At 35.6% G+C, this 57,671-nt stretch carries 39 protein-coding genes (1 of these 39 running past the window's edge); 27 read left to right on the top strand and 12 right to left on the bottom strand.

Annotated elements, in window-relative coordinates; translation table 11 throughout:
* Positions 1-1,926, top strand: partial view of an alpha-L-fucosidase gene (locus tag B0A64_RS14445; RefSeq protein ID WP_089480228.1) — the 3' portion only. It extends 174 nt beyond the left edge of the window; only the last 1,926 of its 2,100 coding nucleotides appear in the window; the start codon falls outside the window, past its left edge; the stop codon is at positions 1,924-1,926.
* Positions 1,927-2,066: 140 nt separating this feature from the next.
* Positions 2,067-3,980, top strand: coding sequence for a glucosamine-6-phosphate deaminase (gene nagB / locus B0A64_RS14440; protein WP_089480227.1), 1,914 nt, complete (start codon positions 2,067-2,069; stop codon positions 3,978-3,980).
* Between the two features lie 118 nt (positions 3,981-4,098).
* On the opposite strand, the gene B0A64_RS14435 is transcribed toward nagB, so the two are convergent.
* Both B0A64_RS14435 and B0A64_RS14430 read right to left on the bottom strand, forming a co-directional pair.
* Positions 4,099-4,812, bottom strand: a complete 714-nt coding sequence (locus tag B0A64_RS14435) for a LytR/AlgR family response regulator transcription factor (RefSeq protein WP_089480226.1) — start codon at positions 4,810-4,812, stop codon at positions 4,099-4,101.
* A gap of 64 nt (positions 4,813-4,876) precedes the next feature.
* On the bottom strand, positions 4,877-5,935 hold the full coding sequence (locus tag B0A64_RS14430; RefSeq protein WP_089480225.1) for a sensor histidine kinase: 1,059 nt from the start codon (positions 5,933-5,935) through the stop codon (positions 4,877-4,879).
* Between the two features lie 121 nt (positions 5,936-6,056).
* Here B0A64_RS14430 and B0A64_RS14425 point away from each other — a divergent pair, with 121 nt between their 5' ends.
* From B0A64_RS14425 to B0A64_RS14365, 13 genes are all read left to right on the top strand, one after another.
* On the top strand, positions 6,057-8,300 hold the full coding sequence (locus B0A64_RS14425) for a GH92 family glycosyl hydrolase (protein ID WP_089480224.1): 2,244 nt from the start codon (positions 6,057-6,059) through the stop codon (positions 8,298-8,300).
* A 37-nt stretch (positions 8,301-8,337) separates the two neighbouring features.
* Positions 8,338-10,215 carry a sodium:solute symporter family protein gene (locus B0A64_RS14420; RefSeq protein WP_089480223.1) on the top strand — a complete coding sequence of 626 codons (1,878 nt, stop codon included), beginning with the start codon at positions 8,338-8,340 and terminating at the stop codon, positions 10,213-10,215.
* A 254-nt stretch (positions 10,216-10,469) separates the two neighbouring features.
* Positions 10,470-11,435 carry a glycoside hydrolase family 130 protein gene (locus B0A64_RS14415; protein ID WP_089480222.1) on the top strand — a complete coding sequence of 322 codons (966 nt, stop codon included), beginning with the start codon at positions 10,470-10,472 and terminating at the stop codon, positions 11,433-11,435.
* Positions 11,436-11,442: 7 nt separating this feature from the next.
* Positions 11,443-12,510, top strand: coding sequence for a carbohydrate-binding family 9-like protein (locus tag B0A64_RS14410; protein ID WP_089480221.1), 1,068 nt, complete (start codon positions 11,443-11,445; stop codon positions 12,508-12,510).
* 303 nt (positions 12,511-12,813) lie between these two features.
* Positions 12,814-15,954, top strand: coding sequence for a glycoside hydrolase family 2 TIM barrel-domain containing protein (locus B0A64_RS14405; RefSeq protein ID WP_089480220.1), 3,141 nt, complete (start codon positions 12,814-12,816; stop codon positions 15,952-15,954).
* Between the two features lie 6 nt (positions 15,955-15,960).
* Complete coding sequence (locus tag B0A64_RS14400) at positions 15,961-18,282, top strand: glycoside hydrolase family 20 protein (protein ID WP_089480219.1); 2,322 nt, start codon at positions 15,961-15,963, stop codon at positions 18,280-18,282.
* Positions 18,283-18,670: 388 nt separating this feature from the next.
* Positions 18,671-20,155 (top strand): alpha-L-fucosidase, encoded by a 1,485-nt coding sequence (locus B0A64_RS14395; protein WP_089480218.1) that lies wholly within the window; start codon positions 18,671-18,673, stop codon positions 20,153-20,155.
* A gap of 8 nt (positions 20,156-20,163) precedes the next feature.
* Positions 20,164-22,407 carry a GH92 family glycosyl hydrolase gene (locus B0A64_RS14390; protein WP_089480217.1) on the top strand — a complete coding sequence of 748 codons (2,244 nt, stop codon included), beginning with the start codon at positions 20,164-20,166 and terminating at the stop codon, positions 22,405-22,407.
* Between the two features lie 14 nt (positions 22,408-22,421).
* Positions 22,422-25,082, top strand: coding sequence for a glycoside hydrolase family 3 N-terminal domain-containing protein (locus B0A64_RS14385; RefSeq protein WP_089480216.1), 2,661 nt, complete (start codon positions 22,422-22,424; stop codon positions 25,080-25,082).
* Positions 25,083-25,345: 263 nt separating this feature from the next.
* Positions 25,346-28,441: a SusC/RagA family TonB-linked outer membrane protein gene (locus B0A64_RS14380; RefSeq protein ID WP_089480215.1), complete on the top strand. Its 3,096-nt coding sequence runs from the start codon at positions 25,346-25,348 to the stop codon at positions 28,439-28,441.
* Between the two features lie 17 nt (positions 28,442-28,458).
* Positions 28,459-30,045, top strand: a complete 1,587-nt coding sequence (locus tag B0A64_RS14375; protein WP_089480214.1) for a SusD/RagB family nutrient-binding outer membrane lipoprotein — start codon at positions 28,459-28,461, stop codon at positions 30,043-30,045.
* Positions 30,046-30,136: 91 nt separating this feature from the next.
* Positions 30,137-31,189: a sialidase family protein gene (locus B0A64_RS14370; RefSeq protein WP_089480213.1), complete on the top strand. Its 1,053-nt coding sequence runs from the start codon at positions 30,137-30,139 to the stop codon at positions 31,187-31,189.
* Positions 31,190-31,247: 58 nt separating this feature from the next.
* Positions 31,248-31,898, top strand: coding sequence for a M15 family metallopeptidase (locus tag B0A64_RS14365; protein WP_394338358.1), 651 nt, complete (start codon positions 31,248-31,250; stop codon positions 31,896-31,898).
* Here B0A64_RS14365 and B0A64_RS14360 read toward each other — a convergent pair whose 3' ends face one another.
* The 8 genes from B0A64_RS14360 to tsaD form a co-directional block, all read right to left on the bottom strand.
* On the bottom strand, positions 31,899-32,465 hold the full coding sequence (locus B0A64_RS14360; RefSeq protein WP_089480211.1) for a hypothetical protein: 567 nt from the start codon (positions 32,463-32,465) through the stop codon (positions 31,899-31,901).
* 3 nt (positions 32,466-32,468) lie between these two features.
* Complete coding sequence (locus B0A64_RS14355; RefSeq protein ID WP_089480210.1) at positions 32,469-33,650, bottom strand: THUMP-like domain-containing protein; 1,182 nt, start codon at positions 33,648-33,650, stop codon at positions 32,469-32,471.
* Between the two features lie 2 nt (positions 33,651-33,652).
* A complete protein-coding gene (locus tag B0A64_RS14350) occupies positions 33,653-34,744 on the bottom strand; it encodes an AI-2E family transporter (RefSeq protein WP_089480209.1) in 1,092 nt (363 codons plus the stop codon).
* Positions 34,745-34,856: 112 nt separating this feature from the next.
* Complete coding sequence (locus B0A64_RS14345; protein ID WP_089480208.1) at positions 34,857-35,807, bottom strand: zinc metalloprotease; 951 nt, start codon at positions 35,805-35,807, stop codon at positions 34,857-34,859.
* Between the two features lie 159 nt (positions 35,808-35,966).
* Positions 35,967-36,461, bottom strand: coding sequence for a TrmH family RNA methyltransferase (locus tag B0A64_RS14340; RefSeq protein ID WP_089480207.1), 495 nt, complete (start codon positions 36,459-36,461; stop codon positions 35,967-35,969).
* Between the two features lie 10 nt (positions 36,462-36,471).
* On the bottom strand, positions 36,472-37,110 hold the full coding sequence (locus B0A64_RS14335) for a DUF4159 domain-containing protein (protein WP_089480206.1): 639 nt from the start codon (positions 37,108-37,110) through the stop codon (positions 36,472-36,474).
* Between the two features lie 17 nt (positions 37,111-37,127).
* Complete coding sequence (locus B0A64_RS14330) at positions 37,128-37,841, bottom strand: 16S rRNA (uracil(1498)-N(3))-methyltransferase (RefSeq protein ID WP_089480205.1); 714 nt, start codon at positions 37,839-37,841, stop codon at positions 37,128-37,130.
* A 2-nt stretch (positions 37,842-37,843) separates the two neighbouring features.
* Positions 37,844-38,866: a tRNA (adenosine(37)-N6)-threonylcarbamoyltransferase complex transferase subunit TsaD gene (gene tsaD, locus B0A64_RS14325; protein ID WP_089480204.1), complete on the bottom strand. Its 1,023-nt coding sequence runs from the start codon at positions 38,864-38,866 to the stop codon at positions 37,844-37,846.
* Positions 38,867-39,073: 207 nt separating this feature from the next.
* On the opposite strand from tsaD, the gene B0A64_RS14320 reads away from it, so the two are divergent.
* The 6 genes from B0A64_RS14320 to B0A64_RS14295 all read left to right on the top strand — a co-directional run bounded on the left by B0A64_RS14320 (position 39,074) and on the right by B0A64_RS14295 (position 47,899).
* Positions 39,074-43,561, top strand: a complete 4,488-nt coding sequence (locus B0A64_RS14320) for a translocation/assembly module TamB domain-containing protein (RefSeq protein WP_244285407.1) — start codon at positions 39,074-39,076, stop codon at positions 43,559-43,561.
* 309 nt (positions 43,562-43,870) lie between these two features.
* Positions 43,871-44,857, top strand: a complete 987-nt coding sequence (gene pfkA, locus B0A64_RS14315; protein WP_089480203.1) for a 6-phosphofructokinase — start codon at positions 43,871-43,873, stop codon at positions 44,855-44,857.
* Positions 44,858-44,945: 88 nt separating this feature from the next.
* On the top strand, positions 44,946-45,950 hold the full coding sequence (gap, locus tag B0A64_RS14310; protein ID WP_089480202.1) for a type I glyceraldehyde-3-phosphate dehydrogenase: 1,005 nt from the start codon (positions 44,946-44,948) through the stop codon (positions 45,948-45,950).
* A gap of 131 nt (positions 45,951-46,081) precedes the next feature.
* Entirely contained in the window at positions 46,082-46,933 is an 852-nt protein-coding gene (locus tag B0A64_RS14305) for an N-acetylglucosamine kinase (RefSeq protein ID WP_089480201.1), read from the top strand.
* A 12-nt stretch (positions 46,934-46,945) separates the two neighbouring features.
* Positions 46,946-47,320, top strand: a complete 375-nt coding sequence (locus B0A64_RS14300) for a methylglyoxal synthase (RefSeq protein ID WP_089480200.1) — start codon at positions 46,946-46,948, stop codon at positions 47,318-47,320.
* Between the two features lie 192 nt (positions 47,321-47,512).
* Positions 47,513-47,899, top strand: a complete 387-nt coding sequence (locus B0A64_RS14295) for a methylglyoxal synthase (protein ID WP_089480199.1) — start codon at positions 47,513-47,515, stop codon at positions 47,897-47,899.
* Here B0A64_RS14295 and B0A64_RS14290 read toward each other — a convergent pair.
* Together B0A64_RS14290 and B0A64_RS14285 are read right to left on the bottom strand one after the other, a co-directional pair.
* Positions 47,880-48,260 (bottom strand): RidA family protein, encoded by a 381-nt coding sequence (locus B0A64_RS14290; RefSeq protein ID WP_089480198.1) that lies wholly within the window; start codon positions 48,258-48,260, stop codon positions 47,880-47,882. The two genes, B0A64_RS14295 and B0A64_RS14290, sit on opposite strands and share 20 nt — an antisense overlap.
* 40 nt (positions 48,261-48,300) lie before the next feature.
* Positions 48,301-51,000, bottom strand: coding sequence for a putative LPS assembly protein LptD (locus tag B0A64_RS14285; protein WP_394338356.1), 2,700 nt, complete (start codon positions 50,998-51,000; stop codon positions 48,301-48,303).
* An 82-nt stretch (positions 51,001-51,082) separates the two neighbouring features.
* Between B0A64_RS14285 and B0A64_RS14280 the strand changes: the two genes are divergently transcribed.
* The 6 genes from B0A64_RS14280 (at position 51,083) to bshA (ending at position 57,519) form a co-directional block, all read left to right on the top strand.
* Complete coding sequence (locus B0A64_RS14280) at positions 51,083-52,210, top strand: N-acetylmuramoyl-L-alanine amidase family protein (protein WP_089480267.1); 1,128 nt, start codon at positions 51,083-51,085, stop codon at positions 52,208-52,210.
* A gap of 50 nt (positions 52,211-52,260) precedes the next feature.
* Positions 52,261-53,226 carry an MlaD family protein gene (locus B0A64_RS14275; RefSeq protein WP_089480196.1) on the top strand — a complete coding sequence of 322 codons (966 nt, stop codon included), beginning with the start codon at positions 52,261-52,263 and terminating at the stop codon, positions 53,224-53,226.
* A gap of 5 nt (positions 53,227-53,231) precedes the next feature.
* Complete coding sequence (locus tag B0A64_RS14270) at positions 53,232-54,569, top strand: (Fe-S)-binding protein (protein WP_089480195.1); 1,338 nt, start codon at positions 53,232-53,234, stop codon at positions 54,567-54,569.
* A 139-nt stretch (positions 54,570-54,708) separates the two neighbouring features.
* On the top strand, positions 54,709-55,500 hold the full coding sequence (locus B0A64_RS14265) for a (Fe-S)-binding protein (protein ID WP_089480194.1): 792 nt from the start codon (positions 54,709-54,711) through the stop codon (positions 55,498-55,500).
* 137 nt (positions 55,501-55,637) lie between these two features.
* Entirely contained in the window at positions 55,638-56,120 is a 483-nt protein-coding gene (locus B0A64_RS14260; RefSeq protein WP_089480193.1) for an ABC transporter ATPase, read from the top strand.
* Between the two features lie 262 nt (positions 56,121-56,382).
* On the top strand, positions 56,383-57,519 hold the full coding sequence (gene bshA, locus B0A64_RS14255; RefSeq protein WP_089480192.1) for an N-acetyl-alpha-D-glucosaminyl L-malate synthase BshA: 1,137 nt from the start codon (positions 56,383-56,385) through the stop codon (positions 57,517-57,519).
* The last annotated feature ends 152 nt before the right edge of the window (positions 57,520-57,671 follow it).

Here is a 57,671-nt window from a genome sequence, read left to right as displayed (position 1 = left end):
AAAGAATGGGGTTATGGCGACGAATCTCCGGAACTCTTTAACCCAACCAATCTTGATGTTCGTCAATGGGCAAGAGTTGCAAAAGAAGCCGGAATGAAAGGGATTATTTTAGTAGCGAAACACCATGACGGCTTTTGTTTGTGGCCATCAGCATATACAGAACGCTCCGTAAAAAATGCTCCGTGGCAAAATGGTAAAGGCGATCTTGTAAAAGAATTGGCTGCCGCCTGTAAAGAATACAATCTAAAACTGGGATTATACCTCTCGCCCTGGGACAGAAATAATGCCAGCTATGGCAAACCGGAATACATAACTTATTTTAGAAACCAGCTAAAAGAATTACTGACCAATTACGGCGATGTTTTCGAAATGTGGTTTGATGGTGCAAATGGTGGCGACGGTTATTATGGCGGTACCAATGAAACCAGAAAAATCAATACTTTAGAATATTATAATTGGGACGAGACCTATAAATTAATATACAAACTAGCGCCCAAAACACTGGTTTGGGGAGTTGGACCATCAGAAGCCAGATGGATAGGAAATGAGGAAGGTCGTGCCGGAAAAACAAATTGGAGCCTTTTACGCCAGAAAGACGAATTGGCCGGAAAAGTACATTATACAGAATTTATGTCCGGTCATGAAGATGGCGAAAAATGGGTTCCGGGCGAAGCAGATGTTTCAATACGACCGGGATGGTTTTATCACGCTGTTGAAGATGATAAAGTACGCCCGTTGGACGAAATGGTCGATATTTATTATGAATCTGTTGGGCGTAACGCAACTTTACTATTGAATCTTCCGGTGGATAAAAGAGGTTTGGTTCATGAAAATGACCAGGCAAGACTAAAAGAATTAGTTTCGACGATAAAAGCCGATTTTAAAACCGATTTATTAACAGGAACTAAAATTACCGCAAATAATGTAAGAGGAAATAGCCCTCAATTTGCAGCAAAAAATACAGCCGACGGAAATAAAAATACCTATTGGGCGACAGCTGATGCGGTAAAAACAGCTTCGATAATTTTTGAATTCAGTAAGCCAACAGCTTTAAACCGTATTTTGCTTCAGGAATATATCAAATTGGGGCAGCGTGTTAAAGCCTTTACGGTTGAAGCCAAAGTAGATGGAAATTGGAAAATTGTGGCCACCGAAACCACAATTGGTTACAAAAGAATTTTAAGAATAGACAGAATTACTGCAACAGCATTACGAATTAATATTACCGATTCTAAAGCCAGTATTGTACTCTCGAATATTGAGGCATACAATGCGCCAACATTTGTTCGTGCTCCAGAAATTGAGCGTGACAAAGACGGAAACATAACCTTAAAATCTCAAGACGAAAATCCTGTTTATTATACCGTAGACGGAACAAAACCAACACAAAAAAGCAATTTGTATACCGGTGTATTTAAGTACAATAAAGCCGTAGAAATCAAAGCCGTTGCCATCAATACAATCGAAAATATTGGCAGTGCCATAAAAACTGCAAAATACGGAGCGTCGAAAGAAAGCTGGAAAATTATGACCGCTTCGAGTGGAGATTTAAGTTCTGCAAACCGAATTATAGATGCAGATCCAAATACCGATTGGAGTTTTGGGGGAGATGCGCATCAACTTCCGCAGGAAATAACAATCGATATGGGAAGTATTTTGAGCATCAACGGGTTTACTTATATACCGCAACAAGTGGGGAATAATCTTAATTTAATTTCGAATTATGAATTCTACACCAGCCTCGACAACATAAAATGGACCCTACAATCTGAAGGCGAATTTTCGAATATAAAAAACAATCCAATCGAGCAGGTCAAGACCTTTAAAAAAGATACAGCAAGATATATTCGTTTCGTTGCAAAGTCAGCAGTAGGGAAGGGAGCGACAGTTTCGATTGCCGAAATAAATGTAATTGAAACACTATAAACCGCTTTTATTTTGGGAACTATTTGCTTAAAGTTTCGAATTATGTCTTATAGCGAAGGTAACAGGTTATTAGTCGAATTTCTGATTATTTACAGCATGTAATATTTAATTTTATAACAAATATTCACAACAACAGACAAATGATTAAAGAAAGTATAAATTTTAAGGAAGCTGGAAAGTTTGAAGAAACCCGTTTTGAGAAAATTCATAATGTGATTTTCGATTCGTCTCAGGAAGCTTCGATATTAGTAGCTCAGGAAATAGCCAATATAATTCAGAGAAAAGAAGAGTTAAACGAACCTTGTATTTTAGGCTTAGCAACAGGATCTTCGCCAATAAAAGTTTATGAAGAACTGGTTCGATTGCATAAAGAAGAAGGTTTAAGTTTTGCCAATGTAGTAACCTTCAATTTAGATGAATATTATCCAATGGATAAAAACAATATTCAGAGTTATTACCATTTTATGCACGAACACCTCTTTAATCATGTCGACATTCAACCGCAAAATGTTAATATACCGGACGGAAAAATAAGCAGCGAAGACCTGCAACAATATTGTATTGATTACGAAATGAAGATTAAATCCTATGGCGGATTAGATTTTCAGCTTTTAGGAATAGGACGAACCGGACACATCGGCTTTAACGAGCCAGGATCTCACGTAAACTCTGCAACCAGAAGTATAACACTCGATCACCTGACACGCATCGATGCCGCATCATCATTTTTGGGGATCGACAATGTACCCAGAAAAGCAATTACAATGGGAATTGGTACCGTAAAAAATGCCAAAAGAATAGTGCTTTTAGGATGGGGAATCAGCAAAGCCGAAATCATTAAAAAAACAATCGAAGGCGAAATTTCCTCTCGCGTTCCGGCTACGTATTTACAACAGCACAACAACACAACATTTGTTTTGGATACAGAAGCCTCGTCTGAACTAACGAGAGTAAAAACGCCCTGGCTGGTTAAATCTGTAATCTGGACAGAAGAATTAAAACTAAAAGCCGTAGCGTGGTTAAGCGAATTGACCAAAAAGCCTTTCCTGAAATTAACAGACAAAGATTATAACGACAACGGAATGTCAAGTCTTTTGACCGAAGAGGGAACAGCATACGATTTAAACATAAAAATGTTTAACAAAATGCAGCAGACCATTACTGGTTGGCCAGGCGGTAAACCCAATGCAGATGATACCTACAGACCGGAACGCGCTACTCCGGAACGAAAAAGAATTATCATTTTCAGCCCGCACCCGGATGATGATGTGATCTCGATGGGCGGAACATTCGACAGGTTGGTAGAGCAGGGACATGATGTGCATATTGCGTATCAAACCTCCGGAAATATTGCAGTTTCGAACGAAGAAGCTTTAAAATTTGCCGAAATATCAAAAGCATTAAATACAAACTCTACAGAATCAGAAAATATTATAAACTTTTTAAAGAGTAAAAAAGCAAATGATATCGATTCATTAGAAGTTAGAAAATTAAAAGGATTAATTAGAAGAAGCGAATCTGTAGCAGCAACAAGATATCTGGGCGTGCCGGATTCAAATGTTAACTTTTTAGATTTACCATTTTATGAAACTGGAACAGTTAAGAAAAATAACCTTGGAGAAGCTGATATACAAATTATGTGTGATATTATCGAAAGGATAAAACCACATCAGATTTATGCAGCAGGAGATCTCGCAGATCCGCACGGAACCCACAAAGTGTGTCTGGATAGTTTGTTTGAAGCGCTAAAACGATTAAAACACAACAGTTATATGGATGATTGCTGGGTTTGGTTGTACAGAGGTGCGTGGCACGAATGGGAATCATACCAGATAGAAATGGCAGTACCAATGAGTCCGGATCAGGTGCTTAAAAAACGTCATGCTATATTTTACCACCAGTCTCAAAAAGACGGAGTAATGTTTCAGGGTGATGACAGCAGAGAATTCTGGGTACGTGTTGAAGACAGAAACAGATTGACAGCAGAAAAATATCATGCTTTGGGATTAGCAGATTATTCTGCCATCGAAGCCTTTAAACGATATTTCTTTTAGAAAATATTGTTTTACAAAATAATAGACTATTTCATGTGGTTTATTTGGTTAGTTACCAACTTTGAAAATGCAGCCGTGGTTGGCTGCATTTTTTTTGTTTTAAACTTTGCGAACGTTTTTAAATCGAAGAATTTAAAATTCTTTGTTTTACATGATCGATATACGATCTGCCAATTACATACCTAAGACCTTCTATTTCAATACTGTTTCCTTCGACCGCATCAATTTTGTCAATGGCAATAGTGTAGGAGCGGTGTATTCGTAAAAAATTTCTTTCCGGTAGTAAATCCGTAAAATCAGATAAGGTGCTATGAATGATGTATTTGCCTGTTAACGTATTTATTTTTAGGTAATCCTTTAAGCTTTCGATCACCAAAATTTCATTAAAGAAAATCTTCTTCATTCTTTTTTTATCAATTTTCACAAAGATAAAAGGGCTTTCAATCGCATGTTCGTGTGGTATATTATTTTTATTCTCCAGTCTTTTGCTAATCTTATTCAGCGTTTTCATTAGCCTGGGAAACTCGATAGGTTTTACTAAATAATCCAGAACATCCAGCTCATATGTTTCTATCGCAAATTGGCTGTAAGCACTTGTAATAATAAGTATTGGCGGATTCTCGAGGCTTTTTATAAAATTAATCCCATCCAGAACAGGCATATTAATATCCAGAAAAATGACATCGACAGTATTGTTTTTTAAAAAATTCAAACCTTCAATCGGGTTACTAAAAGTATTTATAACCTCGAAATTTTCGACAGGCTCCAAATAGTTTTTAATAACATTAATTGCCAACGGCTCATCATCTATAATCAAACAATTTATCTTCATTTCTATACTATTATTTTTGAGCGTAATAATCTGACACGTAAATTAAAAATTAAGGTAGGTTGCGCTAAGTGACTTTAATCACCAGCTTTACGACAAAAATATTCTTTTTATTCTTAAAAGAAAGCTTATAGTCATTTTTATTATAACCCAATTCCAATCTTTTTTTTACGTTCTCGATACCTATGCCACTTGACTTGTTAAAATTGTCTTTGTGTTGCGTAATTTCTGGCGTCGGGTTCGAAATAGTAAAATGTAAGAAATCATCTTTGATCTTAAAATTAATGTTAATGATTACTTTTCCGGTGTTTTTGTTAACACCGTGTTTAAATGCATTTTCTATAAAAGTCAATAATATAATAGGCGAAATTTCTTTGTCATGAATATCGCCGGAGATCGACATATTGACCTCTAATCGATCATCATTTCTAATGCGTTCCAGGTCAAGATAATTCTGAATACAAAGAATTTCATTTTCCAGCGTCTGTCTCTTGCTTTTGGTATCATACAACATATAGCGCATTAACTCCGAAAGTTTAAGAACGATTTTTGGGGTTTTATTAGATTTTTCGACCGATAAAGAATAGATATTATTGAGCGTATTGAAGAAAAAATGCGGAGAAATTTGAGATTTCAAAAAAAGTAATTCCGTTTCTAATTGCGATTTTTCAAGATCCGTTACTCTTTTTTGTTCCTTCAAAAAGTCTAACGTAATCTTTATGGCCGTTACAAAAGTAATCACATAAAGTTCGCCCATCATCATATCGATCGTATAGTTAAGCGTGAGTTTATTGATGATTTCAGGTCCTTCCGGCCACACATTATGTGTAATTAATAAATAGGTAAGATTGAATTTTATAAAAACCATAATAAATATCGATGCCAAAACCGCAAATACATACAAAAGATACTTTTTGCGATACACTAAAAAAGGCATAAAAATCAAAATATTCAGATAACACAAAGTCATGTGAATAGGAAAACCCAATAAGTTCGTCTTTAACGAATACAGATAATCATTGAAATAGCTTCCCCAACGAAAAGTGTTAAATAAAAAGTAAGTAAGCCAAAACAGGATGTGATAATGCAATGGTATGCGATATAATTTGCTGGAATTGAAATTCATAATAATGGTGCTTTTTATGACTTTTTTTGATGTTTATCTTCGTTTATGTGTCGTCCGTCTAAATTAGTTTTAATAAATGTCTAATTTATTTAAATTTAAAGTTAAATTAAGGTTGTTTAATATGAAGAATTTTACTCTGCTCATTTTATTTGTAATTCTGGTTGCAAGTTGTAAAATAAACACATACAAAAATAAGAGTCAGGCAAATATTTTTGCAAACCACGCAGATCCTTTTATTGGTACAGGCGGACACGGGCATACGTATCCCGGAGCAACAGTACCGTTTGGGATGTTGCAGGTAAGTCCGGATAACGGTATTTCGAGCTGGGATTGGTGCTCCGGATATCATTATTCAGATTCTATAGTATCGGGATTTAGCCATTTGCACCTGAGCGGGACAGGAATTGGTGATCTGGCAGACATCTTATTCATGCCAACCAACAAAAAATTAGACTTAACAACCAAAACAACTTCGCGAGATCAATTACCTTATAAATCAAAATACAGTCATGTTAACGAAAAAGCAACACCGGGCTCTTACCAGGTTTTTCTTGAAGATCCTAAAATCAATGTAGAACTAACGTCATCGCAACGAACCGCATTTCATAAATACACCTTTGCAAAAAATGACAAACAAGCTGTAATTATCGATCTGGGTTTTGCCATTAATTGGGACAAAGCCTTGAAAACCAATATTACAGTAGAAGACCCATATACCATAAGCGGGTACCGTTTTAGTACCGGTTGGGCAAAAAATCAGAAAGTATTTTTTGTAGCTAAGTTTTCAAAACCTATTTCAGAATCTGTTTTACTGGCAAATAAACAAATCGTTTCAGGAAACAATGCCGAAGGAGAAAATACAACAGCACAATTATTTTTTGAACCCAATAATAGTAATCAATTAGAAGTAAAAGTAGCCTTATCGTCTGTAAGTGTGGCGAATGCCAAAGATAATCTGGACGACGAAAAAGCAACTTTTGACGATACAAAATCTAAAGCAGCCACAATATGGAACACTGCTTTAAGTAAAATAGAAGTTGAAACACCTGTAGACTCGTTAAAAACAATTTTCTATACCGCGATGTTCCACGCCCAAGTTGCCCCGGTAACCTATAGTGATAAAAACGGTGAGTTTAGAAAAGAGGATGATCAAATTGTTGCAGCAAGAGATTATACCGCTTACTCTACCTTATCACTATGGGATACTTTTAGAGCCGAAAATCCACTGCTGACCTTATTGGCTCCGGACAAAACATCAGATATTATAAACTCAATGTTAGCCTATTACGATACCAAAAAAATATTACCGGTCTGGACACTCTACGCCAATGAAACAAATACAATGACAGGTTATCATTCCATTCCGGTAATTGTCGATGCCTACCAAAAAGGCATTAAAGGATTTGATCCTGAAAAAGCGTACCAAGCCATGAAAGCCACCATGATGCAGGACGAACGCGGCTTGAATTTATACAAAAAATACGGTTATATACCCTATAATTTATTAGACGAATCTGTCACCATAACCCTGGAATATGCTTATGATGACTGGTGTGTGGCGCAAATGGCAAAAGCGTTAGGGAAAACTGAAGATTATCAGTTTTTTCTAAACCGCTCAAAAGCCTATCAGTATTTATTTGATCCCAAAACCGGATTTATGAGAGGAAAATCTGAAGACGGAAAATCCTGGAACGAACCTTTTGACCCCAAACATTCCAACCATAGAGAACATACAGATTATACCGAGGGAAATGCATGGCAACACAGTTGGTTTGTGCCGCAAAATGTCGAAGATTTTATTTCGTTGCACGGCAGTAACGAGATTTTTGCAAAACGTTTAGAACAACTTTTTACCGAAAGCTCAGAAATTACAGGAAGCAATGTTTCTGCAGATATCTCCGGATTAATTGGTCAATATGCACACGGAAACGAGCCAAGTCACCACATTGCCTATATGTTTAATCATGCCAATCAGCCTTGGAGAACACAATATTGGGTACACCATATATTAGACACACAATACAATACAACGCCAAATGGCTTAAGCGGAAACGAAGATTGCGGGCAAATGTCAGCCTGGTACATCTTTAGTTCAATGGGATTGTATCCTATGAATCCGGCATCTGGAGAATATGAAATTGGAAGTCCTATTTTCGAAAAAGCAACAATCAACCTTCAGGATGGAAAAACATTTGTAATTGAAGCCGAAAATGTTTCAGACAAAAATTTCTATATCCAGTCAGCAACACTCAACGGAGTTGTGTTTAACAAAACAGTAATCACACATCAAGACATATTAAAAGGCGGAAAATTGCATTTTGTAATGGGCGCTGAACCCAATAAAAACTGGGGATTAAAAAAGTAACTAACCACATAACTAACTATAAATAAACATAAAATTAATGGATATTATTGACGTATCGATCATCGTAGCCTATATTCTGCTCTCGGTAGGAATAGGAATTTGGATTTCAAGAAAAGCATCAAAAGGACTGGATGATTATTTCCTGGGCGGGAAAACAATCAAATGGTATTTTTTAGGACTAAGCAACGGTTCCGGAATGTTTGATGTTTCAGGAACTTCCTGGATGATTGGGGTACTATTTTTATATGGCGTAAAAAGTTTCATGTTTATGTGGCTCTGGCCAATCTGGAATCAGATTTTTGTCATGATGTTCCTTGCTGTCTGGATCAGAAGATCAAAAGTAATGACAGGATCTGAGTGGATTTTGACCCGTTTTGGGAGCGAAAGAGCCGGAAAAGCATCCCATATTATCGTGGCTATTTTTGCCATTATTTCGACCATTGGTTTTATCGCTTATTTTTTTGAAGGAATCGGGAAATTTGTAACCATTATTCTTCCGTGGGATTTAGCCCTTCATTACGGCGATTTAATTCTATTGACTTCAGAGCGGTCTTATGCGTTGATCATCATACTCTTGACCACAATTTATACTGTAAAAGGCGGAATGTTTTCGGTAGTAGCAACAGAGGTTGTTCAATATTTAATCATGATTGTTGCCGGAGTTTTAATTGCCGGATATGCTTTTATCAATTACACCGATATACAAATCAATTCGGTTATTACCGAAGAATGGAAAAATGTTTTCTTTGGCTGGCAGTTTGAAACTCAGTGGAGTGATAAGTTTCAAACCTTCAATCATCTGATCGATTCAGAAGGATACAAAATGTTTGGTGCTTTTATCGGGATGACCTTGTTCAAAGGTTTTTTTGCCAGTATTGCAGGACCCACACCAAGTTATGATTTGCAAAGGATTCTTTCGACCAAATCTGTCAAAGAAGCTGCATATATGAGTGGTTTTACCAACTTGATTTTATTCATTCCAAGGTATTTATTAATTACCGGAATCGTCGTAATTGCCTTGGTAAACATGGCACCGCAGCTTAATGCAAATACAGGTTTAACCGGAGCCGATCTGGAATTGTTAATGCCAAAAGTCGTGAACTTGTACATTCCTGTAGGAATCAAAGGAATTTTATTAGCCGGTTTACTGGCCGCATTTATGTCCGGATTCTCTGCTTTTGTAAATGCAGGACCGGCTTATATTGTAAACGATATTTATAAAAAATACTTTAAACCCGTTGCCACAAATGCCCATTATATCAAAGTAAGTCAGATTTCTTCTTTTCTTGTGGTTGGTCTGGGCGTTTTTATGGGATTCTTTGCAGACTCTATTAATTCCTTGACTTTATGGATTACAAGTGCGTTGTACGGAGGTTATGTGGCAGCCAATTTCCTAAAATGGATCTGGTGGCGTTTTAATGGCTGGGGTTATTTCTGGGGAATGTTTGCCGGATTAGTGGTAGCGTCTTTGCAATTTGCTTTAGGTCAGGCGAAAGGAAGTTTAACTCCCGGATCACTTTTATACGATTTAGCACAAGTACAGGCGATTTATTTGTTTCCGCTCATCTTTGGTTTCTCTATTTTGGGTTGTCTTTTAGGAACCTTTTTAAGCAAACCAACAGATATCGAAGTCCTAAAATCTTTTTATACAAATGTAAGACCTTGGGGTTGGTGGAATCCGGTTTATAAAACATTAAAAATGGAAGATCAGACTTTTCAAAAAAATAATGATTTCTTCAAAGATATGCTCAATTGTATTATTGGGATTGTATGGCAGTCGAGCATGATTTTGCTCCCCATATTTTTTATTATCAGAGATTATCCAAAAGCAATTACAGCATTAATCGTATTTTTAGTAACCACAACAATATTAAAGTTTACGTGGCTGGACAAAGTTAGAAAGATAGAAGACTAGATAATTTTATAATCAGATAATTATAAAATTTTCAACACATAGAAACATAGGCTCCAAATGTGTTGAAAGAAGCATACAAAAAGAAACAGGTTTCTAACACATAACGATGTGTTTTAATGCAAGTGAAACGCCTTTTAAAAACTATGAAATCTATGTTTCTATGTGTTAAAATAATTACATCGGCTTTGTCAAAGTTTTAAACTTTAGAAAGCTTACATAAAACAACAAAAAACAAAAAACAAAAAGCAAAAATAATGAGTACAATTCCCTGGCAAGACAGACCCGAAAACAGCAATGACGTAATGTGGCGATATACTGAAAATCCTATTATCGACAGATATGCAATACCATCCTCGAACAGTATCTTTAATAGTGCCGTTGTTCCTTTTGGAGATGGATTTGCGGGTGTTTTCAGATGTGATAACAAAGCAGTTCAAATGAATATTTTTGCGGGATTCAGTAAAAACGGAATCGACTGGGACATCAATCATGATCCAATCGTTATGCAATCCGGTAATACAGAGATGATCGAATCTGCTTATAAATATGATCCACGTGTTGTTTTTATCGAAGATCGTTACTGGATTACGTGGTGCAACGGTTACAACGGACCAACAATTGGTATTGGATATACGTTTGATTTTAAAGAATTTTTTCAGTGCGAAAATGCCTTTTTACCCTTCAACAGAAACGGAGTTTTGTTCCCGCAAAAAATAAACGGAAAATATGCGATGTTAAGTCGCCCTAGTGATAACGGACATACTCCTTTTGGGGATATCTGGATTAGTTACAGTCCGGATATGAAATATTGGGGCGAACACCGTTTGGTCATGAAACCAACTCCTTTTGAAGACAGCGCCTGGCAATGTACCAAAATAGGAGCAGGACCAATCCCAATCCTTACAGACGAAGGCTGGTTGATGCTCTACCACGGCGTTATCAATACCTGCAACGGTTTTCGTTATGCAATGGGTGCAGCGATATTAGATACTGATGCACCGGATCAGGTAAAATACAGAACACAACCTTATTTATTAGGACCGGCAGAACTTTATGAACAAGTGGGCGATGTGCCAAATGTAGTTTTTCCTTGTGCTGCCCTGCATGATATTAAAGAAGATAAATTGGCCGTATATTATGGTGCAGCAGATACTGTTGTGGCAATAGCATTTGGTAAATTAAGCGAAGTGATTCAGTTTACAAAAGATAATAGTTTATAGACAAAGCATGCATTTAAAATTAAAATGGGTAACAGTTGTTTTAGGATTTCTTTCGATAAGCGGTTATTCGCAATCGAAGAACACCATTATTCCTAAAACCTATGTGGCGGCCAAAACGACAACTCCAATTGTAATTGATGGCGACGAATCTGATGTTTCCTGGAATAAAGTAGAGTGGACAGCTCTTTTTGAAGATATAGAAAATAACGTAAAACCAAAATATGCTACAAAAGTAAAAATGCTCTGGGATGAAACCAATTTTTATATTTTAGCAAAAATTGACGAACCGCATGTTTGGGCAAATTTAAAACAACGTGATACCATTATTTTTTACAACAACGATTTTGAAGTTTTTATAGATCCCGATAGCGACACTTTTAACTATTATGAATTAGAAATAAATGCCTTAAATACAGCCTGGGATCTGTTTTTGTCAAAACCTTACAGAGAAAACGATAATGTTGTTTTGAACGACTGGAATATTCCGGGACTAAAATCAGCGGTAAAAATCAACGGAACGCTAAACAACCCAAACGATACAGATCAGGGTTGGGTATTAGAAATGGCGATTCCCTGGGCATCTTACAAAACTTCTTATTTTGACAAAAATGTGCCGGTGGATAAATTTTGGAGAGTCAATTTCTCAAGGGTAAACTGGCAACATGATATAAAAAATGGCAGTTATGAACGCAAGAAAGATGCCAACGGAAAGTTTTTGCCGGAGTACAACTGGGTTTGGTCGCCAATGGGTGTGATCAATATGCATGAACCGGAAAAATGGGGGTATGTTTATTTCTCGTCCAAAGAAGGAAAAGACAATTTTACAATACCGCAGGACGAAAAAGTGAGATGGGAACTTTATAATTTGTACCGATTTCAAAAAGAATATTTTGAAAAACACAAAGTCTGGGCAAAATCTATCGCCGATCTTACGAAAGAAACGATTCGTATCGAGGACAAAATTTTGAAACCTGTATTAGAAAATCATACAGCAGGATATAACATATCAGTAAAAAGTCCCTTTTCTAATCAGACATTCCTTATCAGGCAAGATGGTAAAATAATAGTATATTAAAACGATAAAAGAGACTATAGCCGGGATTCTATACAGAATGCCGCCTGGAAAATGAACGATCGCGCCCATGCTCCCCAACCATAGGCGCGGGTCTTTTCCGGATAATGAAGCAGATTGTGTATGATTTTTGAACACATAGAAACATAGATTTTAGGTGTATAACAAAAAAACACAAAAGAAATACATTTCTTTAACATAGCTGGCTTTGTGTATTTAGGCAAGTGAAACGCCTATTTTAAGTTTACAAAATCTATGTCTCTATGTGTTAAAATAAAATTTTGACAAAGAGCAAAAAAATAAAGAATGAAAAAGATACTATTCATACTAACAGTACTCATTGCTTCGCCATTTACTGTAAATGCGCAGGAGAAAGTTCCGTTTTGGCAGAACGAAAAAATCAACGAAGATAATAGAGAGCCCATGCATGCTGCCTATTATGTTTTTGAAAATGAAGCACTGGCAACCAAAAACGAATGGAGAGACTCTAAAAATTACCTGGATATCAACGGCCCCTGGAAATTTAAATATGCAGACAGTCCGGACGCACTGCCCAAAGACTTCGAAAAAAGCACTTTTAACGATGCAGCCTGGGATAATTTTAAAATCCCCGCAAGTTGGGATGTCAACGGTTACGGATATCCGGTGTATGTCAATACCACCTACGATTTTGATTATTTAATGGCGCCAAATCCGCCGTTTGTACCTACAAAATATAACCCGACAGGAGTATACAGAAGAGAAATTACAATTGATAAATCGTGGGAAGGAAAAGATATATTTCTACATATTGGTACAGCAAAATCAAATCTTACTGTTTGGGTAAATGGTGTGTATGTTGGGTATGGTGAAGACGGAAAATTACCATCAGAATTCAATTTGAATAAATATGTAAAAACCGGTAAAAACAGCATTGTTTTAAAAGTAATGAAATGGAGTGACGGCTCGTATCTGGAATGTCAGGATATGTGGCGAATGAGCGGGATCACGAGAGATTCGTATCTCGTTGCCAGAAACAAAACCCACCTTAAAGATTATGAAATTATTCCGGATCTGGACGCTTCGTATGTAAACGGAACTTTGAAAATCTCGACTGAATTCTCGGATTTAAATGCAAAAGATACTTATACGTTAGACGTTCAGCTTAAAGACGGGGAAAAAATTATTACCTCAAAAATTATTACGGGTTTAAGCCCAAAACAAACGTTTGATTTTGCGGTAAACAATCCTAAAAAATGGAGCGCAGAAATCCCTAATTTGTATCAGGTACGTTTTATTTTAAAAGACAAAAAAGGAAATACTGTTGAGGTAATCGATCAAAATGTTGGTTTTAGAAAAGTAGAAATCAAAGGCGGACAACTTTTGGTAAACGGAAAAGCCGTTTATATAAAAGGTGTAAACCGTCATGAAGTTGATCCCGTAACCGGACAAACAATTTCGAGAGAACGCATGGAGCAGGATGTTAGAATCATGAAAGAGTTTAATATCAATGCCGTAAGAATGTCGCATTATCCTAACGATGAATATTTTTATGAATTATGTGATAAATACGGAATTTATGTGGTTGACGAAGCCAATATAGAATCACACGGAATGGGTTATGATATTACCAAAACTCTGGGAAACAAGCCAGATTGGGAGCTACCGCACATCCAGCGTATGCAGCGTATGATCGAACGCGATAAAAACCATTCGTCGATTATTATCTGGAGTATGGGTAACGAAGCCGGAAACGGTTATAATTTTTACAGAGGTTATTTGTGGATCAAAAATCGCGATAAATCAAGACCCATTCAGTACGAGAGAGCTACTGCGGGAGCATGGGACGGAAAAGACTTAAAATTCGAATGGGATTCTGATATTATAGATCCAATGTACAGCTCGCCAAACAAAATGGAAGAATATATTCTGGCAAACCCAAATCCGTCAAGACCCTATATTCAGTGTGAATATGCACATGCCATGGGAAATTCGATGGGAAATTTTAAGGATTATTGGGATGTCATTCGTAAATATCCAAACTTTCAGGGCGGGTTTATCTGGGACATGATCGATCAGTCAGTTTATAAAACACAACCTGACGGAACCCGTATTCTGGCTTATGGAGGTGATTTTGGTCCAAAAGAGGTAAAAAGTGATAATAACTTTGTAAACAATGGTGTATTTACGGTCGAAAGAAAACCAAATCCGCATGCGCTTGAAATGCGAAATGTGTTGCAAAATATCCTGACTTCGTGGGACAATCAGGAAACAGGAACGATAAAAGTATACAACGAATTTTCGTTTAAGGATTTAAGTAATGTAACGCTACACTGGACATTAGTTTTAGACGGAATTAAGCAAGACAGCGGAGTTATCGATGAGCTGGCAATAGATCCTAATCAGTCTAAAACCTATACGCTGCCTGTAAAATTGGGTGATAAAAAATTTCAGGAAGCTTTTATAAACATCAGTTATCAGCTCAAACAAGACGAGCCACTTTTGCCAAAAGGTTTCGAAATTGCAACAGAACAATTGGCATATAAAGGAATCTGGAAAAACGATATAAAGGTTGATGGGGTTGCAAAAATAACAGTCGATAAAAAAGAAAACGCTGTTATTTTTAAAAGTGACAAGGCAGAGATTGCTTTTGATAAAAAAACCGGATTTATCAATTCTTATTCCTTCAATAATCAACCCATTATAAAAAGCGGTTATGAATTGCGCCCAAATCTTTGGAGAGCACCAAACGATAATGATTTTGGAGCAAATTTTCAGGTAAATTTAGTCGCATGGAAAGAAGCTACAGAAAATCCTGTGCTTACAAGCTGGACCTATACGGCAACAAAAGACAATAAAATTCTGGTAAAAGCAACCTATAATCTAACGTCTGTTGCCTCGACTTTAGAACTAAATTACGAGATTAACAGCAATGGCGAATTGATCGTAAAAGAGCAATTGAATTTGGATAAAACCAAGGAACAACCTATTTTGCCAAGATTTGGAATGGAAATTATTCTTTCAAAAGATTTTGAGAATATGAGTTATTATGGCAGAGGACCTCAGGAAAATTATATCGACAGAAATTACAGTGCAAAAGTTGGTTGGTATAACCAAACGGTTTCAGAGCAGTATTATCCGTATATCCGTCCGCAGGAAACCGGAAATAAAACCGGGATTCGCTGGTTAGAATTATCAAATGATAAATTGAAAATAACCGTAAACTCAGATCAGTTATTGGCAGTTACCGCTTTGCATTTTTTAAATGAAGATTTGGATGACGGATTAAAAAAGGATCAAAGACACGCAGCCGAATTGAAAGAAAGAGATTTAACAAGCTTAAAAATTGATTACAAACAAATGGGTGTGGGAGGAATAGACAGCTGGCAAGCCTGGCCAATGGAAAAATACCTGCTAAGAGACAAAACGTATCAGTATCAATTTAAAATTACACCATCATTAAAATAGTTTATCATGAGGATATTAAAACCCTGGCTTGTCGTAATCTTTCTAACTGTTTTAAGTTCAGGTTATAGTCAAAAAATATATACAGAAAAAGACATTCAGATTATTCCGAAACCCGTGCAGGTAGTGATTAATAAAGGGGCTTTTGAATTTTCTAAAAATACCAGATTTGTTGCCAATACAGAGTTTCAAAAAGAAATTTCCGGAGCTTTGATCGACAAATTTGAAAAGTCGGCAGGATTTCGTCCGGAAATTTCGGGTAAGCTTCCGCAAACTAATTTTATACAATTCAAAACAGATCAAAATCTTAGTAAAGAAGGGTATAGACTTGAGGTAAATACTAAAAGTATTACGATTTGGGCAAAAACAAATGCCGGATTTATTTACGCATTAGAAAGTATCCGACAATTGCTTCCGGATGTTATCGAAAGTAAAAATGTGGTGCCTAACATAAAATGGGAAATTCCTAACGTGACGATCAACGATCAGCCGCGTTTTGAGTGGAGAGGATTAATGCTGGATTTATCGCGTCATTTTTTTGACAAAAATTATGTGATCGAAACCATAGATCGTTTGGCAATGCACAAAATGAATGTTTTGCATTTGCATTTGGTAGACGATCAGGGTTGGAGAATCGAAATAAAAAAATATCCAAAATTAACCCAGGTGGGTGCCTGGAGAGTCAATCAGGAAAACGTTTCCTGGAATGCCAGACTAACCACAAATCCGGATGAAAAAGGAACCTACGGAGGATTTTTGACACAAGAAGAGTTAAAAGAAATCGTAAAATATGCCGCAAGCAAAAACATCGAAGTAATTCCTGAAATCGAAATGCCGGCACACGTTAGTTCTGCCATTGCAGCTTATCCGGAACTGGCTTGTTTTGATCAGCGTATTGGTGTGCCATCAGGCGGGTTATGGCCTATTACAGATATTTACTGTGCAGGAAAAGAATCTACGTTTGAGTTTTTGCAGGATGTAATTGATGAGGTAATCACTATTTTTCCTTCTAAATATATTCATATTGGAGGAGATGAAGCCACAAAAACCAATTGGGCAAAATGTCCGCATTGTCAAAAAAGAATCAAAGACGAAGGATTAAAAGATGTCAACGAACTGCAAAGCTATTTTGTAAAAAGAATAGAAAAATACATTAATTCTAAAGGCAAAAAAGTAATTGGCTGGGACGAAATTCTGGAAGGAGGTCTGGCTCCCGCAGCTACTGTTATGAGCTGGAGAGGTACAAAAGGCGGAATTGAAGCTACAGAACAAGGGCATGATGTAATCATGACTCCGGAATCGCACTGTTATTTTAATTTTTATCAAGGACCTCAAAACGAAGAACCTCTGGCTTTTGATGCCTATACACCATTAAACAAAGTATATGAGTTTGATCCTGTTGTACCTACAATGACACCTCAGGAAGCAGGTCACGTATTAGGAGGCCAGGCAAATTTATGGGCAGAACATCTGGCAGGGCCAAAAGAGTCAGAATACATGATTTTCCCCAGATTAGCCGCTTTATCAGAGGTTTTATGGAGCACCAAAGAAAGCCGTAATTGGGTAGATTTTACCACAAGATTAGCCTTCTTATTAAAACGATACGATTATTTAGGAATCAATTATGCCAAAAGTGCTTATCTGGTAACAGCTTCGTCAAGTGCAGATTTAGTAAAAAAACAAATCAATGTAACCTTACAAAATGAATTTCCAAATCCCGATATTCGATATGTTTTAGGAGACAAAAGCATTGATCATAATGCTGTAAAATATGCAAATCCAATACAATTTAACCAAACAACGGTTCTAAAAGCTTCTTTATTTCAAAATGATAAACCGGTAGGCAAAACATTTACAGATACCATCATATTTCATAAAGCAGTAGCACATAAAGTAAATTACCTCACACCTTATAATGATAATTATAAAGGAGATGGAGCTTTTAGTATGGTCAACACGATCAGGGGATCTAAGAATTTTCATGATGGTCAATGGCAAGCGTGGCTGGTCAATGATATGGAGATTGTTGTGGATCTTGAAGCACAACAAAGCATACAACAAGTGACTATTGGAACATTGGAAAGTCAGGGTTCAGGCGTGTTTTTTCCAACACAAATAAAAGTTTTGGTCTCAAACGATGGTATTAATTACAAAGAAGCAGGCAAAGTGGCGCGTGCCTATGCTGTAAATGTAACCTCTGAATTGAAAGATTTTAAAATCAGTTTTGAAAAACGGGATGCCAGATTTGTAAAAGTAGTCGCAACAAACCTTAAGAAAAGTCCAAAAGGAGAGGATTCGTGGTTGTTTGTAGACGAAATTTTAGTGAATTAAAAAGCAATTTGGAGAAATTGTTTAAAGATAAAGTAGCCCCAATATTGTCGTCTCGAGGAACGAGGGATCTCCGCAAGAAACTCGACAAAGATTGACGAGTTGCTATGAGGAGTTTCTTACGAAGATTTCTCCTTCGTCGAAATGACAAAAATGAGAATAAATTAAAGAAAGTTAAATTACGCATAATTTTAAACACATAGAAACATAGATTTATTTGTTGAAGTGTATAAAAAAGAGATTTTAAAAAAAAACTAGTTTTTTACACATAGCTATGTTTGTTAATGCAAAGTGAAACGCCTTTTACATTCCAAAAAGCTATGTTTCTATGTGTTTAAAAATAAAGACCAAAACCAAAAACAAAAACAAAAAACCATAAAACAGATTAAAGATGAAAAGAGGAATATTTATAATCGCAATTTTATTTTCAGTTCAAATGTTTTCTCAGGCCATTTACGAAGATGAACGTTACGTACCGGAAACAGATCCGTTGGTACTAAAAAATCTGGACGAATGGCAAGGCAAAAAGTTTGGATTGTTAATGCATTGGGGAACATACAGCGAATGGGGAATTGTAGAATCCTGGTCGATATGTCCGGAAGATTATGGATGGTGCGAACGCAAAAAAGGAAGTAATCCGGCAAATTACAATCAATACGTAAAAGATTATGAAGGATTAAAAAAGACCTTTAATCCCGTAAAATTTGATCCTGCAAAATGGGCAAAAGCAGCCAAAGCAGCAGGAATGAAATACATGGTTTTTACGACAAAACACCACGACGGATTTTCGATGTTTGATACCAAATACAGCGATTATAAGGTAACAGACAAAGAATGCGCTTTTAGCAGTAATCCAAAAGCGAATATTACCAAAGAAGTTTTTGATGCTTTTAGAAAAGAAAACTTATCGATTGGGGCTTATTTCTCTAAACCGGACTGGCACAACGAGAATTATTGGGATCCGTATTTTCCTCCTTTCGACAGAAACGTCAACTATGATCCAACTTTATATCCTGAAAAATGGCAAAAATATGTTGACTTTACACACAACCAAATTCTGGAATTATTGACAGATTATGGTAAAGTCGATATCTTGTGGTTAGATGGCGGATGGGTTAGAAAAAGAGACCAACAAAATATAAAAGAAAACTACGAAGAAAAATTTGCAGAAAACGAATCTAAAAATGGTTTTATCAAACACAGAGTAGTAGAACAAGATCCTAAAATGGACGAATTGGTTGTAGAAGCACGCCAAAAACAACCGGGATTAATTGTGGTAGACAGAGCAGTGCACGGAAAAAACCAAAACTATCTGACTCCTGAAAACCGTGTTCCCGAGAAAACATTGCCTTACCCATGGGAATCTTGTATTACATCCGGTGGTGGCTGGTCGTATACTCCTGATGCTAAATATCTAACAGGAAGAGAAGGAATTCACATGCTGATTGATGTTGTGGCCAAAGGCGGGAATTTATTATTGAACATAGCACCAAGCCCTGAAGGCGAGTGGCAACAGGGAGCTTATGATTTGTTAGGGGCTTATGCAGCTTGGATGAAAGTAAACAGCACGGCAATTTATGAGACTAAACCAATTGAACCTTTTAAGGAAAATAACATTTGTATGACACAAAATAAAGCAGGAAACGTATTTTTGTTTTATTTGGCAAAACCGGGAGAAGATAAAATTCCGGCAGAAGTTATCGTAAAATCTATTAATCCTAAAAAAGGAACAAAAATTACGATGCTGGGTTCTAAAACTTCCTTGAAATGGACCAAAGAAACCACAGGATTTAAAGTTGTAATTCCGGAAAGCCTAAGAAAAAATTTACCGTGTAAAGAAGCATGGACCTTAAAAATTGAAACGATTAACAGATAGAGAATACTATGTTTTTAAATAAAACGATCACCCTGCAAACAGCATGTTTTTTTTACATGCTGTTTTTTAGCATAACTATTTTTGCACAACAACCGGTAGATTTTGTCAATCCGTTTATTGGCACATCCAATTACGGAGCTACATTTCCGGGACCCATTGCACCAAGAGGTATGGCTAGTATAAGTCCGTTTAATGTGGCAGGACCACAAAACCGTCCGTTAGAAAAAGACAGTCAGTGGTTATCAAATCCGTATGTAAACGAGAACACTTTTTTGACCGGATTTAGTCAGGTTAATTTAAGTGGTGTTGGTTGTCCGGAACTGGGTGTTATCTTGTTGATGCCAACCACTGGAGAGGTAGAGATCGATCATTTAAAATACGGCTCAACGTATTCTAACGAAATTGCCAAGGCAGGTTTCTATAGTGTAAACATCGACAAGTATAAAGTAAAAGGAGAATTTACAGCCTCGAAACGAGTTGGGGTAAGCAGATTTACTTTCCCAAAAGGGCAATCTAATATTTTATTAAATCTGGGTTTAGGTTTAACCAATGAAGAAGGCGCGATGATAAAAGTCGTTTCCCCAACAGAAATTGAAGGAATGCGAAGCGTGGGTTCTTTTTGTTACAACAGCCCGGAGGATGCTTATCCGGTATATTTTGTAGCGAGATTTTCTAAACCCGCAAAAAATTTTGGTGTCTGGAAAAAAACACCAAAATATGAAGGTGTCGAAGCCAAATGGATGGGATATAACGGCAAAACCAGAATCATGAAAAACACCATCAAAACAGTTGTTGGTGATAGTATTGGGAGCTACTTTACCTATAAATTCGATAAGCAGGAAACTGTAGAAGTTAAAATTGGAATCTCTTATGTAAGTATTGAAAATGCTCGTGAAAACCTCGAAAAAGAAACCGGAGATAAATCTTTTGATAGCGTTTATAAAGACACTTATGACGAATGGAACCAGGAACTATCGAAGATTTTAGTCGAAGGTGGTTCAAATGATGATAAAACAATTTTTTACACCGCTTTGTACCACACTTTAATTCATCCCAATGTTTTAAATGATAGTAACGGAGAATATCCAAACATAAAAAGAAGCAAGATTCGTAAAACAGATGGTACCCGCTATACCGTATTTTCCTTATGGGATACGTATCGAAACATGCATCCGCTAACGTCTTTAGTATATCCTAAACAACAATCTGATATGATAAAAAGCATGTTGGAAATGTATGATGAAAATGGCTGGTTACCCAAATGGGAATTAAATTCTACAGAAACTTTTACGATGGTTGGAGATCCTGCAAGTATCGTTATAGTCGACGCCTGCCTAAAGGGAATTCAGGATTTTGATATTTACAAAGCCTACCATGCAATGGTACAAAGTGCAGATCAAACAGAAGGAAATCCGTTACGTCCGGGACTTAAAGAATATATCGAAAAAGGATATTTATCAACCAATTATCCAGGTCCCGTTTCTACAACGCAGGAATATAATACGTCAGATTATGCGATTTCACTTTTAGCAAAAGCTTTAGGCGAAAAAGAAGATTACAAGCGTTTTACCAAACGTTCGCTATCGTACCGAAAATTGTATGACAAAGATTTAAAATTATTTCGACCTAGGCTGGCAAACGGAAATTGGTATGAACCTTTTGATCCTGAATCCGGAGCTAATTTTCAGGAAAATGTAGGCTTTATCGAGGGCAATGCATGGCAATATGCGTTTATGGTGCCACACGATATCAAAGGATTAATAAAATTAATGGGCGGTGATAAACCGTTCTCTGACCAATTGCAAAAAGTTTTTGATCTTAAACAATTCGATATGGCAAACGAACCTGATATTGCCTATCCGTACTTGTTCAATTATATAAAAGGAGAAGAATGGAAAAGTCAGGAATTGGTAAAAAGACTGGTTCAGGAACACTTCCAGAACAAACCAAAAGGATTACCCGGAAATGATGATGCCGGAACAATGTCGGCTTGGTTGGTTTATTCTATGATGGGAATTTATCCTATATCTCCGGGAGATCCAATTTATACCATTACAACGCCAATGTTTCATAGAGTGACTATAAAATTAGATCCACAATATTATAAAAAAGAAAGTATTGTAATTGAAAGGCAAGAAAATAATGATGGAAAAATCAACTCGATTGAGCTAAACGGAAAAACACTTAACAGCTTTTTTATTTCGCATGAAGATTTTGTAAATGGAAAAATACTGAAAGTGATTCAAAATTAAAAAACAACACTACTATGTTACAACTTAGAATAAAAAAAACAGCCCTTATTTTTGTAATGGCTACAGGTTTTTTGAACCAGATACAAGCACAAAAAAAATATCCGTACCAAGATCCTAAAGTACCAGTCGAAGAAAGGCTTACAGATTTGTTGAGCCGCATGAGCCTGGAGGAAAAAGTACGCCAGATGGACATGTACAAAGGGGAATTTTTTAAGGAGAAGGAAGATTTTTCTAAGGCTAAATCAGATCTTAAAATTGGCAATCTGGGTATTGGTGCTATTCATGACATTTATCCCCGATCGGCAAAAATGATTAATGATTTGCAAAGCGAAGTGATTAAAAAGAACAAATGGGGAATTCCTGCACTTATTATGTGCGAGATGCTTCACGGTTATTTAGACGACGGCAGTACGGCTTTCCCAATGAACATAGGTCTGGGCGCAACCTGGGATACCAATTTGATGGATAAAGTTGGAAAAGTAATTGGTACCGAAGCCAGAGCACATGGCGTTCATTTTGGTTTAGGACCCAATCTTGATGTAGGGCGTGAACCACGTTGGGGAAGGGTTGCCGAAACTTTTGGCGAAGATGTGTATTTGGTTGGCGAGATTGGTACTGCCATGATCAAAGGAATGCAAGGAGATGATCTAAGATCTGATCGCTCGATTATTGCAGAACCAAAACATTTTGCCGTACACGGTATTCCGCAGGCAGGAGGAAATTCGTCTCCTGTTTTGGTTGGAGAACGCACTGCACGTGAAGATTTTTTACCCTCATTCGAAAAAGCATTCAAAAAAGGCGGTGCACTTGGTACCATGTGTGCGTACTCTGAGCTGGACGGAATTCCTTGTGCCGCAAATCATTGGTTGCTCACAGATGTATTAAGAAAAGAATGGGGTTTTAAAGGAATTGTGGTTTCAGATCTTGGCGCTATAAAATACCTTCAAACCACCCATTATGTAACAGATTCTCCCAAAGAAAGTATCCGTGAAGCTGTTGCTGCGGGAGTAGACATGCAGTTTTATGATTTTACAAATGAGTTTTGGCAACAAAGTGTTATCGAATTGGTAAACGAGAAAAAACTAACCATGGCGCAAATAGATCGTGCTGCCGGTGGTGTTTTAAGACTTAAATTTTTGTTGGGATTATTCGAAAATCCATATACTGATAAAAATCTGATCAAAGAGCGTTTTCATACCAAAGAAAATCAGGATATCGCTCTGGAAGCAGGTCATAAATCTATTGTTTTATTAAAAAATGAAAACAATATTTTGCCGCTTAGCAAAGAGATCAAAACCGTTGCTGTTATTGGACCAAATGCCGATGCGTCGAGACTTGGAGGATATTCTGTAAAAAATAAAGTAGGAACAACCGTTTTAGAAGGTGTTAAACAAGTTGTTGGTGCAAAAACTAATGTACTTTATGAAGAGGGTGTTCCGCTAATTGTAAAAGGGCAAATTATTCCGTCAAAATATTTATTTACACCAGATGAAGCTCAAAACGGATTAAAAGGCGAATATTTTAATAATAGAAATGTAGAGGGAACTCCGGCATTGACCCGTATCGATAATCAGTTAGAATTTGACTGGCCGTGGTCTCCTGGTGATGGTGTTACAGATGATGATTTCTCGATTCGCTGGACAGGTTACCTAAAATCAGACCAATCATTTGATGGCTGGCTGGGTTTAAGTTCTGATGACGGAATCAGAATGTGGATCGACGATCAACTGGTAATCGACAACTGGACAAAAGGGGCAACGAGCATGGTTACAACACCAAAAAATATCGAAGCCGGTAAAAAATACAAAGTCCGCATCGAAATGTGGGAAGGCGGCTGGGGAGCCCGAGCGCACCTGCGTTGGAATCTGGAAAAAGTAAACTTTCAGCCTGCTATAGACATTGCCAAAAAAGCCGATGTTGCGATTGTTGTATTGGGCGAATCAAACGAATTGGTAGAAGAAAACAGGGATGTTGCAACTTTAGACCTGCACGGAATGCAGCAGGAACTAATCGAAGCAATTCAGAAAACAGGAACTCCTGTGGTTTGTGTATTATTAAACGGTCGTCCGCTTTCGACAAACTGGATCAGCGAAAACATTCCTGCCCTTGTAGAAGGCTGGTTTCCGGGTGAAGCAGGAGGAAAGGCTGTAGCCGATGTTTTGTTTGGAAATTATAATCCGGGCGGCAGATTGCCAATTACAGTTCCTAAATCTGTGGGGCAGCTACCTATATATTACAACCAGAAACCATCTGCGATACACAAATATGTCAGCGAAAGCGAAAATCCCTTATACACCTTTGGTTATGGATTAAGTTACACCACTTTCGAATATTCTAATCTTACTATTAGTAACAAGGAAATTAAAAAAGAGGGAACACTAAAAGTAAGTGTTGATGTTAAGAACACCGGAAATTTTGACGGAGACGAAGTGGTGCAGTTATACCTAGACGATATCTATAGTAGTGTTACCACTCCAAGAAAAACATTAAAAGGGTTCAAGCGATTATTGATCAAAAAAGGAGAAACTAAAAAAGTAGAATTTATGTTAACTCCTGATGAATTATCGTTGTGGAATCGCGAAATGAAAAATGTTGTAGAACCTGGTGATTTTGAAGTTATGGTTGGCGGTAACTCCGTTGATTTGCTGAAAACACAATTTAAGGTTTTGCAATAATTTTATAAAAACGAGTAATATGTTTAGAGTTTTAAGTATTAAGTAAAGAATATATTTAAAAAATAGCTAAATAGGTTAGATTTAGATAAGAGACTGGTACTGCAATAAAGAGGGTTTATATTACAAAATAAACCCTTTTTTTGTTTTTAAATGTTAAAGTTTACCCAACGCCTTTTGAAAGTTGTCATTTGTCGAAATAATATTTTGTTAACAAAATGTATTCTTAAGTTTAACATGTTATTAACTCTAAAAAAACAACTAATATGATTAAGGACGTACTAAAATTACTGTTTGTTTTCTGCTTGTTTGCATTCCAAGGCTTACAAGCACAAACTACAGTAAAAGGAACGATAACAGATGCTTCTAGCGGAATACCAATTCCGGGAGCAAATGTTGTGGTTAAAGGAACAAAGACAAGTGCATCGTCAGATTTTGATGGTAAGTACAGCATCTCAGTTCCCAATCAATCAGCAGTTTTAGTTTTCACTTACGTAGGCAACGCTCCAAAAGAAGTCGCCGTAGGAACACAAACTACACTTAATGTTGCATTAGGCGCAGCTACACAGCAATTGGGCGAAGTAGTAGTAACGGCTCTGGGTATCAAGAGAGAGAAAAAAGCCATTACGTATTCTGCCCAAAACATTTCGGTAGACGAACTATCGGAAGCAAGATCATTAAACGTTGCCAACTCACTTTCAGGTAAAGTTGCCGGTCTTAACTTCTCGACTACTTCAAATGGTGTAGGAAGCTCCTCGAGAATTACTTTAAGGGGTAACAGATCCCTTACCGGAAACAATCAGCCAATGTATGTTGTAGATGGTGTACCTATTAGTAATGGTACAACGACTACCAACCCGGATATCGATACAGGAGGAACCACTCAGCCTGACGGTATTTCAAATATTAACCCGGAAGATATTGCTTCGATGACTGTTCTTAAGGGACCATCTGCAGCAGCACTTTACGGTACAAGAGCCAGTAATGGTGTAATTGTTATCACTACAAAATCTGGTAAATCAGGAAAAACATCTGTATCAGTATCGTCAAACTTTATGGCTTCATCAGCTTATAATTTGATGAATTTGCAAAACGAGTACGGACAAGGAACTTTGGGTGCTTACAATCCAACATCCAGTTCAAGCTGGGGAGGAAAATTAGACGGAAGTCAGGTTTCGGCCTGGCAATTAGTTCGTAATCCTAACTACGCAGGACCTGCAACTACAAATTACAGTCCACAACCTAATAACGTAATTGATTTCTATAAAACAGGATATAATTTAGCCAATACCTTAACGGTAACAACCGGAAACGAAAAAGCACAAGGTTATTTCTCTTATACCAACACAAAAGCCGAAGGTATTGTAGGAGGTAACCAATTAGACAGACACAACCTGAACTTAAGATTGACCAGTAAAATATCTGATAAATTATCATTGGATGTAAAAACAAATTATATCGTTCAGGATATCGATAACCTGCTCAGAACCGGAGAAGAATCTATTGGTACATCAGCTTATTTATTGCCACGTAGTATCAAATTTAGTGAATACAGAGATTTTGAGTACACAGATGCAGCAGGACAATTGCAACAAAATTATTTCTTAGACGAAGCAGGAGCTCCCGGAGGAAACCCATACTGGTCTGCGTTGCGTGATGATTCGCGTAAAGATAAAAGAAACAGATTTATAGGTCTTGCCTCTCTTAAATACGATTTTACAAAAACAATAAGTTTACAGGTTAGAACCGGTTTAGACCAAATGACAAACAAGAATGTCAGAAACAGATATGCTACAATAGCGTTCAACAACAATCTTGGTTCCTACAGCGAATCTTATGAAACAGTAAGCGAATTCAATACAGATGCATTACTTTCTTACAACGAGAAGTTTGGTGATTTCTCTATAGGGGTTAATGCCGGTGCGAATACTTTGCAACAAAAAAATTCTTCGCTGTATTCAGGAGGAGTTTTAAGCAAAAGAAACTTTTTTGCCCTATCAAATGTTTCAACCATTCAATCTACTTCTACAGCTTCAGAGAAACAAATTAACTCTGTTTATGGTTTCTCACAAATTGGTTTCAGAAATTATTTGTTCCTGGATTTAACAGCAAGAAACGACTGGTCGTCTACTTTACCGGAAGCAAACAGATCATTCTTTTATCCATCTGTAGGTCTTTCAGGAGTTCTTTCAGACATGTTTACTTTGCCGGAAACGATTAGTTTTGCAAAATTAAGAGCTTCTTATGCAAAAGTGGGTAATGATACAGATCCTTATCAAACCAGTTCAAGATTATCTTATATTGGTGGTAACGGTGGTATGTTGTATGCGCAGACAACAGCTGCAAACCCTAATTTACGTCCGGAAATGTCAAGCTCAGTTGAGTTTGGTGGTGAGGTAAAATTGTTTAAAAATCGTGTAGGATTAGACGTTACTTATTTCAAAACAAATACAAAAGATCAGATTTTTTACATTAATACTCCAGAATCCTCTTCGACTTCAAGAGCTGTAGTAAATGGTGGAGAAATTCAAAATAAAGGTATCGAGGTAGTGCTTACTGCAACACCAATACAAACAGAAAATTTCTCTTGGGATGTTACGGCAAACTTCGCTACTTACAAATCTGAAGTAAAATCTATTTACGGCGGAAGAGAAGAGTTGGTACTTGGTGAAGGTAGATTGGTAAGAAGTAAAGTTATTCAGGGTGGTGAGTATGGAGATTTATACATTAAAGGTTTTCAAAGATCTCCTGACGGAAAAATTATCGTAAACAGTGCAGGTATTCCACTTGCAACCAATAGTTTTGATGTACGTGCCGGAAACTTTAACCCGGACTGGACAGCAGGTTTTAAAAATAATTTTAAATACAAAGATTTCTCTTTAAGTTTCCTTGTTGATTTTAGAATTGGTGGTGAGGTTATCTCTTACACTCAGGCAAGACAAGCCGGTTTAGGAGTTAGTGATGTTACACTTGCAGGCAGAGCCGGAGGTATTGTTGTCGATGGTGTTGTTGCAACAGGTACAGGAACTTATGTTCAAAACACTACAAGTATTAATGCAGAACAATACTGGACTGCTATTGGACAAAGAACTCCTATTGCTGAGCCTTTTATTTATGATGCAACAAACATTAGATTAAGAGAACTTGTTTTTGGATATTCTTTACCAAAACGTATCCTGGGTGGTTCAGGTTTTACAAATATTGACTTTTCATTGGTAGGAAGAAATTTATTCTTCTTTGTTAATAAAGCTAAATATTTTGATCCGGAAGCGGGTGCTGGTACAGGAAACTTGCAAGGTATAGAGTCTTTCAACATTCCTTCAACGAGAGATTATGGAGTTAATGTTAAATTCGGATTTTAATTAAAAAAAGAGACATCATGAAATATAGTTTTAAATTAAAAACATTAGGAGTTGCCTTGTCGCTGGTTTCTGTTTTTTCAAGTTGTACAAACGACTTTGACAAAATAAACACCGATCCTAATTCGCTTACAGAAGATCAGTTAGATCCAACTCTTGCCGGACCTTCTTTTGCCTCTGCGCTTTATGCAGGAATCCATAACGGATCTTACTCCTCACCGGGTGTAGATGATCAGGGAACCTGGGGTATTGCAACCGGAATTTTATCTTCTACATTTATTCAATATTTAAATTGTGGATATGGTACAGAACGTAATGCATTCGTAAACGGTTACGAAGGACGTGGATGGACAAGATTTTACACCGTTGCTGTTCCGGCTTTAAACAATGCCATCAAAGCATCTGAAGGAAATGCCGAAGCTTTGGCAATCCTTAAAATCTGGAAAGTTTTTATGTACAACCAAATGGTAGATGCTTACGGACCAATCCCGTACACAGAAGCAGGAAACAAAAAAGAAAAAGTACCTTATGACAGCGTAGAATCTATTTATGAAGACTTTTTTAAATTACTGGATGAAGCAAATACTACTTTAAGTGGTTCTGCTGTAACAACAGTTGCCTCATTTCAGCCTAACGACCGTTTGTATGCCGGTAACGTTTCGAACTGGAGAGTTTTTGGAAACAGTTTAAGATTGCGTTTAGCATTAAGAATTTCTGATATTCAGCCTGCAAAAGCAAAAACACAAGCCGAAGCTGCTGTAGCGGCAGGAGTTATGCAAACAAATGATCAGGGTGCGTTCTTTAAAGCAAGCAACATCACGCCAAACAACTTAAACATGATTGTAAACAGTTGGGGATATACGATGACAGCTTCTATGGAAAGTATTCTTGTAGGGTATAATGACCCAAGATTAGCCAAATGGTTTGCCAAAATTGATACCGGTGTTTATCGCGGTCAGCCTATTGGAGGTTTAGAAGATCAGTTTGGGACAACCAAGTTCTCTGCTTTCAACAATGATGTTATGGGTAATGGAGCTGCAGGAAATCTTAGTGAATCTAAAAATATTGAAGTATTCATGGCTTCTGAAAACTATTTTAGCAGAGCCGAAGGTGCTTTGAACGGATGGAATATGGGCGGAACCGCACAAACCTTGTATGAAGCAGGTATTAGAGCTTCGCTGGCACAATGGGGCATTACAGATGCTACTGCAATAAACGCTTACATTGCCGGAAATACATTGCCAACTTTGCCAAACGTGCTAACAGTTTATCCTACTTTGGACTTGCAGGATATACCGGTAAAATTGCCTGTGGCATGGTCAGCAGCTGTAACAAGCCAGCGTACACAAATCGCGGTTCAAAAGTATTTGGCTATTTTTCCTGAATCCTGGGAGTCTTGGGCAGACTTACGTCGCAGTGATGCAAAAGTAATTTATCCGCCGCTTAACACAGATAACAATGATGCCGGAGTAGGTAAAAGCCTGATGAAAAGAATTATTTACGTAACAAACGAATATTCTTCTAATAAAGATGCTGTTACAGACGGAATCGTAAAACTAAAAGGTCCTGATACCGGAGGAACAAAACTTTGGTGGGACACTAAATAATTATTTTGGTCAGTAAAGACATTCATTGTCTTTGCGAAAAATGCGAAAGGAGAGGTAACTCTCCTTTTGTTTTATATAAAAATATCAGCTTATGAATTCAAAAATTTACAGCCCCATAATGTTGTCTCTGGCATTTTTTCTTTCCTGCACTTCATTAAAGAAAGAACCCAAAGCAATTCATATTTCCCAAAATTATATTACAGACAATCCGGTTACTACAAACAGTCACGCCTCGACATTGGTCGAATTGGAACCTAATGAACTTCTCGCAGCCTGGTTTGGCGGAAAATATGAAGGTGCCAAAGATGTTAGTATTTATGTTTCGTCATACAAACAAAAAAAATGGTCTGCGCCTAAAAAGCTTATTGAGCCGTTGATAAAAGATGGTGACACATTGCCGTGCTGGAATCCCGTTTTGTTTAAAAGTAAAAGCCAAAATCTGTATTTATTTTATAAAATAGGCAAAAATCCACGAGAATGGTTTGGCGCTATGGTTGTTTCTAAAGACAACGGAAACACCTGGAGCAATCCTGAATATTTGCCAAAAGGAATATTAGGCCCCATTAGAAATAAGCCCATAGAAACAACTGCCGGTATTATTTTATGCGGAAGCAGTACCGAAAGTGTCGAAACCAATCAATGGAGGGTTCATGTAGAAAAATACACAGAAGCGACTGATACCTGGAACAAGATCGAGATTGATGATAAAAAAGGATTCGACATTATCCAGCCCACCTTTCTGGTTCACTCTGCAACTCAAATCCAGATGTTGTCGAGAAGCAAACACAATAAAATAATCTCGAGCTGGTCCAACGATAATGGTACTACATGGCAACACACAGATAGTATCAATGTCGTAAACTCGAACTCCGGAATTGATGCGGTAACGTTGGGTAAAAAATCGTTTTTATTGGTCAATAATCCTTTGCCACAAGGAAAAGATTGGTTCAATGGCCGCAATGTACTGGATGTAGAATACTCTAAAGATGGCAGCAATTGGAAAAAGTTGTTTGATCTCGAAAACCAAAAAGAAGGCGAATTTAGTTATCCCGCTATTATTGAGACCTCAGATGCTAAAATTCATGTGTTGTATACCTATAATCGAAAGTATATTAAACATGTAGTTTTTGAATATACGAAGTAGGGAAGTTTTTTTATTTCTATATTTACCTCAAGGGAATTTTTAAAATAGTAAGATCATGATGTCATTTGCCAAATCATTAGCCTTTTTTGTAATCATTTTATGTGCACTTTCGGTAAGGGCTCAAAACGAAATGTATTCAAGTGTTGTAAAACAAGAAATAGCAGATACTACATTTGTAAATTTAAGAGACTACAGCAACGATTTTATCTATGATATGAAATATGCTACCGAGGATAATTTTCTAAAAGCAAAAGTATACGATTGTGCCGAATGTTTGCTGCGCTATAAAACTGTAAAAGCATTGATTGCTGCCAATACAGACTTTAATAAAAAAGGATATAAAATAAAATTATACGATTGTTATCGCCCTTTGTCGATTCAGAAAAAAATGTGGGAGATCGTGTCGAATCCCGAGTATGTGGCGGACCCAAAAAAAGGCTCCATCCATAATAGAGGAGGAGCCGTAGATATTTCGTTAGTCGATAGTAATGGAAAAGAAGTGGATATGGGAACTCCTTTTGATTTTTTTGGCAGCAGAGCCAGTCATAATTATACACAGCTTTCTAATGCCGTAAAATCGAACCGTAAGTACCTTAAGAAAACAATGATTAGTAATGGTTTCAATTCATTCGATTCAGAGTGGTGGCATTACAATTTAAAAACAGGTTTAAACGATAAGGTTTCCAACCAAAAATGGAATTGTAACTAATTATTCAACACATCTTATGTTTTCCATGAAATAGGTATTAGGCTGGTAAACTTTACCATTTAGCTCAGATGTTAATTCCCTTTTTACGATATAATCTTCTGTATTGGTCAGGTATTTAATTCTCATGATCGAAATAGGCGATTTTTTAAGCTCTTCAAAATTCTCTTTCATAAACATAAAAATTCCTGTATTGATGCGATTATCAAAACCTTTATCGTCATGAATAAGCGTTCCGCAACTTTCTCTGTCGATATGAATCAGGGTTACTATTTTTCCGTTTTCTAATTGCAAAAATACTTTTGAGTTTTTGTCAAAGCAATTCGCTTTTATAAAATCTTTGCTCTTCTGGATCAGTTGTAGGTTTAAGGTAGGTAAACCATCTGTTTTTGCCAGCGAAAAGAAAACATAATCAAATGTTCCTCCAAAATATTTTTCGCTCATCAGGTATTCGTTTGTTACTTTATAAGTACCAAGGGAGTCAGTTACATTTGCACTGTATTCACATGGTTTTTGGGCAAATGCAGTAAAGGTTAATAAAAAAAAGGTTAGTGTAATTAGTTGTTTCATTTTTTAAATAATTTTTGTGCAAATTAAAACTATTTTGCTATCATTTTTATCGGTTGTAAAAAAACAGTATAAATTTCCCCCATTTTTTATTTTCCATTTTTTGCGAATGTTTTCTACGGTGTCCGGAAAATTACGCGTCGTGATATTGGCTTGCTGATTGGCAAGTTCCGCTTTCATTTCGTTTTTGCTGTACGGGATTACTTTTTCTATTTGAAAAGCCCTTCCCGGAAAATCGATTAACTGGTCTGAAGTGTATAAATGCGAGTGTTTATGGAGTTTGTTGAGGTCAAAAACAGCACTTACTTCATCGAAACCACCCGATTTCATAATAGCCGAATTAGGCTCATAAACGTATTTTTGAGGTAAATGATACGATGCAAAAGCAGTATTATTGCCTAAAATAAATTCGAAAGTTTCTATTTTGTCCTTCAAAATATTCGCCGTCTTTATTGTTATGTCGCCTGAATAGTGCCTATGAATTTCAAAAAGCAATTCTTTTACTTCATTTTCGAGTGCAATAACATGAATATTTTTAACGTATTTTAATTCAGATAAACCTGCGGACAGGTCTAATAGCGGTGCTGTTTTTATTAAAATAGAATCACTTTTTTCAAAATAAAAATCCAAAGATTCCGGAACATTAGGCAAACAGTCCTTAAGCATAAAAACTTTGCCCTTTGCATCATTCCTGCGTGAAGGATCAATATAAATCCAATCCCATTTTTGGTCCAGTTCGTTTAAGACATTGGTAGAATCATTGGCATAAAAGGTACAATTTTTAACCTGCAATTGTTCAAAATTGTGTTTTACAATTGCCGATAAATCTTCGTTGATTTCGCAATGTGCTATGGCATCGAATTTTTTGGCAAAGTAATAATCGTCTACGCCAAAACCTCCCGTGAGATCAATTAGCGTTTTACCGGAAATTAAAGAAGCCTTATACTGCGCTGTTTTTTGGGATGAGGTTTGCTCAACCGAAATTTTGCTTGGGTAAATAATATTTTTCGTTATAAACCAGGCAGGCAATTTGTCCTTTGCTTTTCCTTTTGCTTCAATCTGATTTAAGATTAAAATCCAGTCGACTTCAGGAAACGGATTTTTCTGAAGTGCTAATTTCGCAATCGGGGCACTACTATTTTGAGTTATAAATTCCTGAATGCTTTTGCTTAAAATAGAAGTGTTCAATGCTAAATTCTTTCGGTTAATACGGAGACAATTTTGTTGTCAGGAAAAAATTCTTTCAAAATTACTTTTATCATCGTAAAAACAGGAATAGCAATAATCATTCCTACGATTCCAAAAGTGATTCCGCTGATTAAAGTAACCAGGAATATTTCTAACGGGTGCGAATTTACACTTTTTGATGAAATTATGGGCTGACTAATATTATTATCGATCGCCTGAACCACTAAAAACCCTATAATTACATAAATTGTTTTTGGTAATATTTCTGATTGAAAATCACTGCCAATCATACTAATCATGGTTAAAATTCCAGCCAAAGTAGTCCCTATAATAGGTCCTATATAAGGAATGATATTCAGGATGGCACATAAAAAGGCAATTACAAAAGCATTTTTATTTCCAAAAATCATTAAAACAACCAGGTATAAAATAAATACAACCGTAAGTTGAAGCAATAAACCAATAAAATAACGGGTCAGGAAGTGATTGATTTTAGTAATAGAGTTCAAAATTTTATCCTCGTTTTTGTCCGGTAGAATTTTTCTGGCACTTACCTTAAAAGCAGCCTGATCTTTGATAAAGAAAAAAGTGATAAAAAATACAGAGACCAATCCCATACCCATATCAGCCATAAAGCCCAAAATAGAATTTAAGAAACCGGTAAAATAACTAAAATCTATAATCGATGTTACTTTAGAATCTTTTAGAACTTTATTTAAATCAAAATGCGGGATGTTAAAATAAGTTTCGATACTTTTCTCTGTTTCTAGAAATTGCTGTTGCAAATTATGAGTATCCAATAAAGAAAGATTATTGGCTTGTGTAATAATCAAGGGTACAAATAATAATATAAAACCAACAATTGCCAGTATAAAAACAATAAGAGTTGTTGCAGCTGCCAGAGAGTTGCTAAATTTTAATTTATTTTTTAAAAACTGCACCAACGGGTTTGCAATAAGGCACAGCAACAATGAGATGCATAAGTAAACAATTACAGTTTGTATTTCGTATAGAAAATATAATACAATACCTACAAATAATATTGTTGTTAAAGCCCTTAAAATTCCGTTAGAAATAATTTTTGATGTTATCATGATTCGATTTTAGATCATAAATATAGGAAAAAGCTTTTGAAATATGGGGCTAAACAAAAAAAAGCGAGATGATATCATCTCGCTTTTCAATTTATTATTCAGAACTGTTTTATTAGATTCCAAAAGCAGCTCTCGCTCCTCCTGTAACAAATATTGCAGCCATTCTGCTTTTTTGTCCGTTAGAGAACATATACATTGCATTATCATCAGTATAATCCATGTAGTTCATAGTCATTTCTACAGGAGTTCCTGAACAAGTGCTGTAATGAGGATATGCCGGTACACCATAATTTGCTGTATTATGAGTTGGAGTATCAGATACTAAATCGCTTCCACAAGTTGCATCTCCCCAGATATGACGTAAATTCATCCAGTGACCTACTTCGTGAGTAGCTGTTCTTCCTAAGTTGTAAGGAGCAGCTGCAGAGCCGGATAAACCAAAATATTTAGCATCGATTACAACTCCGTCAGTAGCAGATGCTCCTCCAGGAAATTGTGCATAACCCAGGATTCCGCCACCAATTGTGCAGGCCCATAAGTTTAGTTTTGTTGTTGGAGACGTTGGTGCTAAACCACCAGATGCCACTTTTTTTACAGCATCATTTGTACCCCATGAAGTTTTGGTAGTAGATTTTCTAATAATCTGATCCAGAACAAATGAAATTCCAACATTTGCTTTTACACCAGCAAATAATGCAGGAACACTATTGTAATCAGAATTTAATGCATTAAAATCTTTGTTTAAAACATCGATTTGGGTTTGAATTTGCGCATCAGAAATGTTTTCAGCAGTGGTTCTGTATAAAACATTTACAACAACAGGAATTTGAACTTTGCCATTTACAAGTTTACCTGTAAGCATAGCTTTGTCTGTAAAAGCTTCAATCTCATTCATTCTGATCGCCAGAGTTGGATCAGCTTTCAATTGAGCTTCTAATACTTCCTGGGTTGCACATCCGCGACGGGCAACTGCACTCACATTTGAATCCGCAGATTCTGTTTGGTCGTTTTGACAAGAAAACAGCACTAACGCTGTGAATGCGGTAATAAGAACTTTTTTCATAATAATTTGGGTTTTTGTTATAAAAAATTAATTTTGGTTATTTATACCGCAATTTTATAACAAAAATATTATTGTAACAAAATTTTTACAATAATTTATTTGTCAGAATTTTACAAACCCTGATATAGTCTAGTTCTTACAAAAATTTAACAAAAATTATTAAGATGTAAATTCGTACAAAGCGATACTTGCAGCTTGTACGACATTCATACTGGAGTTTTTTCCAAACATATTTATGTGCACAATTTGGTTCGAAATTTTTAAAAGTTCATCTGAAATTCCATCGATTTCACTTCCTATTAAAAGTGCAATTTTTTGATTGTCAGGAATTACAACTTCTCTTAGGGGTTTACTATTGCTTGCGATTTCTAAGGCAATAATTTCAAATTTATTCCCGATCAGGTAGTCAACAAGATCGCTTGTCTCTTCGATTATAGTATGAGGCACATGAAGATGAGTGCTTCGGGAAGTTTTGTTGATTTTTCGGGGTGTCAGCGGGATATCTTTGCCTAAAAAAATAATATTTTCGACGCCAAAAGCCTCACTTATTCTAAAAAGAGAACCTATATTTTGCTGAAAATAAATGTGATCGCAAACTAATGTTATCGGAAATGTTTTTCTCTCAAATTGATTTTCTTCGTGAGTAAGTTGCACGTTGTAGCTTTTAGTTGGTAAAAATATAATTGATAATATTAGCGCCCATTTTTAAGGCTTTTTCTCTTACGGCAAGAGGATCATTATGTACTTCGGCATCTTCCCAGCCATCTCCCAGATCACATTCGTAGGTATACAATAAAACCAGTTTATTTTCTACAAAAATGCCAAAAGCCTGTGCGCGGGTTCCATCATGTTCATGGATTTTGGGTAATCCGTTTGGGAATGGAAATGGTTTTTGAAATATAGGATGATTCGCCGGAATTTCGACTAAGTTATTGTTTGGAAATATTTTTTTAATTTCTTTTCGAATGTATTGATCCATTCCGTAATTATCATCAATATGCAGAAAACCACCACCGTTTAGATAATTTCTAAGATTGCTTACATCAGCATCGCTAAAAACTACATTTCCGTGACCCGTCATGTGTACAAAAGGGTACGAAAGCAAATCAGGATTGCTGGGTTCAACAGTCGAAGGTTTTGCTTTTATCCTCGTATTGATGTTACCATTGCAAAACTTGATTAAGTTAGGCAAGGAGGTAGGGTTTGCATACCAATCGCCACCACCGCTGTATTTGAGCAAAGCGATTTCTTGCGAAAAGGAAGAAATAGAAGCAAATAAAAACAAAAGAAATATTTTTTTCATAGCTATTTTAGCATCAGTTAATTAGAAGTTTCATTAAAAAACACAACGCTATGACACGCTACAATCGCAGCAGTCTCTGTTCTTAAACGGGTATTTCCTAAAGTTACAGGCTGATAATTATTTTCTAATGCCAAAGCAATTTCTTTTTCAGAAAAATCACCTTCGGGACCAATAAGCATCGTAACGCTTTCATTAGGTTTTAGAATATCCTTCAATGATTTTTTATCCGTTTCTTCGCAATGCGCTATCAATTGCAAACCATCATTTTTTTGTTTGATGAATTCCTTAAATGAAATTGCTTCGTTTAATTTGGGCAAAAAAGTTTCGTTAGATTGTTTCATTGCTGATAAAATAATCTTTTCAAAACGCTCCAGATTAATTACTTTTCGCTCAGAACGATCACAAATAACAGGTGTAATTTCCTGAATTCCAATTTCGGTTGCTTTTTCGAGAAACCATTCAAAACGGTCGTTCATTTTGGTTGGCGCCACGGCAAGATGCAAACGAAATTTTGGTTCTTCGGCTTTGGTTATAGAAAGTACCTGAACAATACATTTATTGTCTGATGCCAAGGTAATTTCGGTTTCAAATAATAAACCTAAACCGTTTGTAACGTGTAAAATATCAGAATCTTTCTTGCGTAAAACCTTGATAATATGTCGGCTTTCTTCTTTATCAAAAGAAAAACTTTCTGTTGACTGATCAATATCCGGATTGTAAAATAATTGCATAATTAAAATTGAATTCGCGCTTTCGAAACTACTGCTGAAGTTTCGAAACGACTTGATAAATATTTTTGATATCCTACAATTCCTATCATTGCAGCGTTATCGGTTGTGTATTCGAATTTTGGGATAAAAGTTTTCCAACCGTATTTCCCTTCACTTTCTTTTAATCGGGTTCTAATGCCTGAATTTGCCGAAACTCCGCCACCAATAGCGATTTGCCTGATTCCGGTTTCTTTTACGGCTAATTTCAGTTTATCCATCAAAATTTCGATAATCGTATATTGTATAGAAGCACAAATATCGTTTAGATTTTCTTCGATAAAATTAGGGTTCTCAAGTTTTTTCTTCTGGATAAAATATAAAATTGCCGTTTTTAATCCGGAGAAACTAAAATCTAATCCCGGAACTTTGGGTTTGGTAAAAGCAAATGCCTTAGGATTTCCTAATTGCGCATATTTATCGATTAGAGGTCCGCCGGGATAGGGAAGACCCAGAATTTTGGCACTTTTATCAAAGGCTTCTCCAACGGCATCGTCTGTGGTTTCGCCAATAATTTCCATATCAAAAAAGCCGTTTACTTTTACAATCTGAGTGTGACCGCCACTTATGGTTAATGCCAAAAACGGAAATTCAGGTTTGTCATAGCCTTCTTCGTCTATAAAATGAGCCAAAATATGGGCATGCATGTGGTTAACCGCAATTAGCGGAATTTTTAGCGCAAGTGATAATGATTTACTAAAAGAACTGCCTACGAGCAAAGAACCCATTAAACCCGGTCCTTGTGTAAAAGCAATGGCAGTTAATTGATCTTTTTGTACATTTGCTTTTCGAAGTGCGGCATCGATTACCGGAACAATATTTTGTTGATGGGCTCTTGAAGCTAATTCCGGAACTACACCACCATATTGGGTGTGAATTAACTGATTGGCCACAACATTTGAAAGTACTTTGTCGTTATGTAAAACCGCGGCGGCAGTATCATCGCATGAACTTTCGATGGCAAGAATAAAAACCTCTGAATTTTGCATATAAAGGCACGAATTTTGAATTATATTTGACAAATCAAATATTTGATTTTCTTTTATTATAAGGAGAAGCCAAAATTAAAGAATTTTTATCAAAAACAGTCGTTCTTTGTCTGTTCAAAATAAATTTAAAAGAAAACAAAAATAAAAGCAGCTATCAAAAAAGTAAAGAAAATAATATCCAGAACCCTAATTGGGATAATTTTACTTTTGTTAGCACTCGCTATCATACTGGCTTTACCTGTCGTTCAAACAAAAATTGCAAAGTATATTACAGAATCTTTAAACACTGATTTTAAAACAAACATTAGTGTAGACAAAGTGGCTATAAACATTTTTGGAGGTGTAAAACTTAAAAAAGTGCTGATTTTAGACCATCATAAGAAAACTTTAATCTACTCGGATATTATTACTACTGATATTTTAAGCATCAAAAGGTTATTAGATGGTGATTTGCTTTTTGGAGATCTTCGTTTAACAGGAATGATTTTTAATCTGAAAACGTATAAAAACGAAGACGAAAATAATATCAATAAGTTTATTAAACTGTTTGAAACGGGTAAAAAAACGCCTTCGAAAAAACACTTTTTACTAACAGCCAAAAATGCTTATATCTCTCAGGGTGCATTTTCTGTGGTTGACGAAAATAAAACGACACCACTATTTCTCGATTTTAAAAAACTAAACGCTTACATCAGCGACTTTAAGTTGTATGGTCCGGATGTAAATACCATTATTCATCGTTTCTCTTTCCTGGACCATCGTGGTTTGTATGTGTCCAATTTTGCCGGTAAATTTAGTTATACCAAAAAACAAATTAAGGTTGAGAATCTGGCTATAAAAACCAAAAGATCCTGGATTTACGGTAAAGCTGTTTTAAGTTATAAAGTCGAAGATTTTCTTCATTTTACAGATAAAGTAAAGTTTAATGTAGCACTTGATTCGGCCTCTATTGCCTCAAATGATATTCGCTTTTTTTATGACGGATTGGGCAAAAATCAACATTTTAGAATTAAAACCAAGATCAACGGAACATTAAATAATCTTAATTTAAGACATCTTAGATTAAGTGATACGAATGGTTCGAAGATTTACGGAACAATTAATTTTAAAAATCTTTTGGGTAGTAAAACCCAGAAGTTTGCCATGGATGGTAAGTTCGATAAACTGATTTCGAGTTATGACAATCTGGTGGTCATATTGCCTGGTATTTTAGGTAAAAAACTTCCTAAAGAAATGCAGCGAATTGGTAAGTTTAATATCGTAGGAAAAGCAAAAGTTTCGACAACAGCTTTAGAAGCAGATTTTAAAATGATTACCGATTTGGGTAATGGTCAGGCAGATTTGCACATGAACAATATCGATTTTATTGATAAAGCATCTTATTCCGGAAATATAATATTGGAGAATTTTAATGTTGGTGCTTTATTAAAACGAAAAGATATTGGCAAAACAACCTTAAACTTGGATGTTGACGGTGTTGGTTTTACCGAGAAATATTTAAATACGATTATAAAAGGAGATATTTCGAAATTAGATTATAATAAATACACCTATAATAATATCGTTGTAAACGGAAACTTTAAATTGCCTTATTATAAAGGACAACTTTCTATAAACGATCCAAACCTGAATTTGACATTTGATGGTTTGGTTGATTTAAGCAAACGCGAAAGCAAATACGATTTTCATATTAATGTAGAAAATGCCGATTTGCAAAAATTAAAGTTTATCAACGATTCAATTTCGCATTTCAAAGGAGATGCCGTGGTTGCGCTTACCGGAAATTCGATAGAAAACCTTCAGGGAAATGTTTCTATAAAAGATGCCGTATATCAAAACCCTAAAGCAACGTATGCTTTTGATGAGATTATCGTTAATTCTAATTTTGATGCCCAAAAAATACGTACCATAACCATAAATTCTAAAGATGTTATTAATGGTGAGATTGTTGGTAAGTTTCAGTTTGCCCAGTTAGAGAAACTCGTTATGAATTCTGTTGGGAGTCTTTATACCAATTACAAACCTTATAAAGTTAATAAAGGTCAGTTTTTACGGTTCAATTTTCATGTTTATGATAAAGTTGTCGAAATGTTGTATCCGGAAATTAATATCGATTCGACTACGGTCGTTCGGGGAAAAATAGATTCGGATCTGCAAGAATTTAAGTTCAGGTTTATATCTCAAAAAATTACGGCTGCAAAAAATACTTTCGATAATATCCGAATTAATATTGATAATAAAAATCCTCTTTACAATGCTTATGTAGAGTTGGATAGTATAAAAACACCCTATTATAAAATACGCGATTTTAATTTAATCAACGTGACCTCAAAAGATACTTTGTTTGTAAGGTCTGAGTTTAAAGGAGGCGAAAAAGGAGAGGATTATTATAATCTCGATTTGTATCATACCATCGATAAAAACAAGAATAATATTGTTGGGATCAAAAAATCTGAAATGAAGTTTAAAGACTATTTGTGGTATTTAAATGAAAATTCAGAAAAAGACAATCAGATTGTTTTTGATCAGTACTTTAAAAACTTTTCGATAGATAACATTATTTTGTCACACGAAAATCAGAAAATTGATTTAAACGGTGTCATAAAAGGAAGTGACTATAAAGATATTGTACTGAATTTTGAAGATGTTGATATTAATAAGATTACTCCATTGAATTCTAAATTTGTATTTAATGGTAATCTGAACGGGAATATAAATTATAAGCAAAACAAGAATATTTATCAGCCCACGGCGGCCATTTCGATAGATCATCTTAACCTGAATAAAATAGATCTGGGAACCCTGAAATTTGATATTTCGGGCGATGAAAGTTTTAAAAAGTTTACAATAAATTCGTCTATACAAAATGGTTTTACAGAATCGTTTAGGGCGAACGGAACTTTTGCCATCGAAAACAAAGAGACTTTCTTAGATTTAAATCTAAAACTCGAAGGATTTAATCTGGCGACATTAGGTACCGTTGGAGGCGATGTTTTATCAAACGTGCGAGGATCTGTTTCCGGAAATGCTGCTGTTATTGGTAATCTCAAAAAACCGGAAATAAACGGACGATTGTATGTAGAAAAAGCCGGAATGACCATTCCGTACCTTAATACAGATTATGAATTGAGTGATCGAACGGTTATTGACTTAACAGATGAGAAGTTTTTGTTTAGAAACAACCAGTTAACCGATACCAAGTATGGAACAAAAGGATTGCTGAACGGAAGTATCGAACATCATAATTTTGGAAACTGGAAACTGGATTTAACCATTACCTCCAAACGATTGCTGGCACTTGATACAAAAGACAGCGAAGATGCGGCATATTTTGGTACCGCATTTATCAATGGTACAGCCAGTATAAAAGGTCCTACCCAAAGCTTGTTTATAAAAGTTGATGCCAAATCTGAGAAAGGAACCGAAGTTAAAATCCCAATTAATAATGCACAAAGTGTTGGAGAAAGTAGCTGGATACATTTTGTCACGCCAAAAGAAAAGTACAATCTGGCGAATGGAATTGTCGAAAAAACGAGAAATTACAATGGTCTTGAATTAGAGTTTGATTTTGATATTACACCGGATGCCGAGGTAGAGGTAATCTTAGACCGAAATTCCGGACATGGTATGAAAGGAAAAGGTTACGGATCGTTGTTGTTTAAGATCAATACATTAGGTAAGTTTAATATGTGGGGAGATTTCCAGGCATACGAAGGAACTTATAATTTTAAATACGGTGGATTAATCGATAAAAAATTCTCTGTTAAAAAAGGAGGATCTATTATTTGGGAAGGAAACCCTATGAAAGCGCAGTTAAATCTGGAAGCCGTTTATAAAACCTCTGCAAATCCTGCGGTACTATTAGATAACAGTTCATCGTTTAATAAAAAAGTGCCTGTAGAAGTTGTAATTGGTTTAAGAGGAGATTTAACAAGTCCAGAACCTAATTTTGATATTCAGTTTCCATCTGTAAGTAATGTTTTAAAATCAGAAATACAATATAAGTTAGACGACAAAGACATTCGTCAGACACAAGCGCTGTATCTATTGTCTACAGGTTCGTTTATGAGTACAGACGGATTTAGCCAGGGCGATCTTTCAGGAACATTGACAGAAACGGCGTCTAGTTTACTGGGCGGAATTATAAAATCTGATAATGATAAAGTCAATATCGATTTAAATTATATTTCGGCAGACAAAAGATTGGGTCAGGAAGCAGATGGTCAGTTTGTGGCCAATATAACCTCGCAGGTAAACGAGAGAATTACTATTAACGGAAAACTGGGAGTTCCGGTAGGAGGTGTAAATGAATCTGCTATTGTTGGAGATATTGAGATATTGTACCGGGTAAATCAGGATGGGTCAATGAACCTGCGTTTATTCAATAAAGAAAATGATATCAATTATATAGGACAAGGAATTGGGTATACACAAGGAGTTGGTATCTCTTACGAAGTCGATTTTGATACTTTTAGCGAACTGGTAAATAAGTTTTTTAAAAATAATAAACTAGAGAGAGCAATAAAAAGCTCTTCAGATGATTTGCAGGACTCCTCTCTGAATCCTGATTTTGTTAAATTCTCGAACAAAAAAGATGCTGAGAAAAATAAAAAGAAAGAGGAGAAAAAACCGGAAGAGAAAAAGCCGCCACCTCAAAATAATAACGAAGGTCTGATTCCTGACAATGATTTTTAATCCATTTGTTAAATACATATAAAAAAAACCATTAGCTGCGGCTGATGGTTTTTTTTGTGCTAAATTTAGAGGCTAATTTATTTTTTGACAAAATTAGAAAACTTTGAAATTTTATAACACTTCATTTATGTATTGTTAATTTTAAAGATTTAATTAAAATAAGGGGCTTTTATTATTTTAAATGAATTTTTTACTATCGAAAAACTTATTAACGAAAACGTTTGAATTTAACAGATTTTATTAATTTATGATAAACATCACCTGTAAAGTGGTGAATGTTTGCTAATTTTACACTTTAATACTTAAATAATGCCAAAAACAATAAAAAAAGTTGGTGTTCTGACATCGGGAGGAGACTCACCTGGAATGAATGCCGCAATACGATCAGTTGTTCGAACATGCGCTTATCATAATATAGAATGCATAGGAATTTATAGAGGGTATCAGGGAATGATTGAAGGAGACTTCAAAGAAATGGGACCCCGTAGCGTAAATAATATTGTAAACAAAGGTGGAACGATCTTAAAATCGGCTCGTTCAGTTGAGTTTAGAACCCCGGAAGGTAGAAAAAAAGCACACGATAACCTCTTGAAAGCCGGGATTGATGCTTTGGTTGTAATAGGAGGTGATGGAAGTTTTACCGGAGGATTGATTTTTAATTCAGAATATGATTTTCCTGTAATGGGAATTCCCGGTACAATCGATAATGATATTTTTGGTACAAGCCATACTTTAGGGTATGATACTGCTTTGAATACTGTGGTAGATTGTATTGATAAAATTAGAGATACTGCAAGTTCACACAATCGTCTGTTTTTTGTAGAGGTTATGGGTAGAGATGCAGGACACATTGCTCTTAATGCCGGAATTGGAGCTGGTGCCGAAGAAATTCTTATTCCTGAAGAAGATTTAGGTCTGGAAAGACTATTAGACTCTCTTCAAAAAAGTAAAGCTTCAGGAAAATCATCCAGTATAGTGGTTATTGCCGAAGGGGATAAAATTGGTAAAAACGTATTCGAATTAAAAGATTACGTAGAAGCTAATTTACCGGAATATGATGTGAGAGTATCTGTTCTGGGACACATGCAACGTGGTGGTTCACCATCTTGTTTTGACCGCGTTCTGGCAAGCCGTTTAGGGGTAAAAGCAGTAGAATCTCTGATCGAAGGAAAATCAAATTATATGGTTGGTTTGCAGGCAGATAAAGTAGCTCTGACCCCTCTTGAACAAGCAATTAAAGGGAAATCTGAAATTGACAGAGAGTTGTTGAGAGTGTCTGATATCATGTCAACATAATATAAAAGTTTAAAAAGGAAAGAAGTTTATTGTGAGGAAATTAGACTTTAAATTAGTGTAATAAAAACAAAAGCAAAAATTAAGTAAAATGTCAAAAGTAAAATTAGGAATAAACGGATTTGGACGTATCGGAAGAATCGTTTTTAGAGAATCTTTCAATAGAGATAATGTAGAAGTAGTAGCAATCAATGATTTACTAGATGTAGATCACTTAGCTTACTTATTAAAATATGATTCAGTTCACGGTCGTTTCAACGGAACTGTAGAAGTAAAAGAAGGAAAACTTTTTGTAAACGGAAGAAATATCCGTATCACTGCAGAAAGAAATCCTGCTGACTTAAAATGGAACGAAGTTGATGTAGATGTAGTTGCAGAATGTACAGGTATCTTTACCACTATCGAAACTGCAAATGAGCACATTAAAGGTGGTGCAAAAAAAGTAATTATCTCAGCTCCGTCTGCAGATGCTCCAATGTTTGTAATGGGAGTAAACCACGAGACTGCAAAAGCTACTGATTTAGTAGTTTCTAACGCTTCTTGTACTACAAACTGTTTAGCTCCATTAGCGAAAGTTATTCACGATAATTTCGAAATTGTTGAAGCTTTAATGACAACTGTTCACGCAACAACTTCAACTCAAATGACTGCTGACGGACCTTCAAGAAAAGACTGGAGAGGTGGACGTGCAGCTTCAATTAACATCATTCCTTCTTCTACAGGTGCTGCAAAAGCAGTTGGAAAAGTAATCCCTTCTTTGAATGGAAAATTAACAGGAATGTCTTTCCGTGTTCCTACTGCTGACGTTTCTGTAGTAGATTTAACGGTAAAAGTAGCTAAAGAAACTACTTACGAAGAAATCTTGGCTGTTTTAAAGAAAGCTTCTGAAACAGATTTAAAAGGGATCTTAGGATATACTGAAGATGCTGTTGTTTCTCAGGATTTTATCTCTGACAAAAGAACTTCTATCGTTGATGCAACTGCAGGAATTGGTTTAAATTCAACTTTCTTCAAATTTGTATCCTGGTACGATAATGAGTATGGATACTCAAGCAAATTAATTGATTTATCTGTGCATATCGCAGGTTTAAAATAATATTATATATTTTTGTAAAATCCCGTTATCTCAAAGTAACGGGATTTTTCTTATTTTGTTACTTCTTTAATTAATGTAAAAAATACACTTTTTATTTAGCTAAAGAAAAACTAATCCAAAAACTAAATAAAATGAAATTAATAGTTGATAGTGGATCTACTAAAGCCGATTGGATTGCAATTGATGATAAAGGAAAAGTATTATTCACCACACAAACTTTAGGGTTAAATCCTGAAATTCTTGACGGTCCTGAAATTATTGAAAGACTAAATGATCGTTTTGATATTCTGCAAAATAAAAAAAATGCAACACATTTGTTCTTTTACGGAGCAGGTTGTGGAACAGAAAGAATGAAAACGGAGCTTTCGCAAATTTTTCAGAAATATTTTATAAATGCTATTGTCGAAGTTCATGAAGATACTTATGCAGCAGTTTATGCAACAACTCCAAAAGGAGAAGCAGCAATTGTTAGTATTTTAGGAACAGGTTCTAATTGCAGCTTTTTTGATGGAAAAGAATTGCATCAAAAAGTACAATCATTAGGTTATATTGCTATGGATGATTGTAGTGGAAATGTTTTTGGAAAAGAATTAATCAGAAAATATTATTTCAATAAAATGCCTAAAGAACTGGCAGTTGAATTTGAAAAAGAATATGATTTAGATCCTGATTTTATCAAGAATAAATTATACAAAGAGCCAAATCCCAATGCTTATTTAGCTACTTTTGCAAAGTTTTTGATCAAACATAAAGACACTGAATTTTGTAGAAAAATCATCTTTAAAGGGATGAAATCTTTCGTAAAAAATTATATTAAACAATATGATAATTGCAAAGAGGTTCCAGTGCATTTTGTTGGTTCAATTGCTTTCTATTTGAAAGACGAATTACAAGAAACATTTGATAAATACGAACTTCAGTTAGGTAATGTTTTAAGACGACCTATTGACGGATTGATAGCTTATCACGTGGCGAATCAATAAATAAAGTAAAATATGGAAATTGCTATTATTGCTCACGATGGAAAGAAGGCAGATATGGTTCAGTTTTTAAACAAAAACAAAACACTTCTGCTTCAGGAAAACATTAAACTAATCGCGACAGGAACTACCGGAAGCAAAGCTGTAAATGCTGGTTTTAAGGTAAAAAGAATGCTTTCCGGACCAATGGGCGGAGATGCGCAAATAGCTGCTCGTGTAGCCGAAGGCAAGACTAATATGGTTTTCTTTTTTAAAGATCCATTGGCAAGCCACGCTCATGAAGTCGATATTAATATGCTTATTCGTGTTTGTGATGTACATAATGTGCCCTTGGCAACAAACGAAGCTTCGGCTCAGTTATTACTTAATGCTATCGCACTGCAATTATAGATTTTTATAAAATACATACTATTCAAAAACCGTTTCATTCCTGAAACGGTTTTTTATTACCCGTTAAATTCATTATAAGTCTATAATTGCTCTTTTTTACTGATTTATCTCTAAATATTTGATATTCATAGCTTTATAATTAGATAGCTTGTTTTTTTAGCGTAAATTCGCTACAATATTTAGTGTCGAATCATGAAAAAACGTACTTTAATTGCAATTATAGCGCATGACAATAAAAAGGCAGATATGATTCAGTTTTTGATTAAAAACGGAATTGCACTGCAACATGATAAAGTAAAACTTATTGCAACAGGAATATTGGGGCGAAATGCCGAAAAATCTGGATTTAAAGTAAAAAAGATGCTGCCATGTTCGATGGGTGGCGATGCTCAGATTGCTTCTAAAGTAGCCGAAGGTAAAATTAATGTGGTTTTTCTTTTTACAGATCCTATGGTAACCAACGCGCACGAAGTCGATATTAAGATGCTGGTCAGGATTTGTGATGTTCATAATGTGCCGCTGGCAACAAATGAAGCAACGGCACAATTATTTTTGAACGCTATTGTACAGCGATTATAGAAATTTCTACATTTACATTTTTGGGTAAACAGGCTACCTGAACAGTTTCACGGGCAGGAGCAGTTTTTTCGTCAAAATAAGCACCGTAAACAGCATTTATTGCAGCAAAATTATTCATGTCCATGATAAAAATTGTAGCCTTAACAACGTTGTCAAAAGTCATATTTGAAGCTTCTAGAATCGCAGCAATATTTTTCATGACTTGTGTAGTCTCATCGTTGATGTTATCTGTAATAATTTCTCCTGTAGCCGGATTTATTGCAATTTGACCAGAAGCATATAGCGTATTTCCTGATAATACAGCTTGATTATAAGGGCCAATTGGTGCTGGTGCTTTGTCTGTAAAGATGATTTTTTTCATGGTAATAGTTTTTAAAATACTAAATTGAAGAAGTGTAATATTATCTGTTCGAAGTACTGCGCTTGTTCCATTTGATGTCACTAAGCATTCCTGATTTGATTCCGATAAAGAAATTCCAGTTTGAATTTACTCCAAGAGGACTCCAGTTAAAAGCCATTCTCCAGCTTAATAGATCTCTTTCAAAACGGAATTGCGTAAAAGTAACCCCTTTTTGTACTAAATCGTAACCCGTCGAGATTCCGCCTTTCCATTTAGGAGTAATATCCATATTGGCAGATATCATAATAGAGTTTCCGGTTATTTTATTCTCACGGTTTACATTCGAATAGGTCAGGGAATAAGCCATTGTCATATCCCACGGAATTTTAGAATTAAAAAACTCCGTTATAACATCTTTATCATCATCTTTTTCGTTTGCAAACTGGCTGTTTCGACTGTCATTTAAGTCTGTATTGGTACCAAATAAATCATCTTTTCGACCACCATTCCGCTCACTCTGCTTGTTTTCCTGATCTTTTCCGGTTCCCTTATTCGAAAACGAATAGTTTAAAGTTACGTTGGCACTTGTCATTCTAAACAAACTTCCGCCATTATCGATATTGTATACATCGATTCTTTTTCCGCCATTGTCAATTGCATACGGGTCTAGTGTAGCACCAAAATTGACATTCATTTTGTTGTCAAAAAGTTGTGTTCCGCCACTAACCAATACAGGTTGCCAGGCTAAAGTTTCTACTCCGTCTGCATTAAAATTATAACTCGTGCTAAAGTTTAAATTGTTTAGCAGCATGATCTTTTTAGGTTCTGTTTTTGTGCTGTCCCTGTCTCTTACTTTAGCCTCAAACGTGTTGCTTAAAGCAAAGGATACAATGTTGGAATTACTTTTTCCGGGAGCTCCAAAAATACCACCGTCAAAGCGGGAGTAAGTAGAGATTCTTCCTGAAGCATCAACCGTATAATTGTTGTAATACTGGTCAAAACTTGGGGTATACGAATAAGTAACAGTTGGTCTCATGACGTGACGAATCGATTGAATTCTTTTGTCACTGCCAAAATTAAATGTACCGTAAATTGTAGTTCCCAGATTGGTGCTGAAATTATATGTTCTGTAAGCGTCAAATCCGTTTACCGTTTTGTCGATAACCTTACTTTGATCTACATCGTAATTTTTATCAATAGTTTTAGTTACCCAGGTTTCCTGATAATTGGTAGAAGCTCCGGCACTAAAATATTTAAATATTTTAAAATTCGTACTAATCGGAATACTGTGTTGCATTCCTATTTGTGCATCTTTGAACATTTGTGGTTTGAAAAACAAAGAATCCGTTGTTTTAAAATTATTTTTACCACTTAAGTTATATTGTAAGTTGATGTTTTTTATAAAACCCTTTTTTACGCCATCTTTTCCAACAAATGGATACACACGATCGACACTTGCCTGTAAAGCCGGTAAAGTCATCTGAATTTCTTCCGTTTGCGTATTTTGCGAATGTGTAGCGGTTAACGAAATACGCGCCTGAGGGATCGTATTGAAAGTTCTGTTGTAAGAGATCGATGAATTTAAGGTGTTATTTAAATTCGATCCTACGTTTGCCTGGTTAATCGAGCGCTTAAAGTATTTACTACTACCCATATTTACAGAAGCAGAAAAACTGGAATTAGGATTCGATTTTGTATCTCTTGCGTGCGACCACTGAATGTTGTAAATGTTTTCTTTACTGTAATCCGGATAACCACGCTCACTGTTGATCAAATTCTCAAAACGAATATTGACGTTTCCTCTATACTTATATCTTTCGGCATAAGCAGATTCAAAACGCATGGCATAACTACCATTGGTATAATAATCCCCGAGGACGGTAAGATCGTAATTTTCGCTTAGAGCAAAATAATATCCCATGTTTTGCAACGAGAAACCTCTTGTATTCGAATCATTGTAACTTGGAATAATAATTCCGGAAATACTTTTTTCCTGACTCATCGGGAAAAAGGCAAAAGGCAATACCAGCGGAGTAGGTACATCTGCAATTACCATTTGTGTTGTACCCACAACAACCTTTTTGTTTGGAACAAATTTTACCTTGTTCGTTCTAAAATAATATTCAGGATTGTCAATGTCTTTTGCAGTTGTAAAACGCGCACCTCTTAAAAAGTAAACAGAATCGTTTTCTTTTTTGGTGACTGCCGCTTTAATTTTAAACTCGCCTTGTTCTGTTCTTGAATTATAGATTAAAGCTTTTTTTGTTTTAAAATTAAATCGGATCGAGTCCGGCTGAACCTCGCTTGCGCCTTGTTTAAAGTTTGGATATTGTATTAAAACGCCGGCAGAATCTCTAATTCGACCTGCATAAACTTCATCTTTATCCGTATTAAGTACAATAATCCCTGATTTTAGCTCAACATCTTTATAATATAATTCCGCTTCATTATATAAAGTAAGCGTATTTGTCTTCTTGTCGAACTTTGCGTAATCTTTGGCTTTGTATTTTGTAGGCGCGTCCAAAAAAGTCTTTTTAGCTCGAACAGTATCCAATTTTATAGTGTCACCTACAACAATTTGGGGTTTATCTGTTTGTTTTCCAGCTGGTAAAGGCTTTTTTTTGTTTTTTATCTCTTGCGAATATAAATTACCACATCCTAAGGTGAGGAAAAATGATAATAAAACGATATTAAATAAGTTTGTATGCAAAGGTTTAAATGCTATTTTTGTAAAATTATGGCTTGTTTTTTGACATGTCAAACTTACATATAATTTTTTGTCAAAAATAATCAATTGTAAAAATTATAGCTGTTACGTTTTATTAAAATTAACTTTTAAATTTATGAACATATTTAACAAAATTAAAGTAATAGTTACTTTTTTTCTAACGATATTGTCTTTTTGTGCCTATAGTCAGTCAAATGTTTTTAAGGTAACACTTGATGCCGGGCATGGTGATCATGACTTTGGCGCCGTTTATAGCGGACGAATAGAAAAAAATATTGCTTTGGCTATTGTTCTGAAAGTTGGAAAAATTTTAGAAGGAAGTCCAAACGTAAATGTTATTTATACCCGTAAAACAGATGTTTTTATTGATTTAGTCGAAAGAGCCAATATTGCCAACAGAGCAAACTCCAATATTTTTGTTTCGATACACTGTAATGCCAACAAAAATACGGCTGCAGACGGAACGGAGACTTATGTAATGGGTTTAAGTAAAGTGGCATCGAATCTTGAGGCTGCCAAAAAAGAGAACTCCGTAATTACGTTAGAGAAAGATTATAAACGTAAATACGAAGGTTACGATCCTAATTCGCCGGAATCGATGATTGGAATGACTTTAATGCAGGAAGAATATTTAGACAATAGTATTTCATTAGCAAGTAAAATCGAGGATAATTTTGAAAAGTTAGGCAAGAAGATCAGACAAGGCGGTGTAAAACAAGCGCCATTTATGGTATTACATAAAGCATATATGCCAAGAGTTTTAGTAGAAACCGGGTTTGTTTCTAATCCTACCGAGGGAAATGTTTTAAACTCAGAAGAAGGACAGGATGAAATAGCTAAAGCCATTGCCGAAGCAATTTTAAGTTATAAGCGAGAATATTTTGGTTCAGGAAGTGCAGAGTTAATAGATGCGCGACCAGCGAGAGATACTTCTACACCAACAAAAACTAAAGTTGTAGAAACTGCTGCTGCAACAAAAAATGCTCCAAAAGGAATTTTCTTTAAAGTACAACTTATAGCAAGTATCAAAAAAACAACATTAGAGCCTAAAAACTTTAAAGGACTAAAAAATGTAACGATGTTATACGAAAATAATATTTATAAGTATTTCTATCAGGAAACTTCAGACTATGGAGCTGCTAAGAAATATTTGGAAGAAGCTAAAGATAAAGGATATGGAGCTGCTTTTTTGATCGCAAATAAAGACGGAGAAAAAATCAGTATTCAAGAGGCAATCAAATAATAGCCTTTTGTTCGAATATTTATATTAATTTTGTACAAACACTAAGAATTTTGAAACTAACAAGAGAAATTAAAACGGCTATTTTAGTCATCGCGTCAATTTTATTATTTATTTGGGGCTACAGTTTTTTAAAAGGCAAAGACCTTTTTGCAAATTACAAAACATTATATGCAGAATATAATAATGTTGAGGATTTGTCAGCTTCAGCACCCGTTACGATAAATGGTCTTACAATAGGTAAAGTAAGTAAAATCACAATTAATGAAGTAACTGGTAAATTATTAGTTGAACTTCAGTTAAAAACAGATTTCCCAATTTCAAAAACAAGTAAGGCATCTTTGTATTCCCCAAGTTTAATTGGTGGAAAACAAATTAAGATCTTACCTAATCTGGCAGATAAAGATCCGGCTGAGGACGGACAAACATTAGAATCTGTTGTAGAATTAGGACTAACCGAATCTTTGGGAGGTAAATTTGAACCTATTCAGCAAAAATTAGACCTTATGCTTCTTAATATTAATACCCTGGTTTCCGGGTTAAATAATGTTTTGGACAAACAAGGTCAGGAAAATCTAAAAAAATCTTTAGCAGAATTAAGCCAGACAATGGAGCAGTTTCACAGAGCTTCAGGAAGTCTTAATACTATTTTGGATACCAATAAAGGTCAGATTAACGGAGTTGTGACAAATTTTAATAAAATGTCAAGTAACTTCAATAAAATATCTGATTCTTTAAACAAAGCTGATTTAGGTAAGACCGTTAGAAATCTAAATAAAACTTTGGCTAAAGTTGATGGTATTATGAGTAACTTAAACTCAGGAAAAGGTACTGCGGGTAAATTATTAAACGACGATGCTTTGTATAACAATTTGGCTAAAACATCAAAAGAGTTAGAGCTGTTATTGCAGGATGTTCGTTTGTACCCGACACGTTATGTCAATGTTTCTCTTTTTGGAAAGAAAAACAAACCATACGTGGCACCAACAGAAGATGCAAATTCAACTACTAAAAATTAATTAGAATGAGTTATTTAGATAATATTTTATTCGCTGTACTTCTTATAGTTGGTTTCGGTTTTTTTACATTGAGCGTAAAAAAAATCATCCGAAATGTAAACTTAGGAGTAGATGTAAACCGAAAAGATAATTCTAAAGCACGTTGGAAAAACATGGCTTTGATTGCTCTGGGGCAATCAAAAATGGTGAGACGCCCTGTTGCCGGCATACTTCATATTTTTGTATACGTAGGTTTTATTATTATTAATATCGAGTTACTCGAAATTATTATAGATGGATTATTTGGAACCCATAGAATTTTTGCGCCCTATTTAGGCGTAGTTTATGATGTTTTGATTGCTTCATTTGAGATATTGGCACTTTTGGTGCTTATTGCAGTTGTTACTTTCTGGATTCGAAGAAATGTAATACGATTAAAACGTTTTATAAATCCTGACCTAAACGGATTCCCTAAAAGTGATGCCAACTACATCTTGTATTTTGAGATGGTTTTAATGACATTGTTTTTATTGATGAATGCAGCTGATTTGCATTTGCAAAATGTTCCGGGTGGATTTTCTCATTTTTATAAAGCAGGAAGTTTTCCTGTAAGTCAGTTTATTGCGCCAATCTTTAACGGAGTTTCCAACGAAGTCGTAATGTTGTTGTTTGAAGTGTTTTGGTGGCTGCACATTGCCGGTATTTTAGTTTTTATGAACTATCTATACTTTTCAAAACACCTGCACATTCTTTTGGCTTTTCCAAATACCTATTTTGCAAACTTAAACCCGGAAGGGCAGTTTGACAATTTGGCCTCTGTTACAAAAGAGGTAAAGTTAATGATGGATCCAAACGCAGATCCATTTGCTGCTGCTCCTGTTGATGAAAATGCTGCTCCTGCAAAATTTGGCGCCAGTGATGTTCAGGATCTAAACTGGGTTCAGTTGTTAAACGCTTATACGTGTACAGAATGTGGTCGTTGTACATCATCATGTCCGGCAAATCAAACCGGTAAAAAATTGTCTCCTCGTAAAATTATGATGGATACAAGAGATCGTTTGCAGGAAGTAGGAAAAAATATTGATGCCAACAAAGGTGTTTTTGTTCCGGATAATAAGACTTTATTAAACGATTATATTACTCCTGAAGAATTGTGGGCTTGTACATCTTGTAATGCCTGTGTAGAAGAATGCCCTGTAAATATTAGTCCGTTGTCTATTATTATGGACATGCGCCGTTATTTAGTAATGGAACAAAGTGCTGCTCCAATGTCATTAAACGCCATGATGACCAATATCGAAAACAATGGAGCGCCTTGGCAATACAGTCAGCAAGACAGGTTGAATTGGAAAAATGAAAATTAAAAAGGTTTAATTGGTTAATCGTTAATTCGTTTAATTGATTAGAATAGAATAATTTTTCGGTTTTATTGAAGTTTGGAGATAAATCTGTTTTATAACGATTAATCAACTTAACAATTAACCGATTAAACAACAAAAGAAGATGTCAGAAAGTTTAGTAGTACCAACAATGGCAGAAATGCTGGCCGAAGGAAAACAACCAGAAGTTTTGTTTTGGGTAGGTTGCGCAGGAAGTTTTGATGATAGAGCAAAAAAAATAACAAAAGCGTTTGTACGAATTTTAAATCGTACCAATGTTTCTTTTGCAGTTCTTGGTACCGAAGAGAGCTGTACCGGAGATCCTGCAAAACGTGCCGGAAATGAATTTTTGTTTCAAATGCAAGCCATGATGAATATCGAGGTTCTGAATGCTTATGAAGCAAAAAAAATCGTAACAGCTTGTCCGCATTGTTTTAATACATTAAAAAATGAATATCCTGAATTAGGAGGTCAATATGATGTAATTCATCATACAGAGTTTCTAAAGTCGTTAATGGACGATGGAAGACTAGCGGTTGAAGGAGGACAATTTAAAGGTAAAAAAATAACTTTTCACGATCCTTGTTATCTGGGAAGAGCGAATAAAGTTTATGAGGCACCAAGAGATTTAATTGAGAAATTAGACGTTGAATTGGTCGAAATGAAACGCTCAAAAGCCAACGGATTATGTTGTGGAGCGGGTGGAGCGCAGATGTTTAAAGATGCTGAGCCAGGAAACAAAGAAGTAAACGTATTGCGTACAGAAGATGCTCTTGAAGTGCAGCCTGATATTATTGCAGCCGGTTGTCCGTTTTGTAATACCATGTTAACAGATGGTATCAAACATCAGGAAAAAGAAGGGCAGGTAAAAGTAATGGACATTGCAGAGTTGATTGCTAATGCGCAGGATCTTTAGTTTTTAAGGTATAAAGTTGCAAATGTTCAGTGGGACAAAGGTTTTAATCTGACTCGAGACTGAAAAGGGAACAGGCAAAGAAAACTTGTAACTTTCTTAAATCTAAAATCCAAATAATCTTAAATCTAAAATTAAAAATGTATATACCTTTTGAAGATTTACCTGGTGAGTCCAGAATTTGGATTTACCAATCGAACAGAAAATTTTCTGAGGAAGAATTTTCTGAAATAGAAACTGACCTGAAAGCTTTTGTTGAAGGTTGGGCAGCACATGGAACAAGTTTAGAAGCTTCGTACCAACTAAAATACAACCGATTCCTTATTTTGGCTGTAAATCAGGACGTGCAAGCTGCGACGGGTTGTTCTATCGATAGTTCGGTTGAATTTATTCAGAGCTTAGAGAAAAAATACAACGTTGATTTGTTAGACAAAATGAACGTTACTTTTAAACTAGGCGAACATATCGCACACAAACCATTGATTGATTTCAAGAAAATGGTCAAAGACAAATCAGTGTCAGAGAACACAATTGTTTTTAATAACCTGGTTAATAATATCGAAGAATATAACGAATCCTGGGAAGTTCCTGCTATTGACAGCTGGCACAGCAGATTTTTCTAAGAGTAGTTTATACTATAATAATCAAAGGCACAAAATTTAGATTTTGTGCTTTTTTTTGTTTTGATCGTAACGATACCTCACAAGTTTTTAAAACCTGATAGGTTTAAGAGAAAGTTCTTGTAAAAATAAAAGCCTCCCGCAAAGCTTCGCAATAGTAAAGGATGAAGTTGATAAAATTTAGACTAATTTTATGAAAATCTAACATTAGGTATACTCGAATAAACGTGAATTTTGAGTACTTTCGTACTTTTAAATTTAATACATGAAAATAGCTATAGTTTGTTATCCAACATTTGGTGGTAGTGGTGTAGTTGCTACAGAATTAGGCCTTGAATTAGCCAGACGCGGACACGAAATCCATTTTATTACTTATAGCCAGCCCGTTAGGTTGGCACTTTTAAATCCTAATGTTCACTATCACGAAGTAAACGTTCCTGAATATCCTCTTTTTCATTATCAGCCTTACGAATTGGCTTTGTCAAGCAAATTGGTCGATATGGTAAAGTTATACAAGATCGAAGTTTTGCACGTGCATTATGCAATTCCACACGCTTATGCGGGATATATGGCAAAGCAAATGCTCAAAAACGAAGGAATTAATCTTCCGATGATTACAACACTTCACGGAACAGATATTACATTGGTAGGAAATCACCCGTTTTATAAGCCTGCGGTGACTTTTAGCATCAATAAATCAGATTATGTAACTTCGGTTTCTCAGAGTTTGAAAGACGATACCTTGAAATTGTTTAAAATCAAGAATAAAATAAAGGTAATCCCTAATTTTATTGAGTTGGATAAAATGAGAAAAGATCCGCAACAGCCTTGTCACCGTTATGTGATGGCAAAGGAAAATGAACGCATCATAACCCACATCAGTAACTTTAGAAAAGTAAAACGTATTCCGGATATTATTAAGATTTTCTATAATATCCAGAAAGAAATGCCGGCAAAATTGATGATGGTGGGTGATGGTCCTGAAAAAGAAAAAGCGGAAGCTTTGTGTATGGAATTAGGAATTTATGACAAGGTAATTTTCTTTGGAAACAGTAATGAAATTGACAAGATTTTATGTCTTACCGATTTGTTTTTACTTCCGTCAGAAACAGAGAGTTTTGGTCTTGCAGCTCTCGAAGCAATGGCTTGCGGTGTTCCGGTAATTTCGAGTAATTCAGGAGGTTTACCAGAGGTTAATTTTGATGGTATTTCAGGATATTTAAGCAATGTAGGAAATGTAGAAGAAATGGCTGCAAATGCAATCAGGATTCTTAAGGATGATAAAACGCTGAACGAGTTTAAAGCAAATGCTTTAGAAGTGGCGAAAAAATTTGACATCAAAAACATTCTTCCTAAATACGAGGCTTTGTATCAAAAAGCAATAGACGATTATAAAGAATAAAATATAACCGTGGGTTAATTGTTTTAACATATAGAAACATAGATTTAGACCTTTAAAAAAAGGCGTTTCACTTATTTAAAATGCGCATAGCTTACTATGTAAAAGAAATGTATTTCTTGTTTGCATTCTTTTTAACTAAAAAATTCTATGTT

The sequence above is a fragment of the Flavobacterium araucananum genome, from assembly GCF_002222055.1.
Taxonomy (GTDB): Bacteria; Bacteroidota; Bacteroidia; order Flavobacteriales; family Flavobacteriaceae; genus Flavobacterium; species Flavobacterium araucananum.
Note: the sequence above shows the minus strand (reverse complement) of the source record. Positions and strands in the feature narration are given on the sequence as shown.

What these genes read in the sequence shown, in the direction of transcription:
- B0A64_RS14405 (WP_089480220.1), top strand. Translation starts at nt 12,814, where the DNA reads ATGAAAAAGATACTATTCATACTAACAGTACTCATTGCTTCGCCATTT.
- B0A64_RS14435 (WP_089480226.1), bottom strand. Translation starts at nt 4,812, where the DNA reads ATGAAGATAAATTGTTTGATTATAGATGATGAGCCGTTGGCAATTAAT.
- bshA (WP_089480192.1), top strand. Translation starts at nt 56,383, where the DNA reads ATGAAAATAGCTATAGTTTGTTATCCAACATTTGGTGGTAGTGGTGTA.
- B0A64_RS14370 (WP_089480213.1), top strand. Translation starts at nt 30,137, where the DNA reads ATGAATTCAAAAATTTACAGCCCCATAATGTTGTCTCTGGCATTTTTT.
- B0A64_RS14415 (WP_089480222.1), top strand. Translation starts at nt 10,470, where the DNA reads ATGAGTACAATTCCCTGGCAAGACAGACCCGAAAACAGCAATGACGTA.
- B0A64_RS14385 (WP_089480216.1), top strand. Translation starts at nt 22,422, where the DNA reads ATGTTACAACTTAGAATAAAAAAAACAGCCCTTATTTTTGTAATGGCT.
- B0A64_RS14430 (WP_089480225.1), bottom strand. Translation starts at nt 5,935, where the DNA reads ATGAATTTCAATTCCAGCAAATTATATCGCATACCATTGCATTATCAC.
- B0A64_RS14420 (WP_089480223.1), top strand. Translation starts at nt 8,338, where the DNA reads ATGGATATTATTGACGTATCGATCATCGTAGCCTATATTCTGCTCTCG.
- B0A64_RS14280 (WP_089480267.1), top strand. Translation starts at nt 51,083, where the DNA reads ATGAACATATTTAACAAAATTAAAGTAATAGTTACTTTTTTTCTAACG.
- B0A64_RS14330 (WP_089480205.1), bottom strand. Translation starts at nt 37,841, where the DNA reads ATGCAATTATTTTACAATCCGGATATTGATCAGTCAACAGAAAGTTTT.
- B0A64_RS14380 (WP_089480215.1), top strand. Translation starts at nt 25,346, where the DNA reads ATGATTAAGGACGTACTAAAATTACTGTTTGTTTTCTGCTTGTTTGCA.
- B0A64_RS14265 (WP_089480194.1), top strand. Translation starts at nt 54,709, where the DNA reads ATGTCAGAAAGTTTAGTAGTACCAACAATGGCAGAAATGCTGGCCGAA.
- nagB (WP_089480227.1), top strand. Translation starts at nt 2,067, where the DNA reads ATGATTAAAGAAAGTATAAATTTTAAGGAAGCTGGAAAGTTTGAAGAA.
- B0A64_RS14260 (WP_089480193.1), top strand. Translation starts at nt 55,638, where the DNA reads ATGTATATACCTTTTGAAGATTTACCTGGTGAGTCCAGAATTTGGATT.
- B0A64_RS14305 (WP_089480201.1), top strand. Translation starts at nt 46,082, where the DNA reads ATGAAATTAATAGTTGATAGTGGATCTACTAAAGCCGATTGGATTGCA.
- B0A64_RS14345 (WP_089480208.1), bottom strand. Translation starts at nt 35,807, where the DNA reads ATGAAAAAAGTTCTTATTACCGCATTCACAGCGTTAGTGCTGTTTTCT.
- B0A64_RS14410 (WP_089480221.1), top strand. Translation starts at nt 11,443, where the DNA reads ATGCATTTAAAATTAAAATGGGTAACAGTTGTTTTAGGATTTCTTTCG.
- pfkA (WP_089480203.1), top strand. Translation starts at nt 43,871, where the DNA reads ATGCCAAAAACAATAAAAAAAGTTGGTGTTCTGACATCGGGAGGAGAC.
- B0A64_RS14290 (WP_089480198.1), bottom strand. Translation starts at nt 48,260, where the DNA reads ATGAAAAAAATCATCTTTACAGACAAAGCACCAGCACCAATTGGCCCT.
- B0A64_RS14360 (WP_089480211.1), bottom strand. Translation starts at nt 32,465, where the DNA reads ATGAAACAACTAATTACACTAACCTTTTTTTTATTAACCTTTACTGCA.
- B0A64_RS14365 (WP_394338358.1), top strand. Translation starts at nt 31,248, where the DNA reads ATGTCATTTGCCAAATCATTAGCCTTTTTTGTAATCATTTTATGTGCA.
- B0A64_RS14375 (WP_089480214.1), top strand. Translation starts at nt 28,459, where the DNA reads ATGAAATATAGTTTTAAATTAAAAACATTAGGAGTTGCCTTGTCGCTG.
- B0A64_RS14270 (WP_089480195.1), top strand. Translation starts at nt 53,232, where the DNA reads ATGAGTTATTTAGATAATATTTTATTCGCTGTACTTCTTATAGTTGGT.
- B0A64_RS14335 (WP_089480206.1), bottom strand. Translation starts at nt 37,110, where the DNA reads ATGAAAAAAATATTTCTTTTGTTTTTATTTGCTTCTATTTCTTCCTTT.
- B0A64_RS14300 (WP_089480200.1), top strand. Translation starts at nt 46,946, where the DNA reads ATGGAAATTGCTATTATTGCTCACGATGGAAAGAAGGCAGATATGGTT.
- gap (WP_089480202.1), top strand. Translation starts at nt 44,946, where the DNA reads ATGTCAAAAGTAAAATTAGGAATAAACGGATTTGGACGTATCGGAAGA.
- B0A64_RS14295 (WP_089480199.1), top strand. Translation starts at nt 47,513, where the DNA reads ATGAAAAAACGTACTTTAATTGCAATTATAGCGCATGACAATAAAAAG.
- tsaD (WP_089480204.1), bottom strand. Translation starts at nt 38,866, where the DNA reads ATGCAAAATTCAGAGGTTTTTATTCTTGCCATCGAAAGTTCATGCGAT.
- B0A64_RS14400 (WP_089480219.1), top strand. Translation starts at nt 15,961, where the DNA reads ATGAGGATATTAAAACCCTGGCTTGTCGTAATCTTTCTAACTGTTTTA.
- B0A64_RS14425 (WP_089480224.1), top strand. Translation starts at nt 6,057, where the DNA reads ATGAAGAATTTTACTCTGCTCATTTTATTTGTAATTCTGGTTGCAAGT.
- B0A64_RS14395 (WP_089480218.1), top strand. Translation starts at nt 18,671, where the DNA reads ATGAAAAGAGGAATATTTATAATCGCAATTTTATTTTCAGTTCAAATG.
- B0A64_RS14390 (WP_089480217.1), top strand. Translation starts at nt 20,164, where the DNA reads ATGTTTTTAAATAAAACGATCACCCTGCAAACAGCATGTTTTTTTTAC.
- B0A64_RS14350 (WP_089480209.1), bottom strand. Translation starts at nt 34,744, where the DNA reads ATGATAACATCAAAAATTATTTCTAACGGAATTTTAAGGGCTTTAACA.